Source organism: Nonomuraea jiangxiensis (genome assembly GCF_900099965.1).
In the GTDB taxonomy this organism is placed as follows: domain Bacteria; phylum Actinomycetota; class Actinomycetes; order Streptosporangiales; family Streptosporangiaceae; genus Nonomuraea; species Nonomuraea jiangxiensis.
Window position 1 is genome coordinate 1 of sequence record NZ_FNDJ01000039.1, and the last position, 57,671, is coordinate 57,671.

General features: G+C 65.8%; 52 protein-coding genes and 4 pseudogenes (1 of these 56 running past the window's edge). 34 read left to right on the forward strand and 22 right to left on the reverse strand.

Going from position 1 to position 57,671, the window contains the following annotated elements:
• On the reverse strand, positions 1-323 hold a 323-nt coding region (locus BLS95_RS48395), incomplete at its 3' end, for an SRPBCC family protein (protein WP_218136365.1).
• Between the two features lie 130 nt (positions 324-453).
• On the opposite strand from BLS95_RS48395, the gene BLS95_RS48400 reads away from it, so the two are divergent.
• From BLS95_RS48400 to BLS95_RS48410, 3 genes are read left to right on the forward strand one after another with little or no spacing between them, the layout of a single operon-like run.
• Complete coding sequence (locus BLS95_RS48400) at positions 454-765, forward strand: TetR/AcrR family transcriptional regulator C-terminal domain-containing protein (protein WP_090946392.1); 312 nt, start codon at positions 454-456, stop codon at positions 763-765.
• 7 nt (positions 766-772) lie between these two features.
• Entirely contained in the window at positions 773-1,150 is a 378-nt protein-coding gene (locus tag BLS95_RS48405) for a hypothetical protein (protein WP_090946393.1), read from the forward strand.
• On the forward strand, positions 1,147-1,389 hold the full coding sequence (locus BLS95_RS48410; protein WP_143044220.1) for a hypothetical protein: 243 nt from the start codon (positions 1,147-1,149) through the stop codon (positions 1,387-1,389). Before BLS95_RS48405 ends, BLS95_RS48410 begins: the two co-directional genes overlap by 4 nt.
• 267 nt (positions 1,390-1,656) lie before the next feature.
• On the opposite strand, the gene BLS95_RS48415 is transcribed toward BLS95_RS48410, so the two are convergent.
• Complete coding sequence (locus BLS95_RS48415; protein WP_090946395.1) at positions 1,657-1,977, reverse strand: DUF6355 family natural product biosynthesis protein; 321 nt, start codon at positions 1,975-1,977, stop codon at positions 1,657-1,659.
• A 363-nt stretch (positions 1,978-2,340) separates the two neighbouring features.
• Here BLS95_RS48415 and BLS95_RS56430 point away from each other — a divergent pair, with 363 nt between their 5' ends.
• Positions 2,341-2,481: a hypothetical protein gene (locus BLS95_RS56430; protein WP_176993801.1), complete on the forward strand. Its 141-nt coding sequence runs from the start codon at positions 2,341-2,343 to the stop codon at positions 2,479-2,481.
• Positions 2,482-2,636: 155 nt separating this feature from the next.
• Here BLS95_RS56430 and BLS95_RS48420 read toward each other — a convergent pair whose 3' ends face one another.
• Positions 2,637-3,182, reverse strand: a complete 546-nt coding sequence (locus BLS95_RS48420; RefSeq protein ID WP_143044221.1) for a CGNR zinc finger domain-containing protein — start codon at positions 3,180-3,182, stop codon at positions 2,637-2,639.
• A gap of 160 nt (positions 3,183-3,342) precedes the next feature.
• Between BLS95_RS48420 and BLS95_RS48430 the strand changes: the two are divergent.
• The 6 genes and pseudogenes from BLS95_RS48430 to BLS95_RS60085 all read left to right on the forward strand — a co-directional run bounded on the left by BLS95_RS48430 (position 3,343) and on the right by BLS95_RS60085 (position 8,600).
• Positions 3,343-3,881, forward strand: a pseudogene (locus tag BLS95_RS48430) (LysE family translocator).
• 135 nt (positions 3,882-4,016) lie between these two features.
• Entirely contained in the window at positions 4,017-4,997 is a 981-nt protein-coding gene (locus BLS95_RS48435) for a winged helix-turn-helix domain-containing protein (RefSeq protein WP_218136366.1), read from the forward strand.
• 968 nt (positions 4,998-5,965) lie between these two features.
• Positions 5,966-6,496, forward strand: a complete 531-nt coding sequence (locus BLS95_RS48440) for a hypothetical protein (protein WP_143044222.1) — start codon at positions 5,966-5,968, stop codon at positions 6,494-6,496.
• Between the two features lie 578 nt (positions 6,497-7,074).
• A complete protein-coding gene (locus BLS95_RS57335; RefSeq protein ID WP_218136367.1) occupies positions 7,075-7,221 on the forward strand; it encodes a hypothetical protein in 147 nt (48 codons plus the stop codon).
• Between the two features lie 9 nt (positions 7,222-7,230).
• Positions 7,231-8,187: an integrase core domain-containing protein gene (locus tag BLS95_RS48445; RefSeq protein ID WP_218136368.1), complete on the forward strand. Its 957-nt coding sequence runs from the start codon at positions 7,231-7,233 to the stop codon at positions 8,185-8,187.
• Positions 8,188-8,291: 104 nt separating this feature from the next.
• Complete coding sequence (locus BLS95_RS60085) at positions 8,292-8,600, forward strand: integrase core domain-containing protein (RefSeq protein ID WP_218136369.1); 309 nt, start codon at positions 8,292-8,294, stop codon at positions 8,598-8,600.
• Positions 8,601-8,793: 193 nt separating this feature from the next.
• Here the strand turns inward: BLS95_RS60085 and BLS95_RS48455 are convergent, their stop codons facing one another.
• The 3 genes and pseudogenes from BLS95_RS48455 to BLS95_RS58695 all read right to left on the reverse strand — a co-directional run.
• Positions 8,794-9,129, reverse strand: a complete 336-nt coding sequence (locus BLS95_RS48455) for a hypothetical protein (protein WP_176993804.1) — start codon at positions 9,127-9,129, stop codon at positions 8,794-8,796.
• A gap of 269 nt (positions 9,130-9,398) precedes the next feature.
• Positions 9,399-10,367, reverse strand: a complete 969-nt coding sequence (locus BLS95_RS48460) for an AraC-like ligand-binding domain-containing protein (RefSeq protein ID WP_090946402.1) — start codon at positions 10,365-10,367, stop codon at positions 9,399-9,401.
• Between the two features lie 300 nt (positions 10,368-10,667).
• Positions 10,668-10,832, reverse strand: a pseudogene (locus BLS95_RS58695) (ISAs1 family transposase); the annotation flags it as partial.
• A gap of 470 nt (positions 10,833-11,302) precedes the next feature.
• On the opposite strand from BLS95_RS58695, the gene BLS95_RS48470 reads away from it, so the two are divergent.
• The 3 genes from BLS95_RS48470 (at position 11,303) to BLS95_RS57345 (ending at position 13,236) form a co-directional block, all read left to right on the forward strand.
• Positions 11,303-11,776, forward strand: coding sequence for a DUF4333 domain-containing protein (locus BLS95_RS48470; RefSeq protein ID WP_090946404.1), 474 nt, complete (start codon positions 11,303-11,305; stop codon positions 11,774-11,776).
• 397 nt (positions 11,777-12,173) lie between these two features.
• The gene (locus BLS95_RS57340; RefSeq protein ID WP_218136370.1) at positions 12,174-12,509 is read left to right on the forward strand and encodes a hypothetical protein; all 336 of its coding nucleotides are present in this window, start codon (positions 12,174-12,176) and stop codon (positions 12,507-12,509) included.
• Positions 12,510-12,723: 214 nt separating this feature from the next.
• The gene (locus BLS95_RS57345) at positions 12,724-13,236 is read left to right on the forward strand and encodes an integrase core domain-containing protein (RefSeq protein WP_218136371.1); all 513 of its coding nucleotides are present in this window, start codon (positions 12,724-12,726) and stop codon (positions 13,234-13,236) included.
• Between the two features lie 165 nt (positions 13,237-13,401).
• Here BLS95_RS57345 and BLS95_RS60090 read toward each other — a convergent pair whose 3' ends face one another.
• Positions 13,402-13,947 (reverse strand): transposase family protein, encoded by a 546-nt coding sequence (locus tag BLS95_RS60090; RefSeq protein ID WP_176993805.1) that lies wholly within the window; start codon positions 13,945-13,947, stop codon positions 13,402-13,404.
• 117 nt (positions 13,948-14,064) lie between these two features.
• Here BLS95_RS60090 and BLS95_RS60095 point away from each other — a divergent pair, with 117 nt between their 5' ends.
• From BLS95_RS60095 to BLS95_RS48515, 8 genes are all read left to right on the forward strand, one after another.
• Positions 14,065-14,292, forward strand: a complete 228-nt coding sequence (locus BLS95_RS60095; RefSeq protein ID WP_176993806.1) for a hypothetical protein — start codon at positions 14,065-14,067, stop codon at positions 14,290-14,292.
• A 169-nt stretch (positions 14,293-14,461) separates the two neighbouring features.
• Positions 14,462-15,367: a hypothetical protein gene (locus BLS95_RS48485; protein WP_090946406.1), complete on the forward strand. Its 906-nt coding sequence runs from the start codon at positions 14,462-14,464 to the stop codon at positions 15,365-15,367.
• A 343-nt stretch (positions 15,368-15,710) separates the two neighbouring features.
• Positions 15,711-16,550, forward strand: coding sequence for a vWA domain-containing protein (locus tag BLS95_RS48490; RefSeq protein ID WP_090946407.1), 840 nt, complete (start codon positions 15,711-15,713; stop codon positions 16,548-16,550).
• Between the two features lie 2 nt (positions 16,551-16,552).
• Positions 16,553-17,365, forward strand: coding sequence for a protein phosphatase 2C domain-containing protein (locus BLS95_RS48495; RefSeq protein WP_090946408.1), 813 nt, complete (start codon positions 16,553-16,555; stop codon positions 17,363-17,365).
• 3 nt (positions 17,366-17,368) lie between these two features.
• Positions 17,369-19,495, forward strand: a complete 2,127-nt coding sequence (locus tag BLS95_RS48500; RefSeq protein ID WP_090946409.1) for a protein kinase family protein — start codon at positions 17,369-17,371, stop codon at positions 19,493-19,495.
• Positions 19,496-19,777: 282 nt separating this feature from the next.
• A complete protein-coding gene (locus BLS95_RS56440) occupies positions 19,778-20,167 on the forward strand; it encodes an integrase (RefSeq protein WP_176993807.1) in 390 nt (129 codons plus the stop codon).
• A complete protein-coding gene (locus tag BLS95_RS48510) occupies positions 20,151-21,185 on the forward strand; it encodes an integrase core domain-containing protein (RefSeq protein WP_218136372.1) in 1,035 nt (344 codons plus the stop codon). Before BLS95_RS56440 ends, BLS95_RS48510 begins: the two co-directional genes overlap by 17 nt.
• Positions 21,186-21,831: 646 nt before the next feature.
• The gene (locus tag BLS95_RS48515; protein WP_090946452.1) at positions 21,832-22,632 is read left to right on the forward strand and encodes an MBL fold metallo-hydrolase; all 801 of its coding nucleotides are present in this window, start codon (positions 21,832-21,834) and stop codon (positions 22,630-22,632) included.
• A 74-nt stretch (positions 22,633-22,706) separates the two neighbouring features.
• Here the strand turns inward: BLS95_RS48515 and BLS95_RS48520 are convergent, their stop codons facing one another.
• On the reverse strand, positions 22,707-23,603 hold the full coding sequence (locus BLS95_RS48520) for a polysaccharide deacetylase family protein (RefSeq protein WP_090946411.1): 897 nt from the start codon (positions 23,601-23,603) through the stop codon (positions 22,707-22,709).
• Between the two features lie 186 nt (positions 23,604-23,789).
• On the opposite strand from BLS95_RS48520, the gene BLS95_RS48525 reads away from it, so the two are divergent.
• A complete protein-coding gene (locus BLS95_RS48525) occupies positions 23,790-24,218 on the forward strand; it encodes a TetR/AcrR family transcriptional regulator (RefSeq protein WP_090946453.1) in 429 nt (142 codons plus the stop codon).
• A gap of 324 nt (positions 24,219-24,542) precedes the next feature.
• Positions 24,543-25,037 carry a hypothetical protein gene (locus BLS95_RS57350; RefSeq protein WP_218136373.1) on the forward strand — a complete coding sequence of 165 codons (495 nt, stop codon included), beginning with the start codon at positions 24,543-24,545 and terminating at the stop codon, positions 25,035-25,037.
• Positions 25,038-25,128: 91 nt separating this feature from the next.
• Here BLS95_RS57350 and BLS95_RS48535 read toward each other — a convergent pair whose 3' ends face one another.
• Both BLS95_RS48535 and BLS95_RS48540 read right to left on the reverse strand, forming a co-directional pair.
• Positions 25,129-25,284: a DUF6131 family protein gene (locus BLS95_RS48535; RefSeq protein WP_090946412.1), complete on the reverse strand. Its 156-nt coding sequence runs from the start codon at positions 25,282-25,284 to the stop codon at positions 25,129-25,131.
• Between the two features lie 342 nt (positions 25,285-25,626).
• Entirely contained in the window at positions 25,627-26,805 is a 1,179-nt protein-coding gene (locus tag BLS95_RS48540) for a carboxylate-amine ligase (protein ID WP_090946454.1), read from the reverse strand.
• Between the two features lie 106 nt (positions 26,806-26,911).
• Between BLS95_RS48540 and BLS95_RS48545 the strand changes: the two genes are divergently transcribed.
• The 5 genes from BLS95_RS48545 to BLS95_RS57360 all read left to right on the forward strand — a co-directional run bounded on the left by BLS95_RS48545 (position 26,912) and on the right by BLS95_RS57360 (position 30,452).
• Positions 26,912-27,481, forward strand: a complete 570-nt coding sequence (locus tag BLS95_RS48545; protein ID WP_176993808.1) for a recombinase family protein — start codon at positions 26,912-26,914, stop codon at positions 27,479-27,481.
• Positions 27,482-27,983: 502 nt separating this feature from the next.
• Complete coding sequence (locus BLS95_RS48550) at positions 27,984-28,472, forward strand: hypothetical protein (protein WP_090946414.1); 489 nt, start codon at positions 27,984-27,986, stop codon at positions 28,470-28,472.
• A 17-nt stretch (positions 28,473-28,489) separates the two neighbouring features.
• Positions 28,490-29,230 (forward strand): hypothetical protein, encoded by a 741-nt coding sequence (locus BLS95_RS48555; RefSeq protein ID WP_218136374.1) that lies wholly within the window; start codon positions 28,490-28,492, stop codon positions 29,228-29,230.
• A gap of 120 nt (positions 29,231-29,350) precedes the next feature.
• Positions 29,351-29,761, forward strand: a complete 411-nt coding sequence (locus tag BLS95_RS57355; protein ID WP_218136375.1) for a hypothetical protein — start codon at positions 29,351-29,353, stop codon at positions 29,759-29,761.
• A complete protein-coding gene (locus BLS95_RS57360) occupies positions 29,751-30,452 on the forward strand; it encodes an integrase core domain-containing protein (protein WP_218136376.1) in 702 nt (233 codons plus the stop codon). Before BLS95_RS57355 ends, BLS95_RS57360 begins: the two co-directional genes overlap by 11 nt.
• Before the next feature lie 31 nt (positions 30,453-30,483).
• Here BLS95_RS57360 and BLS95_RS48565 read toward each other — a convergent pair.
• The 7 genes and pseudogenes from BLS95_RS48565 to BLS95_RS48595 all read right to left on the reverse strand — a co-directional run.
• Positions 30,484-30,808: pseudogene (locus BLS95_RS48565) on the reverse strand (transposase); the annotation flags it as partial.
• A 280-nt stretch (positions 30,809-31,088) separates the two neighbouring features.
• The gene (locus tag BLS95_RS48570) at positions 31,089-33,338 is read right to left on the reverse strand and encodes a WD40/YVTN/BNR-like repeat-containing protein (protein ID WP_218136377.1); all 2,250 of its coding nucleotides are present in this window, start codon (positions 33,336-33,338) and stop codon (positions 31,089-31,091) included.
• Between the two features lie 413 nt (positions 33,339-33,751).
• Positions 33,752-34,222, reverse strand: coding sequence for a hypothetical protein (locus BLS95_RS48575; RefSeq protein ID WP_143044224.1), 471 nt, complete (start codon positions 34,220-34,222; stop codon positions 33,752-33,754).
• An 18-nt stretch (positions 34,223-34,240) separates the two neighbouring features.
• Positions 34,241-35,122: a carbohydrate ABC transporter permease gene (locus BLS95_RS48580; protein ID WP_090946417.1), complete on the reverse strand. Its 882-nt coding sequence runs from the start codon at positions 35,120-35,122 to the stop codon at positions 34,241-34,243.
• On the reverse strand, positions 35,119-36,129 hold the full coding sequence (locus tag BLS95_RS48585) for an ABC transporter ATP-binding protein (protein ID WP_090946418.1): 1,011 nt from the start codon (positions 36,127-36,129) through the stop codon (positions 35,119-35,121). Before BLS95_RS48585 ends, BLS95_RS48580 begins: the two co-directional genes overlap by 4 nt.
• Positions 36,122-37,414, reverse strand: coding sequence for an ABC transporter substrate-binding protein (locus BLS95_RS48590; protein ID WP_090946419.1), 1,293 nt, complete (start codon positions 37,412-37,414; stop codon positions 36,122-36,124). Before BLS95_RS48590 ends, BLS95_RS48585 begins: the two co-directional genes overlap by 8 nt.
• Positions 37,411-38,265: a carbohydrate ABC transporter permease gene (locus BLS95_RS48595; protein WP_090946420.1), complete on the reverse strand. Its 855-nt coding sequence runs from the start codon at positions 38,263-38,265 to the stop codon at positions 37,411-37,413. Before BLS95_RS48595 ends, BLS95_RS48590 begins: the two co-directional genes overlap by 4 nt.
• 228 nt (positions 38,266-38,493) lie before the next feature.
• Here BLS95_RS48595 and BLS95_RS57365 point away from each other — a divergent pair, with 228 nt between their 5' ends.
• The 4 genes and pseudogenes from BLS95_RS57365 to BLS95_RS59675 form a co-directional block, all read left to right on the forward strand.
• Positions 38,494-38,901, forward strand: a complete 408-nt coding sequence (locus BLS95_RS57365; RefSeq protein WP_218136378.1) for a hypothetical protein — start codon at positions 38,494-38,496, stop codon at positions 38,899-38,901.
• Between the two features lie 63 nt (positions 38,902-38,964).
• Positions 38,965-39,357 (forward strand): integrase core domain-containing protein, encoded by a 393-nt coding sequence (locus BLS95_RS60100; protein ID WP_425434799.1) that lies wholly within the window; start codon positions 38,965-38,967, stop codon positions 39,355-39,357.
• 460 nt (positions 39,358-39,817) lie between these two features.
• Entirely contained in the window at positions 39,818-43,822 is a 4,005-nt protein-coding gene (locus BLS95_RS48605; protein ID WP_176993809.1) for an integrase core domain-containing protein, read from the forward strand.
• 229 nt (positions 43,823-44,051) lie between these two features.
• Positions 44,052-44,567: pseudogene (locus BLS95_RS59675) on the forward strand (SUMF1/EgtB/PvdO family nonheme iron enzyme); the annotation flags it as partial.
• A gap of 363 nt (positions 44,568-44,930) precedes the next feature.
• Here the strand turns inward: BLS95_RS59675 and BLS95_RS48610 are convergent.
• From BLS95_RS48610 to BLS95_RS48635, 5 genes are all read right to left on the reverse strand, one after another.
• Positions 44,931-45,368, reverse strand: coding sequence for an NUDIX domain-containing protein (locus tag BLS95_RS48610; RefSeq protein WP_090946456.1), 438 nt, complete (start codon positions 45,366-45,368; stop codon positions 44,931-44,933).
• A 1,014-nt stretch (positions 45,369-46,382) separates the two neighbouring features.
• Positions 46,383-49,625, reverse strand: coding sequence for a type I restriction endonuclease subunit R (locus BLS95_RS48620; RefSeq protein ID WP_090946423.1), 3,243 nt, complete (start codon positions 49,623-49,625; stop codon positions 46,383-46,385).
• A complete protein-coding gene (locus tag BLS95_RS48625; protein ID WP_090946424.1) occupies positions 49,622-50,746 on the reverse strand; it encodes a restriction endonuclease subunit S in 1,125 nt (374 codons plus the stop codon). The genes BLS95_RS48620 and BLS95_RS48625 overlap by 4 nt, the downstream gene beginning before the upstream one ends.
• The gene (locus BLS95_RS48630; protein ID WP_090946425.1) at positions 50,743-52,362 is read right to left on the reverse strand and encodes a type I restriction-modification system subunit M; all 1,620 of its coding nucleotides are present in this window, start codon (positions 52,360-52,362) and stop codon (positions 50,743-50,745) included. Before BLS95_RS48630 ends, BLS95_RS48625 begins: the two co-directional genes overlap by 4 nt.
• An 8-nt stretch (positions 52,363-52,370) precedes the next feature.
• A complete protein-coding gene (locus BLS95_RS48635) occupies positions 52,371-54,446 on the reverse strand; it encodes a DNA methyltransferase family protein (RefSeq protein WP_143044227.1) in 2,076 nt (691 codons plus the stop codon).
• Between the two features lie 428 nt (positions 54,447-54,874).
• Between BLS95_RS48635 and BLS95_RS48640 the strand changes: the two genes are divergently transcribed.
• Both BLS95_RS48640 and BLS95_RS55095 read left to right on the forward strand, forming a co-directional pair.
• The gene (locus BLS95_RS48640) at positions 54,875-56,539 is read left to right on the forward strand and encodes a DUF6119 family protein (RefSeq protein ID WP_090946457.1); all 1,665 of its coding nucleotides are present in this window, start codon (positions 54,875-54,877) and stop codon (positions 56,537-56,539) included.
• Between the two features lie 372 nt (positions 56,540-56,911).
• A protein-coding gene (locus BLS95_RS55095) for a hypothetical protein (RefSeq protein ID WP_143044228.1) crosses the window boundary here: on the forward strand, positions 56,912-57,671 show its 5' portion. It continues 11 nt past the right edge of the window; 760 of the gene's 771 nt are visible here — the first part of the coding sequence; its start codon is at positions 56,912-56,914; its stop codon lies beyond the right edge, outside the window.

A 57,671-nucleotide genomic window follows, 5' to 3' on the forward strand; every position in this document is an offset into this window, starting at 1 on the left:
CTCTCCACCAGGCGCAGCCGAGTGCCGTTCGGCACCGGTTCCAGGGTGAAGTCCACAAGCGTCTGGGGTGCGTCATCCTCCGCCAAGCCCTCGATGGCCCACCAGAACGCGAAACGGTGTGGTGGGTCGACCACCGCGATGGTGGCGACGGAATCCTCGTCGAGGTCGTCCCAACGGAAGCATGCGCGCCCACCGGGCCGCAGATCTATCGCCGCCACCGAGCCGAACCACCGCGAGAGCCCTTCCGCGGTGGTCAGCGCGGCCCACACCCGCTCGATGGGGTGCCGCAGCACCACCACGCGTTCGATCGCGTCCGAAACCATGCTCACTCTCCTTCGCAACCTGTAGGTTGCCAATAAATGGCAACCTACAGGTTGCGATCGTCGCCCCGCAAGTCCTGGCGCGGAGGGCCCTCTATCGCTACGTTCCGGCAAGTCCCAGCTCGTCGAGCTGATGACCGACCGGGCGTTCGGACGACCACCCGCGACGGCCGCGAACCAGCGGCAGGCCGTCGAGCAGTGGGCCGACGGACTGTGGCGCGCGTACGAGCGGCGCCCGTGGATCCTGCAGGTGCGAACGAGATCCGCTCCGATCGGACCGAACGAGCTCGAATGGTTCGAGGACTGCGTGGCCGCGTTGACGAAGACCGGTCTGGACCACCAAGAGCTGGTCGCGATGGCGACCTTCATCTCCTTCGCTGTCCGCGACCTCGCCCGAGTCTCCCACGAGCTGCAGCCACAGCATTCGGCTACGCCGAGGGCTTGAGCAGATCTTGCACGGCGACCGGTTCCCGACCATCGCTGCGATGCTGTCGGCGGGATCGTTCTCCGACGAAAGCGACGACCCCGGCGACCTCCGGGCGCGGCTGATCTTCGCCACCGCGGTCACGTACGTCGCCGTCGTCCTCGTCGCGGTGTCGCTCGAAGCGGGCACGGTTTTCGCTCAGCCGGACGACACGATCGACCCCACGACCGACGGCCTGCTGGCCCACGCGACGGTCCTGCTGCACGGATCGGTCACGCGCATTCTCGACGTCGTGCTCATGGCCGCACTTGGCTACGCGGTACTCCGCTCTGGCGCATTTCTGAGATCACTCGGCTGGGCGGCCGCACCCCTGCCGCCGTGTCCCGCACCCTACCCCTGGGCTTGATCGCCTACAGCCTGGTCATCCTCTGGTACGCCCACCACGGCCACAGCCCCGCCGTGGTGACCGAGCACCACCGCCGCGCCCCGTGGTACCGCACCAATGCCCAGCCCCGCTTCGACGACATGCTCGCGCTGCTGCGCCGTACGATCATCGCCGCACGATTTTCCGTCATCCGCCCCGTCCAGTCCGACCCCGCGAAAATCACCGACGACGAGCTGACCTGGGCTAACGCAATCGGATAACGGCCAAACTCGAGCTGCGAGCGGGCGTGCTGTATTTCGCCGTCGAGTGGATTCGGCCGCAGGCGGAAGATCAGCCGGGCCGCCCCAGCTCATCCGGGTTGATCCTGTTCAGGGAGTCGGCCCTGCAGAATCAGGCACGAATATATAACAGGTCGCCTGCACAAGGTGTTGTGCAGGCGACCTTTTGGCGAATCAGTCGGCCTGTACTAGCGGGTCGCCGCTCGGCGACTGTGAGGCCTTCGCTATTGCTTTATCGCCTATCGGCGATTAGTGCTTTCCGGGGAAGCAGTGGACTCCGCCATTGAACCAGGCGCCAGTTACTGCCCATTCGAAATAGGGCTGCAAACGGGTGATCCCGGGCGACACGCATACGCGGCCGATGTTGCCCCAGATGTCCTCGACATCCAGCATCACCGTGGTGGAGGGATCGCAGTGGTTGTACTGCGCGCCCTGACCGCCTATCCACCCGCAGGCTGCCGCGGCCTTGGTGTTCGAAGCCGTCGTGGTGGTGGCCTGTGCAGCGGTAGTCGTCGCCACGAAGAGTGCCATCCCGATGATGGCGGCACCTGCGAGTTGCTTGCCGTTCATCTTTCTCCTCCGATTCATTTCATACAATAGTGAAGCATCTCTCCCTGATAGGAGAGGCGGTGCAGTCCTGCCGTCATGAGCTCCTTGACCACTTCAACGAACTCCGGAAATCTCTTCCCTGCAACGACAGGTGATCATCATTGCATACCCCATATCGCATCAACCGCCCTCGGGAGCGTGACAACGCAATCGTCACCGAATGCAGTAATGGAGTCAATGCTCTTCGAGAAAGGTTGAAACATCGACCGAGGAGCCGAAGGAATTCGCATAGCGTGAGAACCCGCGTTCCGCAGATGTGTAGCGAGAAAGCACACAGATATGCCGTCTGAACCGCGGAAACGCTTGCGGGCACGCTGATGCGGCGTGTCACTCGGCGTGAGTGTTGTGCCTGGTCAGGCGTCTGTGGTGGGGATGGCTTCGACGATCTTCTTCTGGGTCGGGATGTCGAGTTTGGCCAAGATGTCGCGCTCCACGGATGTGGTGTATGAATCGATCTTCGCGTGATCCTGTTTCTGCAGGTTAAGCGGTAAGTGTCTGTGGGAGTGGGCTCTGTGCTTTGTGGATGACGCAGCGTTGGCGCAGCGAGCGGGGCCTGCTCAGCAGCGCTGATCAGGCCGGGTGCGCCGTCGGAGACGATCAGTAGCGGCGGTTGCTCACGATCAGCTTGTCTCCGGCTTGCCGGTTCGGCCGCGACTTCGAGACGAGCGCTGACGGTACGCGGCGACCTTGTGACGGTTCAGGCAGGTCGACGAGCAGAAACGTCGTTGACCAGCCGGGGAGGCATCGGTATACACGTCAACGCACTTCGAGGCGTGACACGTTCCGAGGCGGGCCTGCTCATGGTTCATCAGCCACTCCAGCAGGCACGTACCCAGAGCCGCGGGGAGAACCTCGCCCGGCGCGTCGACCATCCAGCACAGGCCCGATTCGGTCGCGACGGGTGAGGGACGGGCGGATCGCAGGAGGCCGTTCAGTTCCTCGAACGCACGGCTGTCGTGTGCCGAGGAGAACACCCGGAAGGCCGCATTCGCCGCCGCGACGAGGTCGCCGACCGCGGGAATGGGCAGGCGGCCGGGCCACACCAAGACATCGGCCGCATCGGGGTACGGCATCTCCTGTTCGCCCGCAGCCGCGCGCGGGCGAACGGCGTACTCGTTTACGAAAACGACCACGCGGCTCACGTCGAGCGCAGGGACGGCAAGCACAAGCACAGTGTAACCGCAGGAAGCTGTCGTTCAGGTTACATCGATGATAACCTGCAGAACCGTGTCTACAGGTTACGCATGGGTAGACCTCGGTGTCCTGCCTACTTTCATCGCCGCCGTTGTCGTCCTTTTACTGGCACCGGGGCCTGACATGGCCTTCATGGTCGCCACGGGGGTGAGGGGCGGCCGGAGAGGCGCGACCCGAGCCGCCCTGGGCGTCACCGCGGGAGTTAGTATCTACGTTGTTCTCACGGCCCTCGGCCTGGCGCGTTCCTCGCCGCCGCGCCGGGTGTCGCCGACGCGATCCAGCTCAGCGGTGCCGCGTATCTTGTGTATCTCGCATGGGTGACTTGGAGGTCCAGCGGGTCGCCGCTGGAGACGTCCGCTGTCCGGCCCGCAGACATGTTCCGGCGTGGGTTCGTGGTGAACATCTCCAACCCGAAGATCATGCTCTTCTTCACAGCGTTCCTGCCGCAGTTCCTCGGCGATGCCCTCGAGAACCCCGTCCTCCAGCTCCTGATGCTGGGCTTGATCCTGCAGATACTGGGACTTCTCACGGATCTTGCGATCGGATACGCCGCGGGCGCAATGCGCGACCGGGTGCTGCATCGTGCGGGGGTCCGGATGCTCCTGGAGCGGCTCGCGGCAAGCGTCTACGCCGCGCTGGCGACCGTCTTGCTGGCCGACGCCGTCCAGTGAGGCGACACATAAGCACATCAGCTCGATCTTCGCCCAGCTCGGCCTGTATCCGGCCGACAACGGCCAGGTCTCGCCGTAGCGATGTCCCTGGCAGGGGATACATGTGTGCCGGACGAGCTTGTTGAGAGGTGTGGGATGAGAACGAGCTTGGTAGTGGGTCGGCTTGACCGGGTGCCGGTGTCGGTGACTTTGGCTCCGGCCTTGTCGATGCTGGCGTTGGTCACGGATGCGCTGTCAGGTCGTGGCCGGGGTGCGCCGGAGAGTTGGCGGAACTTGGTTCGATCGGCCGCCGGAGCACAGGATGACATGGTGGTGCGGTCATTGGCCTCGCCCGGGTTCAGCGTGCTGCCCGATGTGGTGCTGCCAGGGGAGTTCACCAGGGATCTGGAGGTACCGGCGCAGGTAGCGATGCTGCGTGATCTGCCGGCGGAGATGTTACTGACGGAGCTGGAGGTGATCACCGGTGGGCGGCCGGCGCCGCATTGGCAGGGCGCGGTGGACGACCCCAAGCGCTGGTTGCACGGTTACGCCGATCTCCTCCAGGATGCCTGGTCGGCGATGAGCCCGGTATGGCAGCAGATCCGGCCATTGTTCGATCGTGAGGTCGAGCGGGTGGCGGTGGCCGCCGCCCGTAGATCGCTGGATGTAGTGCTCGACGACCTGCATCCCGGTTGCAGCTTCCACGAGGAAACTTTCAGCTTTCCCGATTTGGAGCCCGAGAGGTTCTCCATCGGATCACGCGGGATGGTGCTGATGCCGATGCTCGCCGGCCCCAACGCGCTCATCGCTCGCCTGGACGGCCCAGATGCGGTATGGATCGGCTATCCCCTGCCCGGTCTGACCCATGGCCTCACCGCTGCACCGGCGGGCCGGCACGGTGGCGACCTCCTGGCGTTTGTCATGGGCGATGTCCGCTCGGTCATTCTGACCAGCCTGGACGGGCCGCTGACGATGGGTACACTTGCCCGGCGCGTCCAGTACGCGCCAAACGTGGTCACCTACCACTGCGACCGGCTGGAGTCGGCCGGGCTCATCGCGCGCCGGCGGCAGGGGCGCGAGATCTACGTGCACCGCACCCGGCGCGCCTCCATCCTGGTAGAGCTGTTCGCCACCTGATCGATCCGCCGGAGGGTTCTCCTGCCGCTACGGCTGGCAGAACGCAGTCACGTACGTTCGAGCCGACGGGATCCGTGCTCTGTGATATCAGTACGCGAGATCGTAGTCGTGAACGTTACTGCTCGGAGACACTAATTGACACGCGCCGGGTTTGTACCAGCAATATCCGTCTTTGTAATATGTGGGCATGACGTTGTAGCCTGCGTTATCGCAGTTATTTTAATAGTGGCGCATCGAGCCGCCCTTGGGATTGAGCGCGTGCACGTCCACGCCGGGCGCCGACTTTAGGATGCCAGCCACGAGAAAAGACGTCAATTAGTTGGAGAAATAGTGAAATGTTCCGCCGAGGTGGTGTGTGGCCAATTGTGCTCGGAATGCGCCCGCCATCACGGCAGCGGCGAGTCCCGCGAACCCAAGTGCGCAGCTTGGCTGATACGACACCTCCACCGCGGCGCGCTCGTCGCCAGCTTGTCAAAGATCCGTTGGCGGTATGCCGCTGCTTCTTCGGCGCATCCAGGTCCGCCCGCAGCCCTTATTCGATCGCGGAGTTGTAGGGATCCCAGCCGTGTGCGGCGGGCCGGGTCGTGTGAGAGCTGACCGTTCAGCTGGCTTATGCCGCTTTCCACGGCAAGGACGTCGGTGACCTTCCATATGGCGACTGGAAAATCCTTTGTCAGGAGCTTGAAAAGTAGAGACCACGTTGGACTGCGGGCGGCGAAATCGCAGAAACCTCGCGGAAAGCACCCAACGCATTTCACGACGCCCGTATCAGATACCACCGCGCACCCTTGGCTCAGATGACCGCTGGCGCAGGTGCGCGGCAATCGGGTAAGGCGCTGGGAGGCTTCGCCATCGTCCCCTCGCTCATCCGAGCGCGAATCGTTCAGGGTTTGTCGAACTGTAGAGATCGCCCCGAATCGCCTTGCTAGCGTCATCACCGTCGTTCACTACATTCAGGAGATATCGATATGACCATTCGCAGGACGGCTACCTCCGTCATGGCAGGGTGCGCCGCGACCCTCGCGCTCATCTCGACAGGGGTGGGCACAGCTGAGGCTCGGGTCGCCAAGGAGACGGCCACGGTCTCATCGGCCGCCACCTCATCGGTGGAGTTGGCCTCGCTGACGCGCTACTACAACGGCTCCAAGCATTGGAGCACCACGGGGACGGCACCCGGCGGCAAGTACGCCGTCGAGGGCAAGGTCGCGATCCTGGCCACGCAGGCCGAGGGCAGCGTCCCGATCTACAGTTGCCTGGCCGGGCACGCACCGCTCGACCAGTTCCTGAGCCACCACCGCAGTTGCGAGGGTGACCGCAACGCGTTCCTGCGCCTGGAGGGCTACGTCTACAGCAGCCCCGTCCCCGGCTTCACCCAGCCGATCTACCGCTGCCACTGGGGCAAGTCGCAGAGTCACTTCTTTTCTGTCGCGTCCGACTGCGAGAGCACCGGCGCCAACCCGATCAAGAGCGAATTCAGGCTCGGCTACGTCAAGCGATAGATCTCCGACCGTTCCCGGCGATTGAGGCGATTGCCTCCTCATAGTCCACCGGATTACAGGTGGCCTTCTCAACGCCATCTCCCTGGGCGCGGTCGAGACACAGCGGTGCCCATGACAGCCCAATGTCTCCCCTCAGGTCGGGTGGCCCGGAGGGGCCTCACCTCCGGGCCACGCGACCTTAAGCTTGTTCGAAAGATCATTAACGTTCGGCGTGGCGGCGTGACAACTATGCTGGTGGCGCTGGACCACCCACGTCGGCCGTAGGTCTCGGCCGGCACCGACTTTGGTCGCTGTCACCGACCCATGGCAGGGCCCGAACTCGATGAAGGTGACGGAACTGCGGGGGGCGACGGCGCTCCCGCCCACGAATACCGGTGGGCGCTGCCGTCGGCACTGCTCGGCGACGCTGGCGAGGGCGGGCGGGTGCGGCACTCGATGCGCGACTGGATCGTCGATGCCCTCATGTTCCTGCTGGTATACGGGGGAAAGACCGCGAGATCGACAGAAAACCACCAGCTAGGCCAGGCGCCCGACCCTGTCCCGCTCGGAAATACAGTTTAGTGCTGTGAGCTGGAGTTTTGCTGCATGATCAGGGCGGTGGCTGCGACCATCTCGAGGTGTTGCTGTCGCTGGTTTACCGGTTGGTGAGGGGCTTGTTCGGCCTGCTGACCGTGCTGATCCGCTCTGATCTGCCCAAGGATGTTGAGCTGCTGGTGCTCCGTTAGGAGAACGAGGTGCTCCGCCGACCGCGGTGGGGTCATGTCGACCGGCTCTGGCTCGCGGCGTTGTCCCGGCTGATCAGCCGCTGCCGGTGGGCGGCGGTGTTCCCTGTCACCCCGGCGACGATCTTACGCTGGCATCGCACCCTCGTGAGGCGTAAGTGGACCTTCACCGACAGACGACACCCGGGACGCCCTTGCACCCGCCGGCCGGTCAAGGCACTGATCGTGCGGATGGCGCAGCAGAACCCGACCTGGGGACACAGAAGAATCCAAGGCGAGCTGGCGCGCCTGGGCTACTCGATAGCGGCCTCCACGGTGTGGGAGATCCTGCACGCCGCCGGTATCGATCCCGCACCCCGCCGGGCCGGCCCGACCTGGCGGCAATTCCTGACCACCCAGGCCCACGCGATCATCGCCTGCGACTTCATGGTGGTCGAGACGGTCCTGCTCAAACGGCTGTATGTGCTGATCTTCATCGAGCACGGCACCCGACGACTGCACCTGGCCGGAGTAACCGCCCACCCGACCGGAGCATGGACCGTACAGCAAGCCCGCAACCTGGTCATGAACCTGGGCGATCGCATAACCGAGCTACGGTTCTTGATCCACGATCGGGACCCATTCTTCACCTCCGCCTTTCGCGAGGTCTTCCAAGCCGAAGGGTTACGGGACATCACCACACTGCCGCGGACGCCGAAGATGAACGCCATCTGCGAGCGGGCCATGGGAACCCTACGCCGCGAACTCCTGAACCGGATCCTGATCCTCGATGAACGCCATCTGACCGGCGTCCTGCAGGAGTACCTGATCCACTACAACGCGCACCGGCCGCACCAGTCCCGGCGCCAACGGCCTCCGAACATCGCAACACAGCCCTCCCGCGACGTGACCGAACTCGACGACCTGCGATCCATCCACCGAAAACCCGTAGTTGCAGGCATGATCAGCGAATACCACTACGCCGCATAACCACAGCTCAGCCCACGTAACTCAATATTCGAGCGGCACACGCCGGCGCGTTCAGATTTCTCATCCGGGACCCTGACGGCAAATTCTCCCGCTCGTTCGATGAGGTGTTCACCATCAGCGGTGTACGGGTCATCAAAACGCCCGTCCGGTCACCACGAGCAAACGCGTTCGCGGAGCGGTTCGTGGGAACGCTACGCCGTGAATGCCTCGATCAGCTGCTCATCCATGGAGATCGGCACCTGCGCAAGGTCTTGACCGAGTACGAACACCATTTCAACCACCATCGCCCGCATCAGGGCCGTTCCCTCCGCCATCCCTTGCACGACCCCAGCCAGATGATCGACCTAACCTCCCGGATCCACCGCCGAAGGACCGTCACAGGACTGATCAGCGAGTACCGCAGTGCCGCCTGATCGCCCGGCAAACGCCCAGATCAGCAACAGTATCCGCGTTTTGGCACCGCACACGAGGCCCGCCGCTATATGAGCCTGGAGGTGCTGGCCAAGGCGCGTCTGAGGGTGATCGCCGGCGACACACCGACCCAGAACACAATCCCGCAGACACTTACCGCTTAACCTGCAGGAACAGGATCACGCGAAGATCGATTCATACACCACGTCCATGGATGGACCCAGCACGGTTGGAAGGCCGTCCGGGGCGACGACGTTGGCTGTAGTCCCACTTCTTCACCACGAGTTGGCGATGCCAGGCCAGCAGCGTGGCCGGGGTGATCGAGAAGATCTCTGCCCAGCGATGGCGAGGTATCAGGGACGAGAGTGCCGCCAGCCACAGGCGATCGGATGGTTCGTAGCGCACACGTGGAACCTGACGGCGCAGGACCGCGTTCTCATGCCTGAGCACCAGCAGTTCCGCCTTCGTGGAGACCTCGCTCCGAAGCAACAGTGCGGGCAGGGACAGCAGACGTCGGGTTACAGCGTACACCGTGGACAAGAGTACGAAGGATGCTCTCAGGCAACCCGGGTCAGCCGCTCGCCGACCTGCGGAGTACCCGATCCCACATGGCGACGGCCAGCGCTGGCGATGATTCGTGTTCTTGAGCCCCACAGGCTCGGGGCGCGCTCGACCGCGTCCGTGACGGCGCCACGACCACGGAGCTCACCCAAACCGGAGAACTGGCGCTGGTCGCCTGATCACAGCCCCAGACCGAGCGTCCAAGGTCGGGCACGCGAAACGCGGCCGCGCGGAGACCATTACGCGGAGGCGCGGGGGTGGTTCTGGTCGCGCCAGGCCCGAGGCGAGGTTCCGTACGTCTGTTTGAACATCTTGCTGAAGTGGGTCGCGTCCGCGAAGCCCCAGCTCCGCCCTATCGCCGCGATGGTCCGCAGCCGCCCGTTCGGGCCGGCCAGTTCCCGCCTGCATTCGGCCAGACGGCGCGTACGGATCCAGTCTCCGAGGCTGATTCCCGAGCGGGACAGCACAGCGTAGAGATGGCGTACGGAGATGTCGTGCGCGGTGGCTATCCGCGCCGCCGACAGATCCCGATCAGCCAGATGCTCACGGATGTAATGAGTGATCCGCAGGCTGAGCGTCGCCTCCAACGGTGCCCTGGCCAGGCCGGAGTTGCCGTGCTGGGACGTCAGGACGGCACGGAGGAGTTCGACGCTGGGTTGCACGGCGGCGTCGGCATGCACACCCTGGTGTAATTCGTCGGTGACGGTCAGTTGGGAGAAGTAGGTGAAGGCGAGACGCGCGATGGGGTTGTCGGATCCCAGGGGGACCGCGGTGATGTCTCGCAGCAACCGGTTGGGGAGCGCGAGTACCGCGCGGGGGAAACGGATGAAGCGGTGGTCGACTCCCTCGTCGAAGAGAAGTGTGTAGGGAGCGACCGACTCGAAGACGGCGCAGTCTCCCGGCCCCAGCAGGCACTCGCGACCGTTCTGCACCACCATGCTGCTGCCCGTCATCTGAACACCCAGAGTGACGGCCGGCTCCTCATCCTCGCGGGCGAGCCGCTCCGTCCGACGGATCGTGACCGCGGTCGCCCGCGCCGAACAGATCCTGAGAGGCCCGACGGTACCGAGCCCTATGCGAACGGCGATGTCCTCAGCTGGCGGACCGTGGTCGATGTCGACTGCCACCATGGATTCCCACACCGCGTTCCGGACCACTTCCTCCCGGTCCTGCGGCGGTATGAACGCGGTGTCCAGGACCGGGCTCATGAGGCGGACCTTCTTCCGTGTCGGTCACAGAGCTGGCCTGGCAGTGCCTCGGCCCGTTCCCCCACAAGACCCCCCTCGACACGGCCGGTTCCGACATCAGTTTGTCGGGATCGCCTCTCGCTGTACAACGGCTTCGACTGGCACACGCAGGGCCCTCGCCTGATAGGGCGCCTGAAGCTGTGCACCACTGACAAAGTTCCCAGCATGAATGACAAAGTCCGAAGCCCACGATAACCGTAAGGTCCATGGACGAGGCGAGAGAAGGGAGAGTTAGGTGGCGCTGCTCGTGGGCGGCCGTGGCCGAGCGTCATCACGGTGGATCACGAGGAGCTCGTTCCAGGGCAGCTTACGGAATCGGCGGGCCTGACCGCGCTGGCTGTTCCTGAGCGTGAGGAGGTAGTGGGCGCCGCGTTCGTGTAAGTGGGCGACGTGAGAGCGCTGGACGTGGACAGCATCGGCGGTGATGTCCACCGACGCGATCGCCTGGCGTTTACGGCGTCAAGCGGTGCTTTCGCCGTCGCCTCCTGTGCCGCCGCTTCCTCCTGACCGTCCTCCTCACCGCCGCCAGCGTTCACGACCCCGCAGCCGGCGCCCACCTCCTCGACCACCTCGCAGCCCACCACCCCACCCTCACCAAAGCCTGGGCCGACAACGGCTACAAGAACAAAGCCACCGAGCACGCAGCCAGCCGCGACAAGCCCGTGGGTTTTCATGATCGATTGTGTAGACACGGCAGCTGTAGTTCTTGATCGTTGAGCCTTGATCCACAGACGGCCCGTCATCCCTGGATGTTCACGTGGGCCGGCAAGGGGTCGCTCGGCGGAGCAGAAGGCGTCGATCACGTAAAAGTCCAACTCAAACCGCTTATCTGCGGAACCGATTCAGTCGATTGCGCATCCTGATCTTTTTCCTATCACCCACAACAGGGGGACATAATGTGGCACACGGGGCGTAACAAGAGGATTGCGGCCGCGGCGGCGCTGAGCGCACTGACGGTGCTTCTCGCCACCGGATGCTCCTTCAGTCTTGGCTACACGGAGAAGAAAAATGAGGCGACGGCCAGCGAGGAAGCAGCCGCTGTCGAGGAGGACCCGGCCGAGAAGCAGCCGACGGTCGAGGAGACGCCCGTCGGTGACGACCCCGCAGAGCCCGAGAACGCGGGCGTCAGCGAGGGCGGGGCCGTCCACAAGGCCCGAGTCGCGCAGACGATCTCCGACAAGATCGCCGCGGACGCCGGCAGGCGTCCCGACAGGGTCACCTGTCGGGAGCACCTCCCGGCCCGGGTCGGCGCCACGATCCGCTGCGAGCTCACTGCCGGCAGCGACACCCTCGGTGTCACCGTCACTGCCACCTCGGTCAACGGCAACCAGGTCAATTACAACTTCAAGGTCGACGACAACGTCGAGTAAACACAGAGCCCGCGCGACCCGTTCGGGAAACGAAAGGCCCGGGTCGGAGATCCGGTCCTTTCGGGGACCGGTCCCCGAAAGCGGAAGGCGCAACGCGTGGACCGAGGCGGGGACCGAGGCCGTCGCTCCGGTGCCCGACGAGAGGCCCAACGGCTCTGCGGGGACGAGCACTGGGACCTGCGACGGGGAACGCCTCGGCAACACGCGCGGGGGATTGGGGAAGCAGGGCGGCGCTCTGGCGAGAGCAGCGGGCTGGCTCACGAAGCCACTGGTCGGGTCGCTCCGGAGCGACCCGACGCGGTTCACTACGGGGACCGGGCTGTGGGTGCCCGAAACTCGGCCGTGGGGGCTGACCTGGGATTCGGCTTTCCCGGTCTGGCGGGCATGATCGCTGTTCATGACGCTGCGGTTGCTCTACCTGATCTTCGTCCAACTCGCGAGTTGGCTGGTGCTGCTGGGTCGCTCGCAGCAGTCGAAGGACGCGGAAATTCTCGTCTTGCGTCATCAGCTCGCGGTGTTGCGCCGGCAGATGGCAAGGCCCCGGCCGTCGTGGGCGGATCGGGCGGTGATCAGCGCACTGGCGCGACTGCTGTCTCCAGCCGGTCGTCAGCGGCTGTTCGTGACACCGGGCACGCTGCTGCGCTGGCACGCCGATCTCATACGGCGGCGCTGGACCTTCAAGCGCCGCAGCCAGGGGCGGCTCCCACCCGCGCCTCCATCCAGGCCTTGGTGATTCGTCTAGCCCACGAGAATCCGCTGTGGGGTTACCGGCGGATCGCCGGAGAACTTGCCGCTCTGGGCTACCGGGTAGGAGCCTCCACCGTCTGGCTGATCTTGAAGAAGGCCGGCATCGACCCCGCGCAGCGACGCGCAGGACCACCTGGAGTGAGTTCCTGCGCGCTCAAGCGACGGGGATCTTGGCATGCGACTTCTTCCACTGCGACACCGTGCTGTTCAAACGCCTGTACTGCCTGGTCGTCATGGAGATCAGCACCCGCCGGGTGCACGTCCTCGGCGTTACCGAGCACCCGGCCGGACCATGGGTTGCACAACAGGCCAGGAACCTCATGATCGACCTGGCGGACAGAGCGGAGGGGTTCACATTCCTCATCCGCGATCGAGATACCAAGTTCACCGCAACGTTCGACGAAATCTTCACGGCCGCAGGCATCCGCATTCCCAGGACACCGCCTCGGGCTCCACGAGCCAACGCGTTCGCCGAACGCCGGATCGGCGGCCTGCGCCAAGAACTTCTCGATCGGATCCTCATCGTCAACGCCCGCCACCTTCGACGCGTGCTAGCCGCCTACGAGACACACTTCAATGAGCATCGCCCCCATCGCTCTCTGCGCCAGGCCGCTCCGCTGCGGGCCCTTCCCGACCCGGTCGAGGACGATATCAAGGTCATCCGACGTGACCGCCTCGGCGGACTGATCCACGAATACGCGCAGGTCGCATAGGGCGGCCGAGTTCTTGGCACCCACAGGGGCCGCTGCTCTTCCCGCAGCAGCCGGAGACGGTGAATGGATCATGGTGTGTGCGGGGTTGGTGCGGGCGAGCACATATGGAGCACACAAACGCTAGACGAAAATTCTAGAACGCGCCCGATACCGCATAACCGCAGGTCAGGACATGATCAAAGCGCGCCCCGCAGGATTCGAACCTGCGACCGTCGGATTAGAAGCAAGATCTTTAAGTGCCGCGCTATGCCGTTGGGTGATAGTTGATGCCGCCTCATCGCGTTTTGTGTGTCCGGCAGTGCCAAGTCCTGACGGTGTGTGACGGGGCGTACGAGCACACACCGAGCACGGCCGCCGCCCTGTTCGGTCATTGCATCGCGGCTCCCCGGAATGGATCCCGCGTTCCAGGAACGCCCGCGCCATCCATGGACGACGGTCGCAGTGCTCGGCACGCGCTCCAACCCGTACACCACTCCCGTGGACACTAACGCGCCCCTCAGTACGTGCGCGGGCGGCGGACATGTCGTGGACGGAGCCGGGTTCGACTTCGCCGATCCACAAGGGCAGGCCATCTGGTGCCGAGAGGGCTTGGAGGTTGCCGGCGTGCTGGTGGGCCTTGCCGGAGTACCAGGCGTCGATGGATTCGCCATTGACGCTGATGGTCTGCTCGGCGCAGCGGTCGATGGGAATCAGGGTGCCGTCCAGGATCACATATGCCAGTCCTTCGGCTTGGGCGCGGTCAAGGGCGTCGGAAAGATCTGGTGCTTGATCTGCGAGAACTTAGATTCCCTCGTGGATGTAGCGGTAGGCGGTGGCCCGGGAGACGCGGTGATCGCGGCCAAGCTTGGGGATGTCGTGCCCGCCGCGGAACCAGCGCAGCACCATGACCGCTTGCCGGAAGGGGCTCAAGACCCGGCTGTCTTTCGGCGTGCCGCGCCGTCGGCGTTCTTCATGCAGGAGGCGGGCGACGTGCTGAACGAGTGCGCAGGAGACGTCGAGCGTGGCACGATGAGCAATCACGTGGAGCCTTCCGGAGGCTGGGATTTCTTGTGGTGAGAGCTCTTCTACCGGGGGCTCCACGTCTGTTTCCGGCCTTCGGCAGCTCCTCCCGATAGGTCCGGAACGCCACCAGCGGCGTCCAAGAAATCCCAATTCATCCGAACTATTTCGCTGAGATCACCTCATTGAATCCCTGCTGGAGGGCCCGAGTGAAAGCGTTGGAGCCGTGATGATGGAAGACCCTCTTCATCTGTTAGGACGCCTACGGCTGGGCAGGGAGGAATACTGCCAGCGTCTCCTGACCATGCTCATCGTGGGCGGCCCCTATCCCCCGTGGAACAGCCGCTCCCGGCCTTCGCCCCGCGGAGCCTGGTTCCTGCGATCCCTGGACGAGCTGTCGTTCGGTCAAAGCGGCTGGCGCACACAACCGCTCTTCGTGGACGAGTTCGAATTACGCCCAAGGCATGATGACGAGCAGGGCGGGGCACCCGATTACGCCGTGCTGTGGGCCGATCGGCTCTGGATGATCGAATTGAAGACGGAGACTTCGAGCCACCGGCGCGATCAACTCACCGCGTACTACGCTCTCGCCGACCATCACCATCCCGGTCTGGGCGTGGACCTCACCTACTTGACACCGCCGTTCACCTTCACGCCGCCAGCCGGCCAGGACTGCATCAGGTTCGCGCACGTCACCTGGACTCAGATCTTTCCGCTGTTGCGAGCGGTATGGGGCAAGGGCACGGACAGGGAACAGCAGGTCCTCACCACGCTGCTGCAAGCGCTGGAGAGCATCGGATCGAACTGGTCCAATTGGCGGGCTCAGCGAGTCGGTACGACACGAGACGAGCCGCCGACAATCGAGGACATGGCCATGGCCTTGGCTGAGGCCACCGCCCGCGACGGACAGCAGCGGGCCGTAGACTACCCGACGGCGGACCTGGACCTCCTCCAACGTCTTCGCATGGCCCTACGACAAACCATCTGCACCAAGCCGGAGCAATCCCCTCTCCGACACGTAAAGGCTTGGCTCTGGAACGCCGCAACCAGCGGCGGGACCGCCCTCTCATCCTCGGGCCGAGACGTCGGCTTCGAACTCCGCCTCTCCTGGTACCGCAAGCCAGCGTGCTGAGGGCCTGAACTCGCCCCCCCGGCGACGCGATCGTCCCCGGCGTTCGTCAGTACGATGCTCACCAAGCTTGGAGGGCAGGCTTGCCGCAATCCCTGGCGCCCTGGTCCCGATTTACGCAGAGGATTGTGCAAGGCCTCAGCCGACTAATCGGCCATATCGTGACGGCCCTGCCTTGTGCGCTCAATTCGCGACAAAAGCGACATGGGACTAAGTGGCCCGGGCGAGCTTTATCAAAACGCTACATGAAAGCCTTGGGTTGCCCTATATCCGGCATGGACATGTAACGTTCCACCCCCTAGGATCACAAGGCTTCCACAGATGGTTCGAGAAAGGGCGATGACCCATGCCTTACTCGGCAGAGATCAGCCGGTCGAATCCGACCTGTTTCGTCTTCCTCGTCGATCAATCCGCGTCCATGAGTGACTCCATCGGCGGGGAAACGCCCAACAGCAAGGCGGCTGTGGTCTCCGATGCGATCAATCGGTTGCTCACCGAGCTTTCCGTGAAATGCGCCAAGGAAGAAGGCGTACGCGATTACTTCCACGTCGCCGTCGTCGGCTACGGCCACAACAACGTCGGCTCCGCCTATGGCGGAGCGCTGGCCGGGCGCGATCTGGTGCCGCTCAGCCAGATCGCGGAGAATCCGGCACGCGTGGAGCAGCGCTCGAAGAAGGTCCCTGACGGGGCCGGCGGGCTGGTTGAGACCACCGTCACTTTTCCCGTCTGGATGGATCCGGTAAGCAACGGCGGCACGCCGATGCGACAGGCCATCGAGTACGCACACCATCTCGTCGACAAGTGGCTCTCGGAGCACCCCGCGTGCTTCCCACCCATCGTCCTCAACCTCACCGATGGCGAGGCCAATGACGGCGACCCAGTGGTGCCAGCCGCCGCTATCCAGTCGCTCGCCAGCGCTGATGGCCCCGTGCTGCTGTTCAACCTGCACGTGTCGGACGCGGGAGGCTCACCGGTGACCTTCCCGGACGCTGACGCGGGCCTGCCTGACGCCTACGCCCGTACGCTGTTCGGAATGTCAAGTGCGCTACCTTCGCACATGCGAGCGTACGCTGCGCAGGAGGGCTTCACCGTCAGCGAAGGCACACGAGGCTTCGTCTACAACGCTGACATCACCTCTGTGGTGCAGTTCCTCGACATCGGCACGCGCGCCTCCGACCTGCGGTGACGATGCGGGCCAGCATCTCGTCGTACCATCTGCACAAGGGTGGGGGTACGGAGGATGAGTACGAGGATGCCTTCGCGACCACGCACGAGGCACAGGTGCCGAAGGACATCGCCGCCAATGGGCTGGGCATCGCCATATCCGACGGCGCTTCGGAAAGCATCCTCGCCGGACGGTGGGCGCGGCTGTTGGTTCGGCATTTCATAGCGGCCATTCCGGAGGTACTCGACGCCCGGGACGTCTTCGCCCATTATGCGGTACAGGCCACCGAGCGATGGGAAGTACTCATCGGTGAATATATCGCTGGGAGAGCGGCGGAGGGGCGCCCGATCCAGTGGTATGAGCAGCCCAAGATGGATCGTGGCGCTTTTGCAACTCTTCTGGTCGTGAGCTTGTCGGTCACACCACAGGACGACGGCGGCTCATTGGCGACATGGGTGGCCGCCGGAATCGGCGACTGCGCCCTCTTCCATGTCCGTGACAACCGGCTCATCACGTCGTTCCCCATGAATGATCCCTCTGAGTTCACCAGCAGTCCGGACCTGCTCAACAGCAAGAATCACGACCGCGAGCTCATCGCCGAGCGTATGAAGACGCATGTGGGCATCCTGCGGCAAAAGGACGACCTCTACATCTGCACCGACGCGGTCGCCGCATGGTTTCTCGAGCAGGCCGAGCGACAGGGCCACCCGTGGGAGATCCTCAACCTTCTCGACGCCACCGACGGCCCGACCTTCGCCGACCTTGTGGATGAGGAGCGGGCGAGCGGCCGCATGCGCAACGACGATTCCACCCTGATCCACGTGACTGTGTGGTGACGGATGACCGCTGTCACGCGCTTCCCGACCGGCGGCCAGTACGTTGACGCCCTGCAGAATCCCCGCCTCTGCTTCCGCGACCCCGAATTGCAGACGGCGCGCCCGCAGGCCGATTCCCTTGGTCGGCCCAAGGCAATCTCCGGCAACTTCGCCAGCGTGTTCTCCGTGACCACCGCGGCGGGCCAGAGATATGCCATCAAGTGTTTTACCAGGAACATCCCTGATCAGGAGAAGAGATATCGCGCCGTCAGTGACCACCTCCGAAGGCTCCCGCACCGCTGGAAGATCGGCTTCGACTACCAGCCCGCGGGGATCATGGTGGCCGGCCAGACGTACCCGATCCTCCGGATGGAATGGGTGGAGGCTGTCGGCCTGATCCGCTGGATCGAGGACCATCTCGGTGATCGCGACGCTCTGTTCACCCTTGCCGGCCATTTCGCCGACCTGACCAACGACCTGGCCAGGGCCGGTATCGCCCACGGCGACCTTCAGCACGGCAACCTGCTCGTCGCCTCCGACGGCGCCTTAAAACTCGTCGACTACGACGGCATGTACGTCCCCGCGCTCGCGGGCATGGCCGCGACAGAGCATGGCCATCGGCATTACCAGTCCCCAGGCCGTGCCAACGCGGGATTCGGACCCGATCTGGACCGTTTCTCCAACTGGTTGATCTACTTCTCTCTGGTCGCCATCTCCGCAGACGCGACGCTCTGGCACACCTTGCACGAGCCTGGCGGCGAACACCTCCTGCTCACGGACGCCGACTTCGCCGACATCTCGACGTCCACCAGAATGGCGGCTCTGATGCGGCACCACGTCGAGGACATCAGCCAATTGGCCACACAGGTCGCCGATCTCGCCACGCGACCGCTTTCAGCACTGCCGAACCTCGTCCCGCTGCAGGAGATCAACGTCCCCGCCCCCAGTACGCAGGCGCCTACCCAGACAGGCCTGCCGCAGTGGATGAGCAGTCACGTACAGAAGGCATCACCACCGCCACCGGCACTCGTGCCACTCGGTGACCACCACCAGTTGGTGCGATGGACCCGCATCACCATACTCGGACTATGGATCGCGACCGCTCTGACGCTCATGGTAGTCGCCGCGACCGACATGGTGGCAGGCGCGACGACGTTGCTCGGGCTCGCCCTCGCGCTCCTGGCCAGCCGGGCCTTCTACGCCTTCCTGCCGGAACACAAGGTCCGTAAGACGATCGCGGACCAGCACCATCAGGCACACCGGCAGACCGCCTTGGCAGCCAAGACAACAGCGATCCTCGAGAAGGAGCGCGACCGGCGTCAAGGCGACGATGCACGGCACGCGCAAGCAGACGCACAAAGCATGCAGGCCTTGCGGCAACGTCAGCGTCACGAGCTCGACGCGTTCGACCGGGCGACGACGACGCAGGTGAGCCCGCTCAACGCTCTGATCGTTTCGGTCTCGGCCAAGCAGAGAGAAGAGATCAACGAGGCGCTGGCGCTGCTACAGCAGCAGTACGTGACCACCTATCTCAAGCGTTTCGTCCTGCGATCCGGCCTCATCACCGGCATCGGCGAAGGCACTGTAGCCAGCCTCCGGGCTCACGGCATCACGACGCCCGCCGATTTCAGGGACGTCGTCTACACGGCCGGTGGTTATGGTCAACGATCTGAGGTGCACATCGTGCTCACCAGCGGCCGATCCGTCCACGTGCACGGCGTAGGCGAGACCCGCGCCGTCGCCTTGCGCGAGTGGCGCAGAGCACACCTTGACCGCGCCTTGCGACAACCCGAGCTACCCATCGCCCTGCCGCAGACCATGCTCCAGCAGATCGAAGCGCGGTACGCCACCGAGCGCCAGCGTGTTGAGGCTCAACGCGAGGCCCTTCAGCGGGACAGAACCTCCCATCGCACTGCCCTCACCCAGAAGCACACCCAGGAGATGAAGCAACTGACCGACACGCACAACAGGCGCGTCCAGAGCGCGACGGTCGCGGCGCAGGACATCATCCGGCGCATATCCGAGGAGCGGACACGCCACCAGGCGCTCATCCGGAAGGAACAGGACCTGCTAAGGGAACTACAGGCGTACCGGCATGTCTCTTACGGGCGCTTTATGCGCAGAGTCCTGTTCGGCAAGGTGCGTGCGTAAACGCTTTATTAGCGTGGGTGCCAAGAACTCAGCCACCTATGCGACCTGCGCGTACTCGTGAATCAGCCCTGCGCCTGCCGATAATTGCATCCGTCCAGGTCATGACGGCTCTTCGAAGTTAGGCGGGGCTGAGGTGCCCGCGGCTGCGTCGGGTGGTGGCGCAGCGGGTGCGTAGCCGTTGGTTTTCGGGGTTGCGGAAGCCTGTACCGCTTCATAACGCATCGCAAGGTGCTTGATCTGCGGTTTTGACCTTCAGCAGCGGTACGGGCAAGATCGCGGCTTGTGTCGGTTCGCCTGCTGTATCTGATCATGGTCCGGGTGTTCGGCTGGCTGGTGTTGCTGGGACGTGGTCAGGCGTCCAAGGACGTCGAGATCATGGTGCTCCGCCATGAGGTGGCCGTGTTGAAGCGTCAGCTCGCCCGCCCGAAGCCGGACTGGGCCGATCGGGCGCTCCTGGCGGCCTTGGCACGCTTCCTACCTGCGCTGCTGCGGGCGCATCGGCTGGTCACCCCGGGCACCCTGTCCCGCTCGAAAACACGGTCCTGTGCTGTGAGCTGGGGTTTTGCTGCGCGATCAGGGCCGTGGCTGCGACCATCGCAAGGTGTTGTTATCGCTTATCTACCGGTTGGTGAGATGCCTCTTCAACCTGCTGACGGTGCTGGTCCGCGCTGATCTGTCCAAGGACGTTGAGCTGCTGGTGCTCCGTCACGAGAACCAGGTGCTACGCCGTCAACTCGGTAGCCAGCCGCGATGGGATCACACCGACCGGCTCTGGCTGGCAGCGTTGTCGCAACTGATCCACCGCCGCCGGTGGGCGGAAATCCTCCCGGTCCCCCCAGCGACAATCTTGCGCTGGCATCGTCACCTGGTGGCGCGTAAGTGGACCTTCACGGACAGGCGGCGCCCAGGACGACCTCGCACCCGCCGGCCGGTCAAGGCGCTGATTGTGCGGATGGCGCGGGAGAGTCCGACCTGGGGGCATAGAAGAATCCAAGGCGAGTTCGCCCGCCTGGGCTACAACATCGCGGCCTCCACGGTGTGGGAAATCCTGCACGCCGCCGGTATCGGCCCGGCGCCCCGCCTGGCCGGGCCGACCTGGCGTCAGTTCCTGGCCGCCCAGGCTCACGCGATCGTCGCGTGTGACTTCCTGGTGGTCGAGACGATCATGCTCAAGCGGTTGTATGTGCTGGTCTTCATCGAGCACGGTACCCGACGCCTGCACCTGGGCGGTGTGACCGCGCACCCGAACGGGGCATGGACGGTGCAGCAGGCTCGCAACCTGGTGATGGATCTGGGTGACCGCATCGCCGGGCTGCGGTTCGTGATCCACGATCGGGACCCGCTCTTCACCTCCGCCTTCAGAGAGGTCTTCACAGGTGAAGGGCTGCAGATCATCACCACGCTGCCACGGACGCCAAGGATGAACGCCATCTGCGAGCGGGTCATCGGCACCCTGCGCCGCGAACTCCTCGACCGCATCCTGACCCTCAATGAACGCCACCTGGTACTCATGCTCCAGAAGTATCTGATCCACTACAACGGGCACCGGCCGCACCAGTCCCGGCACCAACGACCCCCGAACACCTCAACGCAGCCCGCCCGCGACGTAACCGACCTCAACGACCTACGATCCATCCGCCGAAAACCCGTCGCCACAGGCACGATCAACGAATACCACCACGCCGCTTAACCGCAGCTCAGACCACGTAACTCCATATTCGAGCGGTACACCCGCTGCGACGCCGAGAGGGCTGTCCAGGGCGTCATGCCCGTCCCGGAAACGACGGTCGTGTACGGGACGGGGCGCTGCATGCCTCGCCGTGATCGTATTTCCGCAGGAACGATCGTCCCGAAACCCGTCCCTCCGCGCTGTAGGGCGCGGAAATATTGACAGTGTGTCGATTTCTGGAGTCGGCTGCGCAGATGTCAAAAGTCCTCTGCACAGCGCTGTCGGGTCTGAGAATGCGAGCGTTGCTTGGCTCTCGATTACGACGTCTCCCAACGTCGAGCAGCAAGGCCATGAGCAAGCGCGCCAATGATGTTGGGGTAGAGATCGCCGCGATCTGCATGACGGACTCAAATCACCTGACCCCTGGTGGGCGAACCCGCGATTTCTTGACGACCTGAAGCAGCGTCGCGTGCAGTGGATTCATGGTGGCCCGGGTCGTTCACGTGTTGGCACATGACGCTCACGGGTAGACGTCCAGGATGAATCGTCGCAGCCCAAGCGATGCGTTGGGCTATGTCTGTCGGGTACTTCGCTCGGATCCACGCGATGGGAGGAGTGGGAGGAGCACCCCACGAAGGAGATCTACGAAGGGAAGAGCGTGGTGGAGATGGGCACCTTCCCGGCGGCGCTCATCGTTCGGTTGATCGGCGGGCCGACCGCGCTGATCGAGCTTGGCGGACTGCGACTGCTCACCGATCCGACCTTCGATCCGCCCGGCGACCACCCGATCGGCCGGCGCAATCTGGTCAAGACGACCGGGCCGGCCATACCCGCTGAGGAGGTCGGCCGGGTGGACGCTGTGCTGCTGTCGCACGACCAGCATCCGGACAACCTGGACGACGCCGGCCGCCGGTTCCTCGACCAGGTGCCGCTGGTGCTCAGTACGGCCGCCGCCGAGGCACGGCTCGGCGGCACCACCCGGGACCTGCCACCTTGGACCGGCCTTACCCTGCCCCGGCCGGACGGCGGGGAACTCCGCATCACCGGCGTGCCCGCCCAGCACGGCCCGGCCGGCAGCGAGTACCTGACTGGCGAGGTCCGGGGGTTCGTGCTCTCCGGCGAGGGGCTGCCGAGGGTCTACGTCAGCGGCGACAACGCCTCGCTGGCCGTGGTGAGTGACGTCGCCGACCACGCTGGCCCGATCGACGTCGCGATACTGTTCGCGGGCCACGCCCGCAGCCCGCTGATGGACGCCTATCTCACCCTCGGCGGCGAGCAGGCCGTCCGGGCCGCCGAGATTCTCGCCGCGCCCACGGTGATCCCGATCCATGTGGAAGGCTGGCGGCACCTCACCGAGGGCATGGACGCCGTCGTGGACGCCTTCGCCCGTCGCGGGCTGACCGACCGCCTGCTGATCCTGCATCCCGGCGACACCGCCACGGTGGAGTCCCGGACCCCGTTGATCTGAAGCAGCACCGTAGCGGCATCCTGGTGCGTCGCTCGTGCCGGCCGCAGCGGTTCGCAAGAGTGCGCGGAGCCAGGTCAGGTGCTGGATCCGGGCAGACCGCCGATGGGGGCGGGGGCCCGTTCGACCCAGGTGGCGGTTTCCGGATGGGTAAGGATCCAGTCGGCGATCTGATCCTTGCGGGCCCACCACACGCCGTCGTACTCGCGAAGCCGGGTGAGCACGCGGTCGAGCACCCGGACCCGGGAGGCGTGCCCGGACAGCCGGTCGTGCAGCGCGATGACCATCATCCGGCGCCGGCGCGCACCCTCCTCGTAGAGCTGCTCGCATTCGTCGATGAGTTGCCGTTCGTAGGCGGCCGGGTCGAAGGCGGCGAAGTCGTAGCTGACGATGTCGTTGAGGTGCGCCGTGTACGGGACGGTGGCGAATGGCTCGCCGTTGATGGTCTGCAGGAAGGGCTCGTCGGCCGACAGGTCGTCGATGTGGTAGCGGAACCCGAGTTCCTGCAGGATCTCCAGGGTGTTGACGCCGGGGCGGATCCAGTGGTTGGTGTAGCCGGTGGGCCGGGTGCCGGTGACCTCCTCAATGGCCTGGACGTTGCCCTCGATCCACGCTTTCTCCTCGGGGCGGGACAGGTGGTATTGGCGCTGCCATCTGAGCCCGTGCGCGCCGGCCTCGTGGCCGCGGTGCACGATTTCAGCGGCCAGGGCAGGGTGGCGGCGGACCGCCTGGCCGACCATGTAGGTGCTCACCTTGATGCCATGCTTGTCGAACAGGTCCAGCAGGCGCGGTATGCCCTCGCGAGCGCCGTACTCGTAGAAGCTGTTCTGCCCGAGATCGGGGAAGCCGGGCAGAATCGGCTCGCTGATCGGCCCGGGCGCGCCGCTGATCGGCTGCCCGCCCGCCTCGAACTGCACGGTGATCGAGAAGGCCAGCCGCGCCCCCTCGGGCCAGAAGGCGTCCGCTGTGGTCATGGCTACGTCCCCCTGTGCACCGTGCTCGGGTCCGGTTCGGCCGCCCGGTCCAGACTCTTGTGGAGCGTGCTGCTCCATGCACGGATCATCCCCCGCCGGTTCGGCTCTATTCTGCCCCTGACCAGCCCAAACCTCCGCCGCGATCGAGGAATGGAGTACCCGTGCCAGCCTTCGTAGGCTGTGGGCATGCCCATCAAGCCAGGAACGATGACCGCCAAGGGGCAGGAGACCAGGCAACGCATCGTGGCCGCCGCTGCGCAGCTGATGTTCGAGCGTGGCGTGGCCAACACCACCATCGAGGATGTCCGCGCGGCGGCCCAGGTGAGCAATTCGCAGGTCTACCACTACTTCGCCGACAAGACCGCACTGGTGCGTGCGGTGATCGAGTACCAGACGGACGCCGTCATCGAGCCCCAAGAGCAGCTCTTTGCCCGGCTGGACACCATGGCGGGCCTGCGTGAGTGGCGTAACTTCGCAGTCGCCCGCCAACGCGACCGAACTGGCCGCGATGGCTCTGGAGACCGGGCTGGAGATCATCGTGTGCCACTTCCCGCCCGGCACCCAATGCCGTTGCTTGACTCACGCAAGCGTTCCCAGGGAGTGACGTTCTGGTAAGGGCTGCCGATGTTCAGTCATGCATCCATGGACCGGGTTGTCCGATGACGTGCGGCTCGGGGCGCTCACCGAGCGGGTGACGCCCGAACTGGTAGATGACGTGCTGGCCGAACATGGCCGTGAGGGCAGTAGGCCGGGAGCATTATCGCCGCGGTTCATGGTCTGCGCGAGGTTCTGCGCCGGCTGCGGCTCCTCATCCGCCCCGACACGGTCCTGCGCTGGCACCGCGACCTGATGCGGCGTCGTCACGCCCGTACCTGCCGGCCGAAGCGGCCTGGCCGCCCGCCTACCGTCCAGTCCATCCGCGCTCTCATCCTGCGCCTGGTGCGGGAGAACCCGAGCTGGGGCTACCAGCGGGGGTCCACGGTGAGCTCGCTCGGCATCGAGATCGCACCGTCCACGGTCTGGGAGATCCTCAAGCAGGCGGAGCTCGACCCGGCGCCCGAGCGGGCGTCCACCACGTGGGCCGACTTCCCGCGTTCCCAAGCCGACGCCATGCTTGCCTGCGATTTTATCGAGATCGTCACTCTCAGCGGGCAACGCCAGTACATCCTGGCAGTGATCGAGCACGCCACCAGGCGTGTCCGTGTGCTCGGCACCACCGCGCACCCGAGCGCGACCTGGGTCATCCAGGCCATAAAGCCAACTCCCACGCCGCGCACAGCCCGGCCATCCGTCGCCGACGACGGCGACATCCACGGTGACGTCCTGCGCCAGCGGCGCGAACGATGGTGTAGCCGTCGACTCGACCCAGTACGACTCGGGCACCCCGGAAAGCGAAACCATGACTCACGCACGGCCCCAGCAATCGACGATTAGACGCATCACAGGAGTGGACGGGCTACGTCACAGCACGCATCGTCAGCAGCAGCGATGCGGTCCCGCCGTCGTGGCCACGGAAGGCAATCATTCAGAAGTAGTGACGGCGGCCTCCGACCGGCCGCCCCATGCGCCCCATCAGCATGAGTACCAGACCGATGACCAGGACGATAATCCCGATAGTCCACAAGATGCTGATGCCGGTCAGGAATCCGGCAATCAGGAGGACGATTCCCACAATAATCATGCTTGCCTGCTATCCAGGGAGAGGAAGGTGAAACTCTTGTTCGCGGGCCAGAATCAACGAGCGGCGGCGGCCCGCACCTCAGCGCGCGCTCGGCAGCGGCAGAAAGGCATTGCCAGCGGGTACGACGTCTCTTCATCCGAGCTAACCCGAACTGACGAGGACAACGAGAACACTTTCCGCGCCCTACGTGGCTTCTTGCTCGGTGGTGACTGTCAATGGCCAGGTGCGTGTCGCAGCTGGTGGCCGGATAGAGGTCGGCGGTTCGTGGAGCCGAGAGGTCCTTCGCGATCAGGCTGTTGTAGCGAGCTCAGCCACCACGTGATCACGCCGCTGCCGGCAGGGCTACAGCTTGCCCTGCACGTGCTCGTCTCCACCGCTTCCTGCCCGTGCTCCCTGGCTGCGGCCGGCCGGCCGGTCCCACGCGCACGACCTCGTCTCCAGCAGCAGCAAATCCACCACGTCCGCCAGCTCGCCGCGCTCGCCGAACGCCCGCCGCTGCTGGGCCGCCGAACCGCCCCGCCCGAGCGCCTCCCGCGACAGCTCCGAGATCAGCTCCCAGTCCCCCGCCGCCTCGAGCTGCGGTCGCAACCCGTGGACCAGGCGCTTGATCACGTCGGCGGCGGGCCGCGGCACTCCCTCCACCGGGTCGACGAGCTCACCCTCCAGCCCCGAGCGTGCGGCCTGCCAGGTGGCGGCTCTCGCCGCCTCCAAGAGCACCTCATCACCCGGCGAGGCGTTCCGCGCCGCGGCCAGCTCCCTGGCCACCAGCGCCCGGTACAACCCGGCGATCAGCACGACATCCTGCACACGCGGACAGGCGTCGCCGATCCGCAACTCCAGGGTCGGCAGATGGTCGGAAGGCCGAACATCGAAGTAGATCATTCCTGCATCGGCGATCACACCGGACTGGATCAGCTCGGCGACCATCGCGTCGTAGTCGGCAGCAGAGTCGAATCTCGCCAGCGGCCCCGTGGTGGGCCAGCGCTGCCAGACCAGGGTGCGATAACTGGCGTAGCCGGTGTCGGCGCCGTCCCAGAAGGGCGAGCTGGCGCTCAAGGCGAGCAGCGACGGCAGCCAGGGCGCTAACCGGTGCGCCACCACCACCGCCAGGTCACGGTCGCGCGCCTCGACGTGCACATGGGTGCCACAGATCAGCTGCTCGCGCACCAACTGCTGGAAGTCGCTCAGCATCTGCTCATAACGGGGCTCCGGGAAGACCTTCAACCGCTCCATGTCAACGAGCGGGGCACTGCCCGCCGCCATGATCCCCAGCCCCAGCTCGTGCGCCCGCCTGGTCAGGGTTTGGCGCATCACGCATAGGTCGCGAGCCAGGTCGTCCAGCGCGTGGAACGGGGCGCTGTTCGATTCCACCATCGACCGATGCAGCTCCTCGGTGAAGCGCTCCTGCGGCAACGACTCCAGCAACGTCTGAGCACGGACGGCGGGAAGACGCGTGTCAAGGTCAACAAGGTGGAACTCCTCCTCGACCCCGACACTGATCGCTCCCTCGAACTCTGACACGACGATCACTCCTCAGGACGAACCGTTCCCGCGCTTGGGTGGTGCTCCTCCCCCGAAAAAGCGCCTGTGCACATGGACGACGATGCGAGCTCGAAACTGCCGGTCGATGGCCCAGACCTACCAGGCCTGCGCACCAATCGAAGTCGGCTCCGCTGGCCTCCATCTGCACCTGGAGCCGACGAACTGGTCACGGAAAAGGAATCGGGCAAACGCGGTGCCGCGACCGGCATGGGAGGCACTCCTGGAGCGGCCCAAAGCGGGCGACACACTGAAGTTCTGGAAGTCCGACCGCTGGGGCCGCTCAGCGGGCCACGTGCTGACCACGGTCAACGAGGTCCGCGACCAAGGCAGCACCGTGGTGTCGCTGACCGAGAACTTCGACCTGGGCACCAAAGAGGGCCGGTTCATGTTCGCGGTCCTGCCCGCGGCCGCGGAGTATGAACTGGAGCTGCGAGCCGAGCGCCAGGCCGAGGGAATCGCCGCAGCCAAACGCCGCGAAGCCGGCGGCACCATGCTGCCCGGCAAAAAGAAGGCCGGCCGCCCCCGCGTCATCGGCCCCGCCGAACTCGCCGCCCTCCGCCACCTCGTCAATGACGGCGTATCGGTCACCGAGGCCGCCCGAACTCTCAAGATCTCCCGCTCAACCGCGTATGCCGCCCTGGCCAACCCGGTCTGACCCTTCTCACAGTTTCTCCCGGTCTCGGCGAAGGCCGCCGTCGTGGCCCGGTGGACCATCCAGTGGGCCGAGTTCTCGCGAATGGGCGTGCAGAAGATGCAGTCCATGACCGGCCACTCTCGCAGAGCCATTGAGATCACATCGGCGAGTGCACGGAAGGCTTGCGCCATAAACGTGGTTTCTCTGTGACTGAAATGTGCATAGGCCCGTTCGGACAATCTTCGCAGATGAATGTTGAACTAATCGTATCTGCCGCATTTTCGCTCACTTTTGCCTTGTCTTTGTCGATCCTTTTGGGTAGCGTGTCCAGGGTCATGCCTTATCTGTGTCCATCTGGGGGATCGCGCAGCGCAAGGAAACACGGAGGCATGAAGCATCAAACGGGGATTAGGTTGAAACGGCAACTGTGCTGTGCGCCCCTGTCCAGCAAGACAGGAGCAAGATGCGTAATCGAAGTCGGCTCGCACTGCGTGCGGCCACAGTAGGAATCGCCTTATCGGCGATGCTGGTCAGCGTGAGTACGGCAGCCTCCGCGTCGCCGGCTCCCGTACCGGCGCCGGCACCGGAATCCGCAGGCGACGACCTGACGGTTCTGGACGGCACCGGGACGCCGGAGAACGACGCAGCCGCGGCCGCCCTCTGTCTCTTCACGACCAACGGCGACTACGTACACGTGTCATCCAGCGCCTTCGAGGCCTCCGGTCACGGCTGGTGGGTCAACATCAACTGCTCGACGGCAACAGCGGTGGTCACCGTGCAGCTCCAGCAGTACTACAGCGACGGAGTCTGGCGGAACAAGGGCACGGTGGGCCGCTCGACCGTCCGTTCCGGCGGTGGCGCGGGCAACCGTGCGACCGGACGAGGGGCCTGCACCGCAGGTAGCGCCTTGACCGGCTGGCGCAGTGTCATCGACGTCGACCTCGTTGGTCTGGCGGACGATCCGGGTAAGCTCACCACATCAACCCGGAACATCAACTGCAGACGTGCGTGACCGGCGGATGAGGTGACGTGATCGCCAGGCAGGACCGCACCATGTTCGCCGCCGTGTACGGCGAACTGGCGACAAATCCTTGGCTGAATCCGGCCGTCGCTTCCTCGGACGCCTACAGCCTCTTCGTCGCGCGGTCATCTGCCATGGGGTGGCTCACCCCGGCATCAGAAAACGCCACCGGCGGTTTCTGGGGAATGAACGATGCAGGGCAGGACCCGAGTTTTGATCCGGAACTCGGGTCCCGCATCGCGTGGTTCCAGGTCTCTATTACCGAACCTGTTCCTGCGGGTCGACCGGTGCCGCTTCAGCCGTTCTTTTCCTGTGCTCACGACGTCCTGGCGAGAATGGGAGAATTTCGTCTGACGGCGGTCGACGCGCTATTTCCCATGCCGGTCGCACCGCCGGCAATAGGTGCCGTCGCGACGTTGCTCGAGGACTCTGGATGGTTCGCCGATCACCATCCGGGGTCGGTCACTCCGTTGCGAGTGACCTTGGACAGTGGGTCGGAGGCCGCGATAGGTTCGCACGCTCCCGGCATACTCCAGTGGGTGCGGGAGGTCAGGCAGTCCGCGTTCGTCTGCGAATCCATGCTCGAATCCGGACCTCATCGGGTCATCCTCCACGGGACCCTCGCCGAATGGTCATTGGGCGCTTTGGGCTGGCTGGCCGCCTTTCTCGCCGATGCGAGCGCGCGGTGCGGGATCAACGTCCCCCTGCATTTCACCGCCGCCTGCTCGACACGTCCGGCCGCAGGGTGACGACTGTGCGCCTGCCGATAATTACATCCGCCCAGGTCGTGGCCCTGCGAGGGCTTTGTGTGGAGTACGCGAGCTCCGATCTCTCAGGAGACGAGAGCGCGTACGGCAAGATGATCGGCTGTGCTCCTTCGCCTGGCCTATCTGACCGTCACGAACGCCTTCGCCGCGCTGCGGTTACTGCCCATGGGCGATCGAGACAAGGACGTGAAGATCCTCGCCCTGCGTCACCAGATCACCGTCCTTGAACGCCAACTCAGCGCCGACACCCGAGTGAGATTCGCACCCGAGGACCGAGCCTTCCTGGCCGCGCTCCTGACCTCGCTGCCCCGGGAGGTCCTGCGCCGGCTGCGGCTGCTCATCCAACCGGATACCGTGCTGCGCTGGCACCGCGATCTGACGAGACGGCGCCATGCCCATACCTGCCGGCCGAAGCGACGTGGGCGCCCGCCCACGGTCCGCTCCATCCGCGCTCTTATCCTGCGTCTGATTCGGGAGAACCCCGGCTGGGGGCTATCGGCGGGTGCAAGGTGAGCTCACCACGCTCGGCATCAAGGTCGCGCCGTCCACGGTGTGGGAGATCCTCAGGCAGGAAGGTCTCGATCCGGCGCCCGAGCGGGCCTCCACCACCTGGGCCGACTTCCTGCGCTCGCAAGCCGACGCCATGCTGGCCGCCGATTTCCTCGAGACCAACACCCTGAACGGGCAGCGCCAGTACATCCTGGCCGTCATCGAGCACGCCACCAGGTGCGTCCGTGTGCTCGGCACCACCGCGTACCCGAGCGCGAGCTGGGTCATCCAGACGATCAGAAATCTGGTGATGGATCTGAACGATGCGGACTACCGAGCGCGCCTTCTGCTCCGCGATCGGGATGGGAAGTTCCCAGCCCTCATGGACGAGATTCTCGCCGAGGCCGGCATCAAGACGGTGCTCACCGGTATTCGGATGCCGCGGATGAACTCGATCATGGAGCGGTGGGTGCAGTCATGCCGCCATGAGCTTCTCGACCGCTGCCTGCTCTGGAACGAACACCACCTACGGCACGCCCTACGCGAGTACGAACACTTCTACAACCAGCACAGAGCCCACCAAGCTCTGGCCCAAGCGGCTCCGCTACGCACCGTCCCCGACCCGATCACGGACCCCGAGCAAATCATCGACCTGAACGTACGCCGACGAGACCGGCTCGGCGGCGTCCTCCACGAGTACTCACATGCCGCTTAACCTGCACGGATGGACTTATCGGCAGGCGCACCTTCGCCGACAGCGACAGCACCATCTCATCGACGCCTGTCCAGACGCCGCTGACGCTTCTTGACGATCTGTGGCTCGAACGTGCCGGCGGTGTCGCGCGGCACCTTCACCTCGACCGGCCCCACGTCGGTCAACACGGTCTTGGCTCGGGTGCCGTTGCGGCTGTTGCCGCTGTTGCGTCCCTCGGAGTCGTGCTTGTCGTAGCCGACATGGTCGGTGATCTCGCCCTCCAGGGCGGACTCCAGGACCCGCTTGGTCAGCTGCTGCAACAACCCGCCCTCGCCGGTCAGCTGCAGTCCGTCGGTGCGGGCGCGGTCCACGAGCATCGCGATCAACTGCTCGTCCGTCGTCGCGCTGGACGCCGCCCCGCCCGACTCCTTACCAGGCGTCGACTCGACAGCGGTCTCGGTCATCACGAACCTCTTCCTTGATGATCAGATCCGCCGTTAATTAGACACTCCTGTGGCTGGGCCTCGCACCCAGCGGGCCGGCTGCGGCGAGGCGGGAGCATGGCCAGGGCCACCTCCCGGGTCCGGGAGGTGGCCCTGGCCTGCCTGGTGCTACGTCTATCGAACCAGTGGTCTCCTCAGTGGAACTGCTGGGTGGCTACGCGGTCGCATGGCAGGAGGCGAGCACGCCGACCGCCCCCTTCCCGGTGTCCTTCAGGGGAAGCTTCGTCGACGCGGCCGGGCACTTCGGGACCGTGAGGTCGTAGACGCCGCGGCCGAACGTCGCCGTGGTGAGCTGCCGGCTCTGCTCGTGGTAGCGCAGGTACATGATCGCCGCCTGCGGCAGGTTCGTGCCGAGCGCGGCCCACTCGCCGCCGTTCCACGCCGACATGAACGCCCCGACGTCGGTGCCGACCAGCAGCAGCCCGTCGGCGGTCGGGACGACGGAGTTCACCGGGGCGTCCGGCAGACCCTGGCCGATGTCGCTCCAGGTCCGGCCACCGTCACGGGTGATCATCACGTGCGCGCGGTCGCTGCCGGAGCGGAACCCGGAGAACGTCGCATAGGCGATGTTCTTGTCGGTCGGGTGCACCGCCACCCGGGTCACCCAGGTGCCAGGCACCTGTGCCGGGTCCACCCGGTTCCAGGTGCCGCCCAGGTCGTCGGTCCACCACAGCCGGCCGTCGTCGGTGCCGACGTAGAGCTTGTTGCCGTCGGTGGGCGCGGCCGCGATCGTGGTGATCGTGCCCCACGGGTAGCCGGACGGGTCGTTGGGGCCGCCGCCGGTGAGGTCGGGGCTGATCGGCGTCCAGGTGCGACCGTTGTCGGTGGACCGGTTGACGATGTTGCCGGCGTAGTACATGACGTTCGGGTCGCTCGGGTCGAACTGCAACGGGGTTTGCCAGTTGCGCCGTTGGGACGTCGTCTGCCCGGAGCCGATGGTCTGCCGCGGCGCTGCGCCGGAGTTCTCCGACCGGTAGCAGCTGCCGTACTGGCTGCACCCGAAGACGATGTTCGGCTGCTCCGGGTGGATGATCACCTGCAGGCCGTCGCCGCAGCCGATCTCGTCCCAGTCGCCGCCGACGCCGGTGTAGCCGCGGTTGCAGCCGTTGTCCTGGGCGCCGCCCACCTTCAGCACCGGGTCGGTCTCCGCGACGTCGACGGTGTAGAACTGGGTGTACGGCTCGTACGTGGACTTGACCCAGCCGCTGGCCCCGTTGGCCTCCGATCGGTAGAAGCCGCCGTCGTTGCCCAGGTAGACCCGGCCGGGCACCTTGGGGTCCCAGCGCATGGCGTGCTGGTCGGCGTGCACCCCGCCCACGGAGGAGAAGCTCTGCGCGCCGTCGGTGGAGCGCCTCAGGTTGACGCCGGTCAGGAAGACGTGGTCGGCGTTGGTGGGGTCGACGTAGAGCTTGCCGAACCACCAGCTGAACGTGGACTGCGACGCCTGGCCGGCGGTGACCGGCGTCTGCGTCCAGGTGTCGCCGCCGTTGTCGGAGCGGTAGAAGGCGCGGAACGGGCCGAGCGCGGTGCCGACGTACGCGTAGAGGCGCTGCGGGTTGTTCGGGGCGAGGGCTATGCCCCAGCGACCCTGGTCCGCGTCGGTGGGCAGGCCTTTGGTCATCCGCTGCCAGGTCGCGCCGCCGTCGTCGGAGCGCCAGAGGCTGGAGCCGGGGCCGCCGTAGGTGCGCTGGTGCGGCTCGCGCAGGTGGTCCCACATCGCTGCGTACATCCGGCGGGGGTTGGTCGGATCGATGACGACCTCGGTGGCGCCGGTGGTGGGGTTCGGCGGCGCGAGCACGAGCTGCCAGCTGTCCCCGCCATCCTCCGAGAGGTAGACGCCGCGCTCGCGGCCGGGCATGAAGAGGTTGCCGCTGGCCGCGGCGAAGATGCGATCTTCGTTGCTCGGGTCGATGGCGAAGCGGGCGATGGCGTGGCTGTCCCTGAGGCCGACGTGCTGCCAGGTCTTCCCGCGGTCCTTGGAGCGGTAGATGCCGTCACCGCCGAAGGTGATCGAGCCGCCGCCCGGCTGGGGCTCGCCGGTGCCGGCGAAGAGGACGCCCTTGCTGGTCATCGCGACCGCGCCCATGCTCTGCGTCCCGTCGTCCGGCCACGCCGCTTCGAACGTCGCGCCGGCGTCGCGGGACTTCCAGATGCCTCCGGAGGCGGCGGCGATGAAGACCTGGTCCGGCACCTGCGGGTCGACGGCGATGTCGACGACCCGCCCGCCGATGTTGCTCGGGCCGAAGAAGTCCCACTTCTGCTCGGCCAGGGGTCGGTAGGCTTTGAGGGTGCGCGCGGCGATCTGCTTGGCCTCGCCGCGGGCCTTGGTGTACTTCGCGGTGGAGAGCTCGGTGCTTCCGTCGCTCATCCGCTGGGCGGTCATCCACTCGTCGGGCAGTTCCATCGGCCCGGTGGGGGTGTTGGTGGCTAACGATGCCTTTTGGACGGGTTGAGGTGTCGAGAATGCGGTCAGCGCGACCGAGGCGAATAACGCGACCGCCGCTGTGATGCCGAGGCCGCGATACCGTCGGACGAGCGTGAGGTTCATTCGGATCTCCCTGTCCACACGTCGTGGCGACCGGGAAAGCGATCACCAGTCGGCACCTTAGACAGCGAGGTGAGTCACGTCACCGAGCATCTGTTGGGATTAACTCCCTTCGCTTAGGACACCTGTCGGGACGCCCCGGCCACCGAGCCGGTTGAGCAGCCCGTCCGAGGTCACGCCCCATCGTCCGCGGCTGGCCACGGTGGTGGGTTCAGCGGCGGTGGACAAGCGCGGAATGGGCACGGGGTTGCGCCCGCGGCGCGGGATCGCGGTCAGTAACTCTGGAACTCGGGTAGGCCCGCGTCGTCCGAGTCCGGTCCCACCACGGCGGTCAGCGTCGTCGCATCCGCGCAGACCGCGGTGGCACGCAGGTACGTCCGTCGTTGCTGCGCCCGCATCAGCACCTCGGCCTCGAAGACCTCGTCCTCGGCGCGGAGCAGGTCGATGTCGCTGAGATGCTCGTAGTGGGCGCGCACGTCCAACGGGGTCATGCGGACGGTGGCCTCGACCGTCGTCAGTGTGCCCTGCGTGACCACCGAAGTGACCCGCGCGCCGTCGGGCAGCATCAGGCCGGCAACATCGGCGGTCACCTCGGCGTCGGCGTCCAATGGCACCCGGTCGCAGCTGGGCAGGTTCGCCAACATCCCCGACTCGCGGCCGGTGGGCTGACCGGCCTCGGTGCCGCCGCAGGCGGCCAGCAGTAGCGGGGCCGTGACGACGACGGTCAACATGCGGAGTCTCACCGCCGCAGCATGGCACGCTCAGCGCAGCACGCGCCACCGCCGTACGACGAGCAGCAGGGCGGTGATGACGACCGCGGTGACCACCATGAGGACGCTTGTGATCAGCGCGCCATAGGCGAAACTGGAGAACTCGAAGGCCTGGTCGAAGATGTAGACCGGCAGGTAGAGGGTGGCGTTGGCGGGCCGGCCGTCGGTGAGGACGTACGCGGGCACGAAGTTGACCTGCAGCGTCAGGATCGTGTCGCGGACGGCGAGCAGCAGTAGCACGGGCGCGAGCATCGGCAGGGTGAGCCGGCGCAGTTGGCCGAACGGGCCGCAGCCCTCCAGGGCCGCCGCCTCGTAGAGCCGGCCGTCCAGCAGGCGCCGGGCGGCGAGGACGACCAGAAAGCCCTCCCCGATCGGGAAGACCAGCATCAGCGCCACCGCTACCCGTGCGGTGCCGGGATCGGAGAGCCAGGTGAAGCCGGGGTGGCCGAAGAGCCCGAGCAGTTGGTTGAGCGGGCCGTACAGCGGATTGAGCACCCACAGGAAGATCACCGCGAGGGCCACGTCGGGCACGACCGTCGGCAGGTACACCGCGACCCGGAACCAACGCCCGCCCGGTCGCGGCGCGGCGAGCAGCAGGCCGAGCCCGACGGCGGCCAGCAGTCGCAGCGGTACGGCCAGCGCCAGGTGGATCGCCGACGCCTGCACGCTGTCGAGCAGGAAGCCGTCGGAGAGCATCCGGCGCACGTTGGCCAGGCCGACGAACTGGGGGTCGCGGGTAAGCCCGGTGTGGTCGGTGAACGCGTAGCCGAGGTTGAGCAGGGCCGGCAGCACGATCAGCAGCCCGACCGCGACCGCGTACGGGGCGAGGAACGCCCATGCGGTCAGCGGCGGGCGGGCCCGGCCGGACGTCACCTCCGCCGTCCGGTTTCCGCGTCGAACCGGTGCAGGCGGCCGGGGTCGGGTCGCAGCCGCACCCCCTCGCCGGGCCGGACGCCGGGTCGCGGGCCGGTGCGGACCGTCAACCGGGTGCCGTCCGGGCAGCGGGTCAGCAGGATGGTCTCGCTGCCGAGCGCCTCCGCCGCCTCGACCGTGGCCTCGATCGGCCCGTCGGTGTCGAGCGCCAGGTCTTCCGGCCGCACCCCGAGGATCAGGCCGGCGGCGCCGCCGAGCACGCCGCCGCCGGGCACCAGGTTCATCGGCGGGCTGCCCAGGAAGCCGGCCACGAAGGTGTCCGCCGGTTCGTCGTACACCTGCTGCGGTGGCCCGATCTGGCGGACCCGGCCGCGGTCGAGGACGGCGACCCGGTCGCCGAGGGTCATCGCCTCCGCCTGGTCGTGGGTGACGTGGATGGTCGTGGTGCCGAGTTCCCGGTGTAGGGCGAGCAGGTCAGCGCGGGTGGCGAAGCGCAGCGGCGCGTCCAGGCTGGCCAGCGGCTCGTCGAGCAAGTAGACGGTCGGCTCGCGCAGCAGCGCACGGGCCAGGGCGATCCGCTGGCGCTGCCCGCCGGAGGTCTGGTCGGGGTAGCGGTCGAGCAGGTCCGCGATCCCCAGCCGGTCGGCGGCCGCCCGGGCCCGCCGCTCGGCCTCGGCGCGTCGGACCCGCCGTACGCGTAGCCCGAACAGCAGGTTGCCCAGGACGGTGAGGTGGGGGTAGAGCGCGTAGTCCTGGAAGACCATCGCCACGGCCCGCCGGTGCGGCGGTACCCGCACCACGTCCTGCCCGTCGACGACGATCCGGCCCTGGTCCGGCCGGTCCAGCCCGGCGATCAGCCGCAGGATCGTCGACTTTCCCGAGCCGGACGGGCCGACCAGGGTTATCATCTCGCCGGCCCGCACCTCGAGGTCGACGTCGTCGAGGGCGACGACCCGCCCGTACGACCTGGTCAGCGACTCGAGCCGGATGGCGCCGCGGTTACCCATCCGCGCCCGCCGGCAGGGTGAAGAGCGGGCGGACCTTCTCCTCCAGGTTCCGCAGCCCCTCCTCGCGGCCGACCCGGCCGTAGAAGACCTCCTTGAGCAGGGCGTCCGTCTCACGCTCCACTCGCGACCAGGTGCCGGTGCGGGGGGTGGCCCGCAGGTGCGGCTCGGCGTCGAGGTAGACCTGCGACGACTTCGGGGGCTTGGCCGGGTCGAGGAACGCGGGGGAGTTGGCCACGTCGAGCCGCGACGGCACGGTGCGCCCCGAGCCGGCGAGGATCCGCTGGCCCTGCTCGCCCATCGCGAACTCGATTAACCGCCAGGCGTCGTCGTGGTCGGGCAGGCCGGCGCTCATGCAGTACGCGTCGCTATGCAGGATCGACGCGGGCACGCCGCCCGGGGCCACCGGCAGCGGTGCCGCGTCCCAGGTGAAGCCGTCGATGGTGCGCAGCGTGGGGACGGCCACCCGGCTGTTGAGATACATCCCGAGCGTGCCGCGCAGGAACCGGGCCTCGCTCGACTCGCTCTGCTCCTCGGCGTCGGGGGGCACGACGTGGTGCTTCAGTTGCAGGTCGAGGAACCAGTCGACGGCCGTGCGGGTGGCCGGGTCGCCGGTGAGGGTGAGGGCGGTCGGTCGGGTCGGATCGTCGACGAACTCGCCGCGGTTGGACCAGACGAACGGCGCGAGCCGCGCGATCGACGGCTCGACGCCGGAGCCGTACTTCCCGTCGCCGGTCAGGGCGCGGGCGGCGGAGAGGAAGTCGTCCCAGGTCCAGCCGGCCTTTGGCAGCGGTACGCCCTTGGCCGTGAAGAGGTCGGCGTTGTAGTAGACGACCAGCGAGGACATGTTCTGCGGCAGGCAGGTCAGGGCCTTCCCGTCGAACCGGAAGGCGTCCAACGCCCGCGGGCTGAAGTCACTCTCGTCGAGCGCCGTGCTGCGGTCGAGGTAGGACTGCACCGGCTCGATGGCCTGCTGGGCGGCGAACTGGCCGTAACGGCGGTAGTTCAGCAGGAACACGTCGGGTGGCTGCCCGCCGGCGAACGAGGTCGTCAGCCGGGCCATCAGCTCGTCCTGGCTGGCGACCGGGGAGAGCGTGACCGCCACGTCGGGGTGGGCGTCGGTGAACGCGTCAACCAGGCTGCGGTAGCCGGCGATCTCCTCGGCGTCGCCGAAGAGCACGACGGTGATGCCGTCCTGGTCCTCCGTGCGGTTCCCGCCGCCGCAGCCAGCGACGCCGAGCAGCAGCGCGGCGGTGACCAGGGCGACGTACCGTCGGAATCGGCTCACCTACGACCTCCAGATCTCAGAGCTGCCAGCGGATCGTCGTTCAGCAGGATCCGTTGGGCCAGCAGGAACACCACCACGCATGGCACGGTCGCCACGACGCAGCCGGCCATCAGCAGCGGCCAGTCGGTCGGGTTCAGCAGTCGCAGGAACTGCAGACCCAGGGGGTACGTGTAACGGTCGCCGCTGTGCAGGTACAGCAGCGGGTCGATCAGGTTGGACCAGTGGAACGTGAAGGCGAGCACGGCCACCGCCAGGGTCGCCGGGCGCACCTGTGGCAGGGCCACCCGACGCCAGATCGTGAGCCACCCGGCCCCCTCCAACCGGGCGGCCCCGAGTTGGCTGTCCGGCACGCCGCCGAAGGCCCACATGTACAGCAACACCAGGAAGGGGCTGCCGGCGAGCAGCGCCGGGGCCAGCAGCGGGACGTACGTGTCGACCACGCCGGCCAACCGGAACAGCTCGAAGCGGGTGGCCCACACGGCGGTGACCGGCACGAGCAGCACCGCCAGCAGGCCGAGGATCGCCCGCCGCCGGGCCGCCGGCGTGAGCAGCCGCAGCCCGAAACCGGTCAGCGAGGCGACGACGACCGTCACCGGTACGGCGACCGCGACGACCATCGCGGAGTTCGCCAGGTAGCGGAGGAGCGGGATCAGCTCCGGCAGCCGGGCGTACGCGGCCACGGACGGGTCGGGTGGAAGCAGCTCCAGGGTGCGGGGCGGGGGCCGGCCGGCGGGCCGGAGCGAGCCGACCACCATGAACCACAGCGGGGCGGCGAAGAGCGCCGCGAACAGCGCCGGAAGCACGAACCGCCCGATGAACCGCGGTATCGCGGTGGGGCCCGAGGATCGCACGTCCCGCCCTTCTCGCCAACCGGTTGGCGCTCCTCGTCCGGGTCTCACACCGCGGGCAGGCTGGGGCCGGCCGGCGGTGGTTCGGCTGAGCCTATGACCGGGCGGCCCACAGGTCATCGGTCACTTGTTGGAATCCCGCGTCGGCCGCTCCTACGCCTGTCGTAGGCCGTCGGCCGTGGCCGTGCCCGATCGGATGGTCGCGGGCCCGTGCGCTGGCACCGCGATCCGATGAAACGGCGTCATGCCCGTACCTGCCGGCCGAAGCGGCCTAGCCGCCCACCCACCGTTCACTCCATCCGCGCTCTCATCCTGCGTCTGGTTCGGGAGAACCCCGGCTGGGGCTACCGGCGGGTGCACGGCGAGCTCACCACCCTCGGCATCAAGGTCGCGCCGTCCACAGTGTGGGAGATCCTCAGGCAGGCAGGTCTTGATCCGGCGCCCGAGCGGGCGTCCACCACCTGGGCCGACTTCCTGCGTTCCCAAGCCGACGCCCTACTGGCCGCCGATTTCATCGAGACCATCACCCTGAACGGGCAACGCCAGTACATCCTGGCCATATCGAGCACGCCACCAGGCGCGTCCATGTGCTCGGCACCACCGCGCACCCGAGCGCGAGCTGGGTCACCCAGGCGATGAAGAATCTGGTGATGGATCTGGACGATGCGGGCTGCCGGGCGCGCTTTCTGCTCCGAGATCGAGATGGAAGTTCCCGGCCCTCATGGATGCGATTCTCACCGAGCCGGCATCAAGACCGTAATCACAGGTATCCGGATGCCGCGGATGAACTCGATCATGGAGCGGTGGGTGCAGTCGTGTCGCCACGAGCTTCTCGACCGCTGCCTCGTATGGAACGAACGCCACCTGCAGCACGCCCTGCGCGAGTACGAACGGTTCTACAACCAGCACCGAGCCCACCAAGCCCTGAACCAAGCAGCCCCGCTGCGTCCCGCCCCGGACCCGATCACGGACCCCGGGCGAATCATCGACCTGAACCTACGCCGACGAGACCGGCTCGGGGAGTCCTCCACGAATACTCACATGCCGCTTGACCTACATGGATGGAATTTTCGGCAGGCGCAGGGTCGGCCCTGAATCGCACGCTGGACCGGCTTGCAGCAGTCAGCTGAGGAGGGGGCGCCGGCCGAGCCGTGGGGCTCAAGAACTCAAATCCCTCCAGCGCAGAGGCCCTCATCCGAGGGTGGCAGGGCACGCGTACGAACGTTACGGGAGCGCGGGCCCGACGACGGACGGCCCGCGAGAGCGCTCCAGCCCCCGTGCCGGGGCAGTGGCGCAGGTGGGAGTGGGTTTTTCGGGGGGCGCGGGGGAGCCGCCCAGTGTAACCGCCGTGAAACCGGATCTTCTTACGTTGGTGCGGCCGGTGGTGACCGACTTCTACCGGGGTGGACACGCGAATCCGAGTTCACGCCGTGCCGAGCCGGCGCGGCCCCCACCCCCTCAGCAAGGGACCGCCGGCCCCAGACAGCCGCGCCACGGGAGGCTCGCAATGGGTTTGGCCGCACGACGCCGGACGGCGTTATGCACCCTGTTGATCATGTTCCTTGCCGGCCTGCCGGGTCTGGCCGCACCGGCGTACGCCGACCGCTGGGACCCGCCCGAGCCACAGAGCGACCTGATCGTCGCGGGCGAGCCGATCCCCGTACGGGACAGGCCACCGGACCCGGCGGAGAAGAGTGTGCTGAAGGAGCCGCCCGAGGTGGTCTGGCCCCGGCCGGCCACGACGGACGCCACCCCGGCGCGAACGGGAGCCGCGCTGTCGGAGTTGTCCGGCCTGCCGGTACGGGTCGGGCAGGCCAATGCCGCCGCCGCACCGGCCCGGGTACAGGTGGAACTGCTCGACCGCCCGGAGTCGTCCGCGCTGGTGCCGCTACGGGTGACCAGGGCGGACGGCGGGACGGCGAAGGCGCCGGTGAGACTGGAGTTCGACTACTCCGGTTTCCGGCACGCCTATGGCGGTGACTGGGCGGCCCGGCTCCGCCTGGTCGAGTTGCCGGCCTGTGGCCTGAAGCAGGGGGCGGCGGACTGCCCGCCGCCCACGCCGCTGGACACCGTGAACGACGTCTCGACGGCCAAACTGACCGCCGACGTCTCCGCCGCGCCCGCGGGCTCCGGCGGCGGCCTGTTCGCCGTAATGGCGGCGCCGTCGGGCAGCACCGGCAACTTCACCGCCAGTTCGTTGTCGCCCACCGCGAAGTGGCAGGTGAGCGCCCAGACCGGCGACTTCGCCTGGTCCTACCCGCTGCGCACGCCGCCGTCGCTGGGCGGGCCCACCCCGCAGCTCGCCCTCAGCTACTCGGCGGGCGGCGTCGACGGGCGTACCGTCTCCACCAACAACCAGCCGAGCTGGGCCGGTGAGGGCTTCGACTTCACGCCGGGCGGTTTCGTCGAGCGCCGCTACAAGTCATGCAACGACGACGGGGTCACGCCGAAGAACGGCGAGCAGTGCTGGGGCGGCGACAACGCGGTTCTGATGCTCGGCGGCAGATCCACGGAGCTGGTCCACGACACGGCCAGCGGCACCTGGAAGCCCAAGCTCGACGACGGCTCCCGGGTGCAGAAGCTCACCGGCGCGGTCAACGGCGACGACAACGGCGAGCACTGGAAGATCACCACGGCCGAGGGCACGCAGTACTTCTTCGGCCTCAACCGGCTCGCCGGCTGGACCGGCGACAAGCGGGAGACGAGGTCGGCCTGGACGATGCCGGTGTACGGCGACGACGACAAGGAGCCGTGCCACGCGTCGACCTACGAGGCCTCCTGGTGCCAGCAGGCCTACCGGTGGAACCTCGACCACGTCATCGACACGCACGGCAACACCCTGAGCTACTTCTACACCCAGGAGATCAACCACTACGGGCGCAACATCAAGAAGGCCGACGAGACGCCGTACGTGGCGGGCGGCTACCTGGAGCACGTGGAGTACGGCCAGCGCGCCGGCCAGGTGTACACCACCCCGGCGACCGCCCGGGTCAACATGCACGTCGCCGAACGCTGCCTGCCCACCTCGGACTTCGACTGCGCCCCGGGCAAGCTGACCACTGCCAACGCCAGGCACTGGCCGGACGTGCCCGCCGACCAGATCTGCACCGCGGGCAAGGACTGCGAGAACTACTCGCCCACCTTCTTCACCCGCAAGCGGTTGGCCAAGGTCACCACGCAGGTGCTCGACGGCACCACGTACAAGGACGTCGACTCCTGGACGCTGACCCACACCTTCCCCACCCCGGGCGACGGCATGAGCGCCGCGTTGTGGCTGGCTAAGATCCAGCACACCGGGCACGTCGGCGGCTCGCAGTCCATGCCGGCCGTGGACTTCGACGGCGTGGAGATGCCCAACCGGGTGGACGGGCGAGAGGGCATCGCGCCGATGATGAAGTGGCGCATCCTCAGCGTGAACAACGAGAGCGGCGGGCGGCTCACCGTCAACTACTCGAAGCCGGAGTGCACCCGCGGCAACACGCCCCAGCCGCACGCCAACACCAAACGGTGTTTCCCCACGCACTGGGCCCCGGAGGGGGCGAGCGACCCCTATCTGGACTGGTTCCACAAGTACGTCGCCGTGCAGGTGCTGGAGACCGACCTCACCGGCGGCTCGGCCACCGTGCGCAGCGACTACACCTACCCACCGGACGGCGCCGCCTGGTCCTACGACGACCAGGAACTCGTACCGGCGGAGCGGCGCACCTGGTCGCAGTGGCGCGGCTACGAGCGGGTCCAAGTGTCCCAGGGTGAGGCCCCCGACCGGCGGACCGCGACCGAGCACCTGTTCTTCCGCGGTATGCACGGCGACAAGCAGCCGACCGGCACCCGCACCGCGCACGTCACCGACTCGCAGGGCACGAAGGTCGAGGACCACTGGCGGCTGCAGGGCTTCGAACGGGAGACGCGCTACCTGCTCGGCCCGGGAGGCCAGGAGCAGTCCGGCACCATCAACGACCCGTGGTTGTCCGGCCCGACCGCCAAGGGCGGCGGCGACGAGGCGTACCTGCTGGACACCGCCAAGGTGCGCAGCCGAGCGAAGCTGAGCACCGGCGAGTCGCGACTCACGGAGACCCGGCGCTCGTACGACTCGGTCGGCGCGGTCACCCAGATCGAGGACCTGGGCGACACTGACACCGCCGCCGACGACCGGTGCACCCGCTACACCTACGCCCGCAGCACCTCGGCGTGGATCCTGCACCTGCCGAGCCGCATCGAGACCGTCGCAGTGGCCTGCTCGCAGACGCCGCAGCGGCCCGGCGACGTGGTCGGCGACGCCCGCATGTCCTACGACGGCGGGGCGTACGAGGCCGCACCCACCAAGGGCGACCAGACCAAGGTGGAGGAGCTGGACCACTACGCCGACGGCCAGCCGGTGTACGTCCCCGTCTCCCTGAAGGGTGTCAATAGTCCGTTCATGGTTGTGAGCTGCGGGTTTGTTCAGGCTTCCCGACCGAAGCAGTGGCGAAGTCGGGCATGCTCGAGGCTCGTGGCTTGCCGTCTCTTCTACATGATCTTCTCCCGCGTAGTAGTCAGCTGGCTGACGCTGCTGCCCCGTAGCGACGCCTCCAAGACCCTGGAGATCCTCGTGCTACGTCACGAGGTCGCGGTGCTACGCCGCCAGGTGGCCCGTCCGAGGCTGTCGTGGGCGGATCGAGCGGTGCTGTCAGCGCTGGCCCGGGGACTGCCGGCGGCGCTACGTGCCCACCGATTGGTGACGCCGGGGACACTGCTGCGCTGGCACCGGCGCCTGATCGCGCGGCACTGGACCTACCCGAACCAAGGGATGGGACGGCCTGCGACCGATCCGGCGGTCGTGGCGTTGATCCAAAGGCTGGCGCGGGAGAATCCACACTGGGGCTATGAGCGTATCCGTGGCGAACTGCGGCATCTGGGCCACCAGGTGAGCGGCTCGACAATCCGCCGCATCCTGAAACGAGCACGCCTGGGTCCGGCGCCGCGACGTGCCGACGACCGCTGGCGAGATTTCCTCCGCACCCACGCTACGAGCACGCTGGCCTGTGACTTCTTCACGGTGGACACCGTCACGCTACGCCGGTTGTACGTCTTCTTCGCGGTCGAGGTCGGCACCCGGTTCGTGCACGTGCTCGGCGTGACCGCCCACCCTGATGGTGCATGGGTCGCCCAGCAGGCCCGGAACCTCCTCGCCGATCTCAAGGACCGGGCCGGCTCATTCCGGTTCCTGATACGGGATCGGGACACGAAGTTCACCAGCAGCTTCGATGAGGTTTTTATAGGCGACGGCATCCAGCTGCTGAAGATCCCGCCGCAGGCGCCTCGCGCGAACGCGTTTGCCGAGCGATGGGTCAGGACCGCACGCACGGAGTGCACCGACAGGCTGCTGATCTTTGGCGAACGGCACCTTCGCACCGTGCTGGACGAATATGCCAATCATTACAATCGGCACAGGCCGCACCGCTCCCTCAGCCTTCGAGCTCCCACCGATGATGACTCCGACGTGATCCCGCTGCCGACGGGCCGGATCGAGCGCCGCCAAGTCCTCGGCGGGCTGATCAACGAGTACCAGCGAGCTGGCTGACCAACGAGGCGCCGTCAAGAATGCGCAGGTCAGCGCCTTAAGCCTAGTTTTGACACCCTTCACGGCGTCCTGGGCCCGGCTGGCCCACATCGTGCCCGAGCTGTACGGCGTACCACGCCCGAGCACGACGTCGGCGGGCAACTGCCAGCCTGTCAGCGACAATACCTTCGCCACGACCACGGCGAAGACCAGCCTCGTCGCCCACCTCGACAGCCGATCCGCCGAACTGGTGGGCGAGACCACAGAGCAGACACTTCTCGCGGCCCGGAACGTCTTCCGTGCACCGGTCACGGCGCTGGCCACACGGTGGCTGACGGGAGAAAGCCTGTACACGCTCGCCCCACCGCCTGCCCGCCGCCCGCCCGCACCCCGCACTGGCATCAGCCCGTCCAACACTCCGACTACATACGTTGCTCGTTGCGGTCTGTACTGGCGCAACCTGCTGGTATCGAACAGCGAGTTCGCCGCGTTCCTCAACGAGCTCGCCGACCACGGCCTGCACAACACCTCCGGCGGCGCCTACCTGCTGTGCTGCGAGATGCCGCACGAGCGCGGCGGCCGCCTGCACCGCGACCCCGTCAGCGGCCGGTGGATGGTCAGCCCCGGTTTCGAGAACCATCCGGCGTACTGGGTGACATGGATCGGCGCCGCCGCCTTCGCAGCCCGCCACGGCGCCCGACTGCCGCAGTTGGCCGAGATGGCTGACCTGATGGCCGGCGCGCAGGCCATCAACACCGACTATGCCGTGGGCGACACCGTGGCGGTCGTTCAGGACGACGTACCAGCTGGCGCCATCCACCACCTGCTCGGCAACGTACAGGTGTGGTGCCTCGACGGACCTGACCCGGCCGACGGGCCCATGGGCAGGTGGCTGACCGGGGCCGCATGGAACACCCCGTCGACGTGGGAGGAGGTCATCCGGCCGCGGCACCGCCACCTTGCGGGCAGCTCCCGCGGCGTCGGCATCCGCCTCATCGCCGATGATCCGGACCGTCCGATGCCGGCCGACCTGGTGGCCAGGCTGCTGGGCGAATGGATGAGCGGGCTGGCCGAGCGCAGCCTGCCCTTGAGCGTGCTCGACGGTCGCCTGATGGCGGCGTTCACACAGTCACAGGCCGATGTTGGACTTGGCGCCCACGTAGGAGCCGGCACCAGGCCATCCAGCCTGAGCCAGCTCGACGAACCGCGGGGAGAAGCCGATCGCCGGCAGGTCGGCCAGAGGCACGAACCGCACGCCGCGGATCGGTGTGGTGTCGGCGCCCTCGGCGACCGCCCCCACGCTGCCGCCGACCCGGGTGGCCTCGAACGTCAGGTGCACGACGTGTGTTCCGCCACCGGGCAGGTGGTCGCAAACGTACAGGAGTCGGCCGACCTCCACGTCGATGCCGGTCTCCTCGCGCATCTCCCGCACCAGGGCGTCGCCGATGGGCTCGCCCGGCTCGACCTTTCCACCGGGCAGCGACCAGGAGCGGCCGGTGTCGGTGTCCTGGTCCAGGAGCAGAATCTGGCCGTCCTCGATAACGACGCCCGTAACACGTACCCTCACCTGGGCACCGTACCCCGGCAAGCTGCGGCCGGGGTGGGGAATGGGCGGTCACAGGTGGTGATCGCCGCTGGAGGGCTGGGCACGAGAGTCCACGGATGGGCCCGGTACCTGCCTAAGGAGTGGCAGCCGGTGGACGGCCGGCCCGGCATCGTCCACATCCTGAAGGAAATCGCCGACCTCGGCCCTGCCCACGTCGTCATCGTCTACCACCCCTACTACGAGCCGTTCGTCGCCTGGGCCAGCCAGGCCCTGAGCCTCGACGGGCACGATCGCTACCTGCGCTCTGCCGGCCGCGCGATGCGCAGCGACGCCCTGCCCCGCGAGGTGATTCTCGAGTGGGTGCCACAACGCGGCAGTTACGGCGACCTCACGTCCGTCCTCAACGGCGCCGATCACTTCGCCGGTCGGCGGGCATCCAGCGCTGGCGAGCTGTGGGTGGCGTTCGGTGACAATCTGTACCCGGCGTTCAACCCGCTGGCCGCGCCGCGGCAACCCACGGCCGGCGCAGTTGTCCTTGCGCGCCCGTATCAGTCCGAACTGGCCCAGGACCGCGGTGTGATCGCCACCGAGCGCTGTGCCGGTGGCGCCCTGATGGTGGAACTCGTGGAAAAGCCGGGACAGTGCGCCGCGCGAGCGCTGGAAGAATGCTACGGCCCGGACAACCTGATGCTGCTGGAGGGCCGGGCCCGCGTCGACGGCGACTTCATCGACTACGCCCGCACGTACCTGTCCGAGCCCAGCGGAGAGCCGCGACTGTCGCTGGCCCTTGCCGCATACGCCCACAAACGTCCTGTCCACGTCGTATGCACGACCAGCGAGGTCGTGGACCTCGGCACCCCTACGGCTTGAAGCGGCCGCAAGAAGCAGGACTGCCCGCCGTGGTGATTTCCGGATTCGACATCGACAGGCACGCTGGCTAGGACGCCGTGATCGGCGGCGGCGTCCTGCGCCTGCTCCCCGACTCAACCCGGCCTACCGACAACGGCCGAATGGGTGCGCCAAATCGTCGCATCGCTACGCCGTGACTGGCGACCATTCGTCGGCAAAGGCCTCCAGTTGCTGTATGACCTTGTCGATGGCGTCCTTCTCCTCTTCCGGCGGGTAGCCATGCTTAGCAAGTAGCCGCTTGATGATGGAGCGGAGCTTGGCCTGGACATCGTCGCGGGCGGCCCAGTCGGTCGAGAGATTCTTCCTGACAGCTATGACAAGGTCACGAGCGATCGCTGCGAGTTTCTGCTCCCCGATGGAGGCATCGCCGTCGCCCATGAGCGCTTTCACGGTGTCCTTGGCCGCTACGGCGTCGAAGAAGGCGAGTTCGTCGTTGGTCAGCGGTGGGTTGAACTGCTCGCCTCGCCTGGCGTCGGCTGAGACCTCCTTGGCCATCTCGATCAGCTTCGCGATGATCTCGGCGGCGCTCAGGTTCTGGTTGGTGTACTTGCGCATCAGGTCAATGAGGCGGTCAGAGAAGGACTGCTGCCGAACGACGTTGTGCTTGGTGACCTTGCGCATCTCCTGCTGGACCAGTCGACGTAGGGCCTCGATGGCCAGCACGGGCTGGTGGGCCGCCTGCATCCGCTTGAGGTACTCCTCATCCAGGTTCGACAAGTCTGGGCGGGTCAGTCCAGCTTCGGCGAACAGGTCGGTGACCGCGTCGGCCTCGATCGCACCGGCCGTGAGTTGCTTTAGGAACAGCTCTACTTCAGCGGGGATCGGGCGGCCCTCGGCGACCCGCTCGGCGGCGTCGAACTTGGCCATCACGGTCCGGACTTCCTTGAAGAAGACGATCTCATCCTTCACGTCGTTGAGAAGCCCCGAATTGCCACACAGGCCGTAGAACCTGGAGAGCCGGGCGCTCTCCGCAGCGAACCGCTCCTTCAGCGTGGGCTCTCGCTCCTCGGCCTCAAGGTCGACCTGGTTGCCGGGATGCTTGGGGTCGCGCAGGAAGGCGGCTGCACCTCGCACGGTGTCACGCCATGCCTTCGGCGACTTCGCCGCAAGACCCTTGCGCCAGGGGAAGCCGTGCAGATGGATGTTGCCGAGCACATCGAGGAGGTCACGGACCTTGGCGATCGCGCCATGTTGTTCGTCCAGCAGGTTCTGGCCCATCGGCTTGCTCTTGGCATCGCTCCGGTCGTCTGCGCTGTATTCAGCGAGTGCGTCCAGCAAGTTGTCGTGGAGCGGGGCGTACCCCACCATCAGACCGTCCTGCTTATTGAGATACGTGCGGTTCACCCGGGCGAGGGTTTGCATAAGCTGCGCATCGCGCATCGAACGGTCGAGGTAGAGGGTGTGCAGAGGGGGAGCGTCGAACCCGGTCAGCAACATGTCCTTGACGATAATGATCTCGAGGTCGTCGCTGGCGTTCTTCATCCGCCTCTGGATGGTCTTGTGTTCCGATGGACGGAGCCGGTGAGCCGTCAGCTCCGGCGGGTCGGACGGGCTGCTGCTGTAGACGACCTTGATCTTGCCTTCGGCCACACTCTCTGAGTGCCAGTCAGGCTTTATGGCGATAATTTGCCTGTACAGTCCGGTGCAGATCTCCCGGGTACCACACACGATCATCGCTTTGCCCTTGGCATCGATGAACTGCCTCATCGACTCTGACCGGGCCTCCCAGTGGTCAACGATGTCGGCAGCCAGCTTCTCAAGACGTGCCGGCGCCCCGTACACGCTGGTCATCACTGCCGTTGCCTGCTCGACCTGCTTACGCTCATTGTCGTCGAGCCCTTCGGTCGCCTGGTCTACCTTCTCGTCCAACTCCTCCGCGGTGAGGCCGTCGGGCAGGTGTACAGGGATGAGGCGGCTTTCATAGAAAACCGGGACGGTGGCGCCGTCCTCAACTGCGCGCGTCAGGTCGTAGGTATCGATGAGCTCGCCGAACACCGCCGTGGTGTCCTTCTCCGCGCTGCGGATCGGGGTTCCCGTGAAGGCGATCATCGTGGCGTATGGGAGCGCATCTCGGAGATGCCGCGCGTAGCCGTTAAGGTCGTCGTAGTGGCTGCGGTGTGCCTCATCGACGATCACGATAATGTTGCGCCGTTCCGACAACAGCGGGTGCGCGGTCCCTGAGTCCTTCTCGGCCTTGGTTCGGCCGAACTTCTGCAGGGTCGTGAAGTAAATCCCACCGGTGCGCCGGTTAGTAAGCTCGGTCCGCAGATGGTTCCGGCTGGTCACCGGCACCGGCTTTTCCGGTAGCAGTTCGCTGGCGTTGAAGCCTTGAAACAGCTGGTCGTCCAAGTCGGTCCGGTCAGTGATTACCACAATCGTCGGGTTGCCGAGCGACTTGTGCCGCAGCACCTGACCGGAGTATAGCTCCATTTCCAGGGACTTGCCGGACCCCTGAGTGTGCCACACCACTCCGGCTTTGCCGTTGCTGCGGACAGCTTCGATCGTCTTGCTGACTGCCCGCTTCACTGCGAAGTACTGATGCGGCTTGGCGATCAGCTTCGTCAGACCATTGTCCGAGCGGAAGAAACCCACGTAGCCGTCCAGCAACTCGATGAACCGTGCGGGGTTGAAGAGACCGAAGAGAGCGAGGACCAGCTCGGAATTCTCCCAGCTAGAGTTCACGTCCTCGACAGGTCGGCCGCTCTCGTTGACCTTCCAGGGCGCATAGTGGTTCCACTGGGTGAAGGCAGTACCGTAGCGTGCTTCGATCCCGTCGGATGCCAGACAGATCACGTTGCTGCGGAACGCACGCCATGCATCCTTGGTGTACGAGTCCAGTTGGTTCTTGGCGATTTCTGGGCTGACGTGCGGATCGCCAGGCTTCTTCAGCTCAACTACACCGACCGGCAGTCCATTGAGGTAAAGCATTACGTCGAACCGGGACTTGATGTCCTTGTTCGCTGGGTTAACCACAGTGACCTGCCGCACCGCGAGAAGATCATTGTTAAATGGATCTGCCCGATTGATGAGATGCACCGTTGGGTTCTGCTCCGCGCCGTACTCGTCGGTATAGGTGACGTCCCGGATCCCCTTCGTAAGGAACTCGTGTAGCCGAAAGTTCTCGTTCCGCAGATCCTGCGACTCGGCCGTCAGCACTAGCCGCACAACCTCATCTACGGCGTTCGCTGGCAGGCCTGGATTGAGCCGCGCCACCGCCTCGCGCAACCGCCCCGGAATGATCGCCTCATCCCACGACTCCCGCTCGCCCGACCCGGGTGCGATCTCTGGGCCATTCTTCGGCTCCCACCCAAGCTCCCCTAGGATCTCTAAGACATCATTCTCCAGATCCGCTTCGCTATACCCACTCATATAGCGGCCTCCACAACTTTTTCTGCCTGTCGCACCTTGACCTCCCCCGACAATAGCTTCGGCAACAATGCGTCCCGCAGTTCCGTGAGCGTTTGCGTCTCCTGGGCGCTGTGTGCTGCGCGCCGGTGCAGCGCCCTAGCCTTGGCGTCGAACTCAGCGACCACTTCAGGGGAGGCGAGCCGGACGGACATCGCTTTAAAGGTCTTCCTGCTGAGCTCCAGGAAAGTTGAGCCGTTTGCCAGACTGAGCATCTCGTCGACACGAGACCTCATCTCATGGAATAGCCACCAGCAAAGTGCCGGATTCTGGGGGATGACCACGATAAAGCCTTGGTTTACCGCAGCCGGACGCTGTGGCACAGCGAAAGATCCGATGGTCGCTCGTGACGTCATGAAGATGGACCCCGCTGGATACAGCCGAGAAGCACAGCTTTCCAGTCCAGCGCTTGTAATCTTTCGTTTAGTATCGAAAAGATAAGGCGCCTGGAGTGCGGTTACGTCGCTCGGGGTAGTCCACATTATATCACCATCCCAATACATCGGCTCTGACGTTCGCGGAGTACCTCCGCCGAATACATTTGCAGTTGACGCAAATGATTCTTCGCCGGGGGCGATACCACTAACTGCTTGCCCATAAAAGGCGTCGCCGAGCTCCTGCAACTTGGCAACGATGCGATTATTGACCGCGATCTTGTCGTCGAGAGACCCAAGAAGAGCACTAATCGATTCTTGCTCTTGCCTCTCAGGGAGCTTTATCGGGATGTTCTTAATATAATTTCGATTCAACATCGGCTGAGCGGCACCTGAGTTGTATCCAGAAAAGTCAATCTGCCCCAAAAGATAGTAGACAAATCGAGGATCGTTACCCAGGAAGTCCGTTACGTAGAGGGCCGTATTTAGAGGCCAAAAGTCGACTTCGCAATACGTCGCCTTGCCCATAGACGCCCCCGCGCGGCCTACCACCACGCCGGGAGCCCTAACAAGCGCGGTGTCATGGAATCCACTAGGCCCTGCTGCCCCTACAACCGGAACTGATCCATTGCGCCTTGTTGAGCTCGGAAGATCATGACCTCGCTGCAGTCGCACGAGATGATCCAAGGTCGTTGCTCTCCAGGCACTCATGCGAGCTTCTCCAGTTGTTCGCGGATGATCTGCTCAAGGCGGGTCGACTCGTCGAAGTGGGTGAAGAGTTCCTTGACCAGCCTGTCGATCTTGTCGGCGGTAGCTTCGTCGTCGATATCGCCAGCCTCGGAGGCGCCGACATAGCGCCCAGGGGTCAAAATGTAGTCATGAGTGGCGATTTCGTCACGGGTAGCGGAGTAACAGAATCCAGGTTCGTCGGCATAGGCAAGGCCGACATCGCGGGCGCTCTTGGTGCCACGCCAGGCGTGATAAACGTCGGAGATCTTTTTGATGTCGTCGTCTGAGAAGACCCGTTCAGTGCGGTCAACAAGGGCGCCTGCAGTGCGGGCGTCGATAAACAGCACTTGGCCTTGGCGGTCGGTGCGGCCGCCACGTGAGGTCTTGTCCTTGGCGAAGAACCACAGGCAGGCGGGGATCTGAGTAGTACGGAAAAGCTGCGGTGGCAGAGCGATCATACAGGCGACCAAGTCCGCATTGATCAGCTCACTGCGAATCCCGCCTTCACCGGACTGCTTAGAGGACATAGAGCCGTTGGCCATAACGACGCCTGCAGTGCCGTGGACTCCGAGCTTCGAGACGATGTGCTGTATCCAGGCGAAGTTGGCATTGCCAGCCGGTGGAGTGCCGAAGCGCCAGCGAGGATCTTCGGTGTTCCGATGCCAGTCCGACATGTTAAACGGCGGGTTGGCGAGGATGAAGTCAGCCTTCAGATCGGGATGCTTATCCTCGTAAAACGTGTCAGCCCAACTGTTTCCGAGGTCGGCGGACAGGCCGTGGATCGCCGTGTTCATCTTGCCGAGACGCCAAGTGCGCTGGTTGGACTCCTGGCCGTAGACGGCGATGTCGTCGCGGCGGCCGCGGTGGTTGAGGATGAACTTCTCTGCCTGGACGAACATGCCTCCGGAGCCACAGCAGGGGTCGTACACCCTTCCCTTGTAGGGCTCGAGGATCTCTACCATGAGGCGGACGATGCTGGAGGGTGTGTAGAACTCGCCGCCTCGCTTGCCCTCGGCGCGGGCGAACTTCTCCAGGAAGTACTCGTACACCTCGCCGAGTACGTCAGCAGCGGTCCTGCCTTCGTGGCCAGTAAACCGGGCGTCGCTGATCAGGTCGACAAGCTCGCCAAGCCTCCGCTGGTCCACTTCCTTGCGGTTGAAGATCTTCGGGAGAACGCCAGTGAGCGCCGGGTTCTCCTTCATGACCGCGCCCATCGCGTTGTCGATGCGCTCGCCGATGGTGATCTCGCCCGGGCCGGGCTTCGCGTTGGCCTTGAGCTCGGGCCACTGTGCATCGGCTGGCACCCAGAAGATGCCCTCCCTTGCATACTCGTCCTTGTCGTCCAGGAATGATTCGATCCTGGACTCCGGGACGCCATCAGCGATGAGGTCGGCGTAGAGAACGCGGCGGCGTTCCTCCCAAGCATCGAAGGTGTACTTGAGGAAGACGAGGCTGAGGACGAAGTCCTTGTATTCAGCGGCGTCCATGGAGCCGCGCAGCTTGTCGGCAGCCTTCCAGAGGATTTCCTTGAGGTCCGCCATCGTGGTGGTGCCGGGCAGGGCTTCTTGGCCGGGGGCGGGCTTTTTGCGGGGCGGCATTGTGCTCCTCAGTCTTGAGTGCTGTGGTCGGCAAGGGTCAGGGTTCCGTCGGTGAGTCCGGTCGCGGCGATCTGACCGAGCTCGGCGAGAGCGTCGAGCTCGATATGGGCTAGCCGGCGGCGCTCGTCGAGCTCGACAAGCAACCGGTCAAACCGGTGCAGGTCAGCCGGAGACAGCAGCGGTAGCCACAGTTCTTCCAACCGCTGTACCGGCCGGATCGCGCCGGCGGTCCGGCTGGAGCGAGACAGCAGTGCGGCGAGGACTCGCGAAGTGAAATGCTCCCGGCCGAGTTCGCTAATTCGCAGCACTCGGGCAGGGAACTCGACCACGGAGTAGCCGTCATGGTCGACGATCACGCCCGGCTCGGGGATGGTGGTGATCACTACGTCGCCGGGGAGACTCCGTCGCGCATTGGGATAGCGCCGCTCGAACTCTAACCGATCTACGACCCGAGATCCGAGAGGTGCCCGGCCACAGACCTCCTGCGGGCCGATCAGCGAATACGAGTTTGTGCGCCCCGACTGCTGGCGGATCAGCGCGACGTCGACCCGGGTCCCTCTCTGCATCGACAGAAGATTGGCCTTGTCCCGTGCGCCTTTGGTCAGCCGGCCAAGGGTTTCGGTGCGGGGCCGGGATCGGGCGTCGCTGGTCTCGATGTGCAGGTCCATGGCCCGGCTGGGACGTGCTTCCTGGAGCATCCGCTCAAGGTCGAGGCTGCGGGCGACCTGTTCGTGCGGGTCGACGGGGTCTTCGCTCAGGTTCAAGTAACGCGGGGTGAGGGTCCGGGAGGACCGGACGACTGCTGCGATCGGTAGCTGCACCGCGTAGGACAGGCGGTGTGCGGCGGGATCATAGCCCGGCTCGCGCCAGGTGAGGATGTCGGTGGCGAGGGCATCGACTATGCCCTCGGTGAGCGGCTGGTCAGAGATGTCAGCGACGAGCAGGTTGCCCTTTAGATCGTTCCCGTAGTAGGAGTTCAGCACCCAGAGCGCGACCTCATAGCCGGGCCGGGCCGGGATTAGCCCGCCGGGTAGTCGGATAATCGCTTTGGTCGCGTCCTTGATGAGGTGGCTGCGAAGCTTGCCCGCCTGGCTGATCGGGTCCAACGCCGCGGTGGTGTCGGCTGGCGCGACGATGATGGCGGTCGCTCCCTGCCGCAGGTCCGCCGACAGCTCACTCATGAGCTCGAAGGTGTCATTGACGTTGCGCTCCTCACCCGCCCGGTAGGGAAGCTGCGCGACGATGACATCGGCTTGTTGCAGACTAGATCCAGGCGTTGTCTGTACTGAGAAATCTCCCTCGTGCAGATCATGGACGGAGAGACGACGCCGGGTGAGCCGTGCCAGGTAGGGGTCGCTGCAGCAGGCGGTGAGGTGCATCGGCTGGTCATCGCGAAGCTGAGAGACCTCGAGGAGTAGATCCCCGGTGCCCGCATACGGATCTGCGATCCTCGCGATGCCATGCCAGTCAGCGCGGGCTGTGGCAGCAGCGAGCTTGGCGATGAGACGGGCCAGGGGCGGGGCCAGACGGTCGGCGGTCAAGTCGGTCGCGCCGAGGCGCTCCCTGATGTCCATGATCTTTTCGTATGCGCCGGTCGCGCCATAGGCGGCTTCGACCAGTTCGTCGACCACCTTCGGCAACCAAGGCGCCCGGATCGCCTCGACTTCCGACCGCAGCAGCTCATCGGCGGGGTCGTGCTCGGCAGCTCGCTCCTGAAGTCTGCCCAGAACGCCTGGCTCACCATCGTCGAGCTCGTCATCGATGCAGTGTCGCAGCGCGATCAACGAGGTCAAGGCTGCCATGAGAGCTCGAGGCGGTAGCTGACCGGAGAGCCTGCCGAGGGTATGCAGGTACAGATCTCCGTCGATGTCCCGGCGCTTGGCTCGGCCAGTCTTTACCAGCCAGTCAGCGATCTCGGCAGCATCGAAGAGCGGGTGTTCATGGTCACCAGAGGCAGGTTTGGGAAATTCAGGGTACCTGCGACGCCAAGTGCTGACGACGGGTCGCTGAACTTTGGCGAGCTCTGCAATCTCCGGCATCGAGATCAGCGTTGCGCCCTTCCACGGGTTTCGCATCGTCAGCACCTCCTCTCATGTCTGAGCCAGCCTAGGCGAACAGGTCAGACTCGACCATGGCTTCCTTTGATAACCCCCACTATCAGGTCATTCGTCCACTTTCGCGAAGGCTGGATCCTTCTTCACAGCGCAGAAGCTCGACCGCGCAATCGGCCCGCACTTCGCCGTCCCTGCAATCCAGGCTTCGCCAACCATCGGCGGGAGCATCTAGCGGCCTCTGCCCATCACCCCAACCGGCCTGCGCCAACTCAGCCTCCACCCTCCTGCACAACCGCGCCAAGATCATTTATTTCAGCTCCATGTGATGATAACCCCCCTTATCAAGCTCCATGGTGCTATTTTGCCTACGCTGGCCGTTGTCGGATCGCATCCTTGTTCACAGCACTCCCCCGGTGCCGCGGCCCAACTCCGGCACCTTCCGCGAGAAGGAGCACCTCATGACCCACACCACCGCCAAGCGCACCCTGTACCGCGTCAAGGGCGTAGCCCCAACCATCGAGGCGTTGTACGACGCGCTCGACATGACCCAGCTGATCTCGATCAGCGCCGATGTCGAAATCCTGTCCGACGAGCTCGGCGTGCCCGCGATCATGATCGACGGCGTGTTCGTCAAGGCCGAGGCAAGCTGGTACCCCGACCTGCGGCGCACCAGCAACCGCTGGGTCTCCCGCCCCAGCATCCAACCTGCCTCACTGCTCATGTTCGCCCTCGACGACGAGGTGTACGCCATCGGCTACGGACTCGGCCACCACCTCATCGCCAACCGCTTGAAGGACAAGCGCTTCGGACTGCGCTTCGCCATCCGACAGGTCAACCCCGCCGAGGTCAACGACCTGGTCCGGCAGACGCCTGGCAGCGGGAAGACCGACATCACCCTGGTTCCTGGCGGGGCGTCCGTGCGGACCTTCGGAATCGAGGAGCACGCGCAGATCGTCCGTACAATCGGCGGCCGTCTCGGTGGTGTGAAGCTCACCGTCTCTTCGCGGAGTCGGGCGCGCGTCTCCAGTGCGCACGGTGGCGTTGGGCTTCGGCTGCACCTCGGGGTTGATGGCCCGGACCTCCTTACCGACGTCCGGGAGATCTCGCGGGTCTGCCGAGAGGAACGCCCGCACCCGGATCTGGAGTTCGTCGAGTACATCACCGAGATCACTGACGCGGACCTCATCGCCAGGCTGGAGGAGGCTCTGGACGACCTCCTCGGCGGGCCTGACCAGGGTCGGGTAGCGGGAGCCGTCCCGAAGGGTCGCTGGGACCAGTATCTGGCCGCTCGCGCCTTCCGTATGCGGATTAACAGTCGGCAAGGGAAGGTAGGCGACACCTTCGACCTTGCCTATCTGCTTGAGCGGGCGCGGGTGCAGCGGGCTGGCACCAGGGTGGAGGCCCTGCGCGAGGGCAAGGTCGTTCTTTACGAGGACAGCCGCGCGCGCAGTGACGACGTGATCTGCTACTCCTCTGCTCTTCGCTGGGTGGAGGCCGACGTGGCGCTGGGTGACCAGCGGTTCTTCCTGCTCGATGAGGACTGGTACGAAATCGGTCCCGCCTACCTCGCCACGGTCCGCAGCCAGGTTGAGAGGCTGATCGTCTCCTCAGCCACAGACGACCTGCCCGCGTGGGACCTCGCGCACGATGAGCACCGCTTTTGCGAGGACATCGAGAACTCGGGCCGCGGCTATCTCTGCATGGACAAGAAGCTCGTGAAGACCCGACTGCACCGGGGCAACGGCGTGGAGATCTGCGACGTGCTCTATCCCGACGGCACGCTCATGATGGCCAAGCGCGCCTACCGAGCTGGCGCGCTCAGCCACCTGCTCAAGCAGGTACTTGTGGCCGTCCAAGCTCTTCAGCACGACCCCGACGCCATCGTCGGATTCCGGGAGAAGGTGGCGCAGGCCCCTGGCGGGTGGGAACTGCCTGAGGGCTTCCAGCCCAAGAAGGTCGTCCTGGCGATTCTCTTGAAGGACGGCGCCGAGCTCACCGCCAACACGCTGTTTCCCTTCGCGCAGGTCGCCCTTCTGCACACCGCCACTGTCCTTCGCGCCTGGGGAGTCGCGATCGAGGTTGTCGGGGTCCGTGGGCGCCCATGCGCGTGTGTCGTGAAGTAAGGCCATAAGCCTCATACGAGGGCTTGAGGTGAGTGCTGTCCGAAGCAACACTCACCTCTACCTCGGCCGAGGTGACGCCGCAGCACCGCCGCCTCATGCCGATAACCATGATCTCGACATCCTTGGTCACCTCGCTTCGGCTCAGGAGCAACAACCAGCCGAACACGAGGCAGCCTCGCCCTGGCAGGACAGATGAAGCCATCCCTTGCTCAGAGGCCGCAGGAGATCGCCACCGTCGACGTGGAACCTTGACGGCATAGCAGCTGCGTGCGCGGCCTCTTCCGGCACTCGCACGAGGCGGCCCTGTTGCGCCCAAGAGGTCGCGGAATAGGCCCTACAGTGGGCAGATTGACCCAAAAGCCTGGGAGCGTCATGTCATATCCCCCTGCCCACCAGCCGGTCGCCGTCGAGAACCTGCTCCACCGACGAAGCGATCTGTCGACCTTTCTCGTCCATCTCACACGCGACCGGGCCGGTGGGGTCAGTGCCAGGGAATCCCTCCTCGCCATCCTGCGCGATCAGCAAGTGCAGGCCGTCAATAGCTTCGGTCCGGCGGCGCCACTCCTCAAAGGCACGCGCTTCGAAGACAGCCAACGAGCCGTCTGCTTCACGGAGACACCGCTCGAACACACCTGGATGATGTGCCAGCCGATCGCGGGTCGAAGCGTTCGGCTCTCCAGCTTCGGACTCGCCTTCACCAAGGAGTGGGCACGACGCCGCGGGGTGAACCCGATCTGGTACATCGACATCACACCCGGACACGACTGGCTGACCGTCCCCATCGATCGTCTCGTCCAGGAAGCCCTCGGCGAGCCTGCCCTACCGTTCACACAACCAAACGGCGACCTTCCGGACATCCTTCGACTTACGCCCTTTATGGAACAGATGGGAACCGGAACTCGATCAAGTGATGGGGCCAACTACCGCAAGGACTTCTCCTGGGAGCGTGAATGGCGCCACCAGGGCGATCTTGTCTTCTCTCTCAATGACGTCATGACCATCTTCGCTCCCGAATCCGATCACGCTTCGTTCGCCCGAGACCTACATGCCCGGCAACCCGCCCAAGAGCGCATTCCCCCTCTCCTCGATCCCAACTGGAGTCTTGAACGAATGGTCATCGCGCTTACGCAGA

Coding starts and splice junctions, on each gene's coding strand:
- BLS95_RS48400 (WP_090946392.1), top strand. CDS start 454: ATGACCGACCGGGCGTTCGGACGACCACCCGCGACGGCCGCGAACCAG.
- BLS95_RS48415 (WP_090946395.1), bottom strand. CDS start 1,977: ATGAACGGCAAGCAACTCGCAGGTGCCGCCATCATCGGGATGGCACTC.
- BLS95_RS48435 (WP_218136366.1), top strand. CDS start 4,017: ATGAGAACGAGCTTGGTAGTGGGTCGGCTTGACCGGGTGCCGGTGTCG.
- BLS95_RS48440 (WP_143044222.1), top strand. CDS start 5,966: ATGACCATTCGCAGGACGGCTACCTCCGTCATGGCAGGGTGCGCCGCG.
- BLS95_RS48460 (WP_090946402.1), bottom strand. CDS start 10,367: ATGAGCCCGGTCCTGGACACCGCGTTCATACCGCCGCAGGACCGGGAG.
- BLS95_RS48470 (WP_090946404.1), top strand. CDS start 11,303: ATGTGGCACACGGGGCGTAACAAGAGGATTGCGGCCGCGGCGGCGCTG.
- BLS95_RS57340 (WP_218136370.1), top strand. CDS start 12,174: ATGACGCTGCGGTTGCTCTACCTGATCTTCGTCCAACTCGCGAGTTGG.
- BLS95_RS48490 (WP_090946407.1), top strand. CDS start 15,711: ATGCCTTACTCGGCAGAGATCAGCCGGTCGAATCCGACCTGTTTCGTC.
- BLS95_RS48495 (WP_090946408.1), top strand. CDS start 16,553: ATGCGGGCCAGCATCTCGTCGTACCATCTGCACAAGGGTGGGGGTACG.
- BLS95_RS48500 (WP_090946409.1), top strand. CDS start 17,369: ATGACCGCTGTCACGCGCTTCCCGACCGGCGGCCAGTACGTTGACGCC.
- BLS95_RS48515 (WP_090946452.1), top strand. CDS start 21,832: ATGGGCACCTTCCCGGCGGCGCTCATCGTTCGGTTGATCGGCGGGCCG.
- BLS95_RS48520 (WP_090946411.1), bottom strand. CDS start 23,603: ATGACCACAGCGGACGCCTTCTGGCCCGAGGGGGCGCGGCTGGCCTTC.
- BLS95_RS48525 (WP_090946453.1), top strand. CDS start 23,790: ATGCCCATCAAGCCAGGAACGATGACCGCCAAGGGGCAGGAGACCAGG.
- BLS95_RS48535 (WP_090946412.1), bottom strand. CDS start 25,284: ATGATTATTGTGGGAATCGTCCTCCTGATTGCCGGATTCCTGACCGGC.
- BLS95_RS48545 (WP_176993808.1), top strand. CDS start 26,912: ATGGCCCAGACCTACCAGGCCTGCGCACCAATCGAAGTCGGCTCCGCT.
- BLS95_RS48550 (WP_090946414.1), top strand. CDS start 27,984: ATGCTGGTCAGCGTGAGTACGGCAGCCTCCGCGTCGCCGGCTCCCGTA.
- BLS95_RS48570 (WP_218136377.1), bottom strand. CDS start 33,338: ATGGAACTGCCCGACGAGTGGATGACCGCCCAGCGGATGAGCGACGGA.
- BLS95_RS48585 (WP_090946418.1), bottom strand. CDS start 36,129: ATGGGTAACCGCGGCGCCATCCGGCTCGAGTCGCTGACCAGGTCGTAC.
- BLS95_RS57365 (WP_218136378.1), top strand. CDS start 38,494: ATGAAACGGCGTCATGCCCGTACCTGCCGGCCGAAGCGGCCTAGCCGC.
- BLS95_RS60100 (WP_425434799.1), top strand. CDS start 38,965: ATGGAAGTTCCCGGCCCTCATGGATGCGATTCTCACCGAGCCGGCATC.
- BLS95_RS48605 (WP_176993809.1), top strand. CDS start 39,818: ATGTTCCTTGCCGGCCTGCCGGGTCTGGCCGCACCGGCGTACGCCGAC.
- BLS95_RS48620 (WP_090946423.1), bottom strand. CDS start 49,625: ATGAGTGGGTATAGCGAAGCGGATCTGGAGAATGATGTCTTAGAGATC.
- BLS95_RS48625 (WP_090946424.1), bottom strand. CDS start 50,746: ATGAGTGCCTGGAGAGCAACGACCTTGGATCATCTCGTGCGACTGCAG.
- BLS95_RS48630 (WP_090946425.1), bottom strand. CDS start 52,362: ATGCCGCCCCGCAAAAAGCCCGCCCCCGGCCAAGAAGCCCTGCCCGGC.
- BLS95_RS48640 (WP_090946457.1), top strand. CDS start 54,875: ATGACCCACACCACCGCCAAGCGCACCCTGTACCGCGTCAAGGGCGTA.